Source organism: Marinobacter lutaoensis (assembly GCF_001981305.1).
Lineage (GTDB): Bacteria > Pseudomonadota > Gammaproteobacteria > Pseudomonadales > Oleiphilaceae > Marinobacter > Marinobacter lutaoensis.
The window spans coordinates 1-56,255 of the sequence record NZ_MSCW01000011.1; the positions used below are offsets into that span (position 1 = coordinate 1).

Sequence of the window (56,255 nt, forward strand, 5' to 3'; positions counted from 1 at the left end):
GACGACACGTTCTCGGCAATTTGCTGCCCCCAGCTATTGCTAAAACGCTCATCCGGCCCCAGGACGCCGTCCTTCTTCGAGTGCAGAACGACAATCTGACGGGCCGCTTTATAGGCCGCAGGAAACACCCCGAGTCCCAGGGGGTGAACATCCCGCTCCGGATCGTTGCTCAGGGCGTTGTCGGCCACGGCCGGTTGCCAGAGAAACAGGTGGTCAACCCAGTTGTAGCGGCCGGTGGTGCCGAGAATGTTCAGGGCGGTCAGCGCCACGCGGGCGCCCAGAGAGTGGGTGATCAGGTTGACGGCAACGCCCGCATCCTGCAGCTGTTGCAGCAAGGGCACCAGCCGCCGGCCGGCCGCCATGGCCTTGAGTTCCGCCTGGAGGAAATCCGTGGCACCGGTGTCCCCGGGCCAGGAGACGGTGATGATCCGGCTATAGGGCATCCAGTCGCGGCCATCGAAGCCGGCCGCTTTATTCAGTTGATATTCCATGTGCACCGCCCAGTTATGGGCGCCACTTCCGTTGACGTCGCCATCGTCTAAGGTAAACGGATAACCTTCGGCCAGCGCCTCCGGATCCTGTTTGATCGTGGCCTTGTAGGGATGCCACTTGGGGCCGCGGCTGAATGAGCGGGTATTGCCATGCCACTGCGGGCTGCGACGATCACCGTTCAGGAAACGTCCCCAGTCGCCGTGGGCCACGTTGTAGCCGTGCACAAAAATAAGGGCGTTGTTACCGTTGGCGCGAAAATACGCCAGTTGGTCCGGCGACAGTCTGTCGCCTTGCGGGCTGGCGTCCTCCCTCAGATTAAGGATCACGGGCGGCGGCAGATGAATGGCCGTGGCCTTGCGTTCACCCGGAATGACATCCAGGCGCACGCCCTCCGTCAGTATCTCGCCTGGGACGTAGCGTTGCTTCCGGCTGATCGTGTCAACGCCGATCAGGTGCTCGCCCATGGGGTTCTCCGGCCAGTGCCACCAGACGTGGCCGACCGTGACGTTATCGAAGCGGGCGAGGGCGTCGTCGTGGGCGTGTGGGTCCGGTCGAAGGTGACCGGCGTATGCCTGCCCTAGGACGTTGCGCAGTTTTCCGGGGTCGGTGAAGCGCCGGGGGCGGCCGAGGTTGTCGGTGCGGCGCAGTGACACGCGGGCGGTTTCCTGGCAGCAGGCCGGTGCGCCGTACCGGCCCAGTGGCGTGGTGTTGGGTTCGAAGGGCAGCGGGGTTGAACGGTCCATCAGCGGCCCTCCCGATGTGTCATGTGCGCCAATGTTTCAAGCCGTCCGGACCAAGCTCCAGAACTGTTTCGGACGATGCTTACCTCTTCGTCCGAAAGTAGCCGGCCTCGGCCGGATTGGTTCAGTACCTCCATACCTTCCAGCAGTCCCTGCTCGCTGGGCGCACCGAGTGTTTCCAGTTGCTGGCACCACCGCTGGACCAGGGCTTCCGGCACGCCATGCGTTTCGGCGAACGCGCGAATCAGACGCTCTTTCCGGAAGCGCTCCGTGGCGACGAGATTGTTTTGGGTCAGGGTCAGCGGTTCCGTCTCGACGGGCTGTGGGACATCACCGGCCGGGAGCCGATGTCGAAGCAGCCGGAACGGGTCGCCATAGTGTCCGTCAATGGCCGTCAGTGGCCCCAGTATCCGGTGGCGCTGGAGTGCGGTGAGCGACGGGCCGAGTGTGCCCAGCGAGGCGGGATCGCCATAACGAAACAGGCTGGGACCGAACGGGGTGTTGACCGTGTTCAGGGTAACCCAGTGCTGGCAGAGGGTCTTAAGCGTCAGCTTGTGGCCATACAACGCGAGGGCCTTGCCTGCCCGGTGGCTGGCCCACAGCCACTCCCTGCAGGCTTCCCGCTCCGGCAGAATGAGTACGGGGCCGGCGGAAGCCTCCTCCGGGCTCCGGGTGTACATCCAGGGCATGTCGTAAACCGGGGCCGGGTCGTTGGCAAACAGCAACCGCAGTGCATCCGGGTAGGCTGCGAGGTCGAGCAGGAACCCGCAGGGGGTGTCGGCAGGCCGTTCCGTGGTATAGCGAAATTCCGTCCCTTCCGCGGCAGCGTTGGCGCTGCGCTGGCTGACATCGGTCCTGATGTCCATGATGCGTCCTTACATGGGTCTTGCAGTCGGCACCTATGATAGAAAAGTCCGGCCGGACTGTCACCTGACGATGACCTGTCGGGGAGGGGCGCTCCCCGCGGCGGCCGTTTTCCTGCGAAGGGCAATGAAAAAAGGGGAGCCGACGGGCTCCCCTTTGTTGGTTTGAGTTCGAGGCAGTTTTACTGCTTGCCGCTGACGAACTCCGGATAGGCTTCCATACCGCATTCGGAGAGGTCGACACCTTCGTACTCGTCTTCCTCGGAAACCCGCAGGCCCATCACGACCTTGATGATGCCCCAGACAATCAGGCTGGTGACGAACACCCAGACAAAGATGGTGATGGCACCGATGATCTGGCCGCTGAAGCTGACGTCGCCGTTGGTGACCGGGACCAGCAGCAGGCCGAGCAGGCCGCAGACACCGTGGACGGAGATGGCGCCGACCGGGTCGTCGATGCGCAGCTTGTCCATGGTGACGATGCTCAGGACCACCAGGATACCGCCAAGGGCACCGAAGATGGTGGCGGTCAGGGCGCTGGGCGTGGACGGTTCGGCGGTGATCACCACCAAGCCGGCCAGGGCGCCGTTCAGCAGCATGGTCAGGTCGGCCTTGCCGAACATCAGCCGGGCGGTGATCAGGGCTGCGATTGCGCCGCCAGCGGCAGCGGTGTTGGTGTTCAGGAACACCATGGCCACCGAGTTGGCATTGGCGATGTCGCCCAGTTTCAGCACGGAGCCGCCGTTGAAGCCGAACCAGCCCATCCACAGGATGAAGGTACCCAGGGTGGCCAGCGGCAGGTTGGCGCCCGGGAAGGCCCGGATTTCGCCGTTCGGGCCATACTTGCCTTTACGGGCACCGAGCAGTAGGACACCCGCCAGGGCCGCGGCGGCACCCGCCATATGCACGATACCGGAACCGGCGAAGTCGCTGAAGCCTAGGTCGCCCAGAGTGTACATGCCGAACACGGAGGCCCCGCCCCAGGTCCAGGCGCCTTCCATCGGGTAGATGAAGCCGGTCATGACGACGGCGAACACCAGGAATGCCCAGAGTTTCATACGCTCGGCCACGGCACCGGAAACGATGGACATGGCGGTTGCGACGAAGACGACCTGGAAGAAGAAGTCGGAAGCGCCGGAGTAGATGGAGCCGCCCTCGAAGCCGTCCTCACGGCTGGCGAAGTCGCTCAGCACGCTGGCAACGTCGACGTCACCGATGCCGGCCAGGAAGATATTGCCGCCGTACATGATGGCATAACCGCACACCAGGTACATGATGCAGGCAATGGCGTACAGGGCCACGTTTTTGGTCAGGATTTCAGTGGTGTTCTTGGCGCGCACGAGACCGGATTCGAGCATGGCGAAACCGGCAGCCATCCACATGACTAATGCGCCCATGACAAGGAAATAAAACGTATCTATAGCATACTGCAGGTGAAAGAGATTGCTTTCCATTTGAAGCCCTCCGCACAAGGCTCTTGGTTATAAATTTTTTGCGTTGGCTGATTCGAGGGTCAGGTCGGAATCAGATCGCTTCTTCGCCGGTTTCGCCGGTCCGGATCCGGATTGCCTGCTCCAGCTCGGTCACGAAGATCTTGCCGTCACCGATCTTGCCGGTGTTGGCTGCCTTGGTGATGGCCTCGATGACCTGGTCCAGCAGGCTGTCGCCGATGGCAATCTCAACCTTGACCTTGGGCAGGAAATCCACCACGTACTCAGCGCCGCGGTAGAGCTCGGTGTGTCCCTTTTGCCGACCGAAGCCTTTGACTTCAGTGACGGTTACGCCTTGAACGCCAATCTCGGATAGTGCCTCACGGACATCATCCAATTTGAAAGGCTTGATGATCGCTGTCACAAGTTTCATTGCTTTCTCCTTGGTAAAGCCGCCCCAACAGTGAGGGCCCGTCGGCCAGTTGTTGAGTTCGGGATGCTGCCACCTCGCACCTCAAATGTGCGGATTGCGTACGAGAGCTTTAGCATCGGTTATGCCGACGCAAAAAAAACTTTCTAAAACAAAGTGATAACCTTTAAACGTTCCAGATTGGCGCAAAATGATGCACCACGATGGGGCGAAGAACCCTCCCGTGACCCAATATCGGGCCAGCGATCCGGAACGGCCGGCATTATAGCGCCGTCCTCCCACAGTATGGCAGGGCCGAGTCTGTGATACACTCACGAAACCGCGATTCGTTGGGCGCCGGGCGTTTTGCCGCCATACCCGGGCCCGCAACAGCAACCCCAACCGAAGGCAGACGAGGTACATCGTGAAAGGTCCCCAGGATATCCTTGCCCAGCTCCAGGGCCAGCTTGGCCAGTTCGTTCCCGACATGGCCCGCGCCGCCCGGGAGGATATCGAGACCCAGGCCCGGGCCACGGTCATGGCCATCCTGTCGCGTTTGGAGCTGGTGACCCGTGAAGAGTTTGATGCTCAACAGGCGGTCTTGCTGAAAACCCGCGAGAAAGTGGAGGCTCTGGAGGCGCGGGTAGCGGAACTGGAACGGCGTCTGCTCGACCAATAATGCCCTGAAGGCGGGCAGGAGGCTCGCCTGACAACCACCAAGGAAGGGATCATGCTCGCAATTGTTCACACCCGCGCCAGTCTTGGCGTGTCCGCCCCGGCGGTGACCGTGGAGGTCCACCTGTCCGGGGGGCTGCCCGCCCTGTCGATTGTCGGCCTGCCGGAAACCGGCGTGCGCGAGAGCCGGGAGCGGGTCCGCAGTGCTCTGCTCAATGCCGGTTTCGAGTTTCCTGCCCGGCGCATCACCATCAACTTGGCACCCGCCGACCTGCCCAAGGAGGGCGGGCGTTTCGATTTGCCCATAGCCCTGGGCATCCTGGCCGCGTCGGGCCAGATTCCACCGGACAGTCTGCGTGCCTACGAGTTTGTCGGTGAATTGTCGCTGGACGGTGCGCTGCGCCCTCTCAAAGGGGTTCTGCCGGCGGTACTGGCTGCGCGGGCGGAGGGTCGCGGGCTGCTGGTTCCTCAGGCCAATGCCGAGGAGGCGGCGCTGGCCAGCCGGGGCGATGTGTTGTCGGCGTCGCACCTGCTGGCGGTTACCGAGCACTTGTGTGGCCGGGCCACCCTGGTGCCGGTTGCGGCGGCATCGCCGGAATCGTTTTCCAAGGCCGTCGCGGAATTGCCGGACCTGGCCGACGTCCGGGGGCAGGCGGTTCCCCGGCGGGCGCTGGAGGTGGCCGCCGCCGGAGGCCATAACCTGTTGCTGTTCGGGCCTCCGGGAACCGGTAAGAGCATGTTGGCCAGCCGCCTGCCGGGGATACTGCCGCCTTTGTCGGACGAGGCTGCGCTGGAGGTGGCCAGCATCCACTCGGTGGCCGGACAGCCGGTGCGTGAGGGCCGCTGGCGGGAGCCACCGTTTCGGGCCCCGCACCACACCGCCTCGGCGGTAGCCCTGGTGGGCGGCGGCGGCAGCCCACGGCCTGGGGAAATCTCCCTGGCCCATCGTGGGGTTCTGTTTCTGGACGAGCTGCCGGAATTCGAGCGCCGGGTTCTGGAGGTGCTGCGCGAACCCATGGAATCGGGGGAAATCGTCATCAGCCGGGCCGCCCGGCAGGTCCGCTTTCCTGCCCGGTTCCAGGTAATTGGTGCGATGAACCCCTGCCCGTGCGGCTATCTGGGCCACCCCACCGTGCCATGTCAGTGCACGCCCGCCCAGGTGACCCGGTATCGTGCCAGGATTTCCGGCCCCCTGCTGGACCGTTTCGACCTGCACGTAGAGGTGCCAGTGCAGGCCGGTGATGTGTTGATGCACCCGGGGGCAGGGGACGAATGCAGCGCCGAGGTACGAGGCCGGGTCGAGCGGGCCCGAGCCCGTCAACAGGCTCGGGGCCGGCTCAATGCCGTGCTGTCGGGGCGGGCACTGACACAGGCGTGTGCCCTGGACCGTGCCGGCGAACGCCTGCTGACCGGCGCCATGGAACGTCTGGGGTTATCGGCCCGAGCGTTGCACCGGATCCTGCGGGTGGCCCGGACGCTGGCGGATCTGGAGGGCGCGTCCTCGGTGACCCAGGCGCATTTGGTGGAAGCCTTGGGCTATCGCCAGCTCGACCGGCAGACGGGGGCCGGCGTGCGGGTTTCCTCGTAACCGGGCCGACTCTGGTAAACTGTGCAGCTGTTTGCCCATGAGATCCCAAGCCTGGGAATAGGAAACCCGATGACTGAGCAGAACGAACCGAAACAGAATCCGAGCCAGGCCGGTGAGTCACCGGTGACTACCCGACGCGGTGTCCGCAGCTTCGTGCTACGCCAGGGGCGTATGACCGAGGGCCAGAAGAAAGCGTTTGATCGAGGCTGGGCCAAGTATGGGCTGAGCCGGGAAGACGGCATGATCGACCCGCGCGAGGTCTTTGGCCGGGACGCCATGCTCAACCTGGAGATCGGCTTCGGCATGGGCCAGTCGCTGGCGGAGATGGCCGAGGCGGCCCCGGAGCAGGATTTCATCGGCGTGGAGGTGCACCTGCCAGGCGTCGGTGCCTTGCTCAAAGAAATCGAGCACCGGGGGCTGGAGAATATCCGCATTTACAACATCGATGCCAATGACGTCATCGATCTGTGCCTGCCGGACGCCTGTTTGGACCGGGTGATGGTGTTCTTCCCGGACCCCTGGCCCAAGAAGAAACACCACAAACGCCGTCTGATCCAACCCGGATTCGTGCAACGCCTCCGCCACAAGCTGCGGGTGGGTGGCCTGCTGCACTTGGCCACCGATTGGGAAAACTACGCCGAGCACATGATGGAGGTGATGAGCGAGGCGGAGGGGTTCGCCAATACCCAGGGGCCGGGCCAGTTTTCACCCCGTCCGGAGGATCGTCCGGTCACCAAGTTCGAGCAGCGTGGTGAACGCCTGGGCCACGGGGTGTGGGACCTGCTGTTCCGTCGGACCAACTGATCCTTCGTCTTCAGCCCAAGGGCAGCGGGTGGCGTCGTGCCGCCCGGATCACCACCAGCCCGGCCAAGCCGAGCGTCAGGCCGGTGAACTTGATCAGGGCGCAGACGGTGGCGGCCAGGCTGACCAGATCGGTGGGTGGGTTGAAATTGTTCAGCAGCAGGATGTTCTCCGCCACGTCGCCCAGGCCGGCGGTGATGAACAGGCTGCGCACCCAGCGGGCCACCTTGCGTTCGCGGATGCCGGGTCGGTCACGCATCAGGAAGCGGGTCAGGTGGAGCAGCGCCATCAGGTAGGTGGTGATGAACACGAAGTCCAACCACAGAGAGGTCTGTGCCCACAGGTGCCCGGCGCTGTGCCAGCTGTTGAGAATATCGTGGGCTTGGTCGGCGGTTACCGCCAGCTGGAAACTGACGATGCCCTGGGGCGCCGAATCGGTCTGCAGCGGCAGATTGATCAGCACCAGCGCGGCCAGCATGACCGCCGCCGACAGCAGGCTTGTCTTCAGTGCCTTGGGCAGGCTCGCCCATCCATGTTGTTCCGGCTCCATCACAGAAAACGCTCCAGCAGGCTGTTGAGGTAGCGCTGTCCCAGGTCCGTTGCCTGCAGCCGCCCGTCCACCAGCAGATCTTCATTTCGCAGTTGCTCAAGTTGTACCGCAACTGACGAAAGGGGTAAACCCGTACGCTCCGTGAACAGATCCTCGTCCACCCCGTTTTTCAGCCTCAGCGCGTTCATCATGAACTCCAGGGCCCGCTCTTCCGGCTGGATTGGCTCGGAACCGGCGGTGCGGCTGCCGATCCGTTTCAGGTAGGCCTCGGGCTGACGGGTTTTCCAGTATCTCAGTATGCGCCCGTCCGCCAGACTCACCTTGCCGTGGGCCCCTGCGCCGAGGGCGAGGTAGTCGCCGAAAGTCCAGTAGTTGAGGTTGTGGCGGGAGGCTCGGCCGGGCTGGCTCCAGGCGGAAACCTCATAGTCGGAGAAGCCATGGTCCCGGAGCAGCGCCGAGCCGGCCTGGTAGATCTGCCAGAGCCGATCATCGTCCGGTAACGGCGGGGGGCGGCTGTAGAACTCGGTGTTGGGCTCCAGGGTCAGCTGGTACCAGGACAGGTGGGGTGGCTGGTGGGCCAGGGCTTCGCGGAGGTCGGCCCGTGCCTGATCCGGAGTCTGTTGGGGCAGGCCGTGCATCAGGTCGAGGTTGAAGTTGTCGAAACCGGCCAGGCGGGCGGCCTCGGCGGCCCGGTGAGCGGCGGCGCGGTCGTGGATTCGGCCCAGCACGCGCAGCTGCTCCGGGTCGAAGCTCTGAATGCCGATGGACAGCCGGTTGATGCCCGCCTGTCGGAAGTCGCGGAAGCGTCCCTGGTCGACCGTGCCGGGGTTGGCCTCCAGGGTGATTTCGGCCTCCTCGGCAAAGGTCAGGGTCTGTCGAAGCCGTTCGAACAGCCGGAAGTAGAAGTCGCCGCTCATCAGGGACGGCGTGCCGCCCCCAATGAATACGGTGCGGATCGGGCGGCCGCCAACGAATCCCAGATCCGGCTCCAGGTCTTCCAGCAGCGCTGTCAGGTAGGCCGCTTCCGGGACGCCCGGGTCACGCAGGGCGTGGGAGTTGAAGTCACAGTATGGGCACTTGCGCACGCACCAGGGGATGTGGATGTACAGACTGAGGGGCGGGTGCACCGCCACCGGTGCCGCAGTGGCCATTGGCTCAGAGCTCATCGCCCAGGTGATCGAGCAGTTGTCGCAGGGCGCGGCCCCGGTGACTGATGCGCCCCTTCTGCTCGCGACTGAGTTCGGCGGCACTGCAGCCCTGTTCCGGCACCCAGAACACGGGGTCGTAGCCGAAGCCGCCGTGCCCCCGGGGCTCGGTCAGGATCCGGCCGGGCCAGCGACCGTGACAGATGATGGGGGTCGGGTCGTCGGCATGCCGGAGGTAGACCAGCACACAGTGAAACTGCGCGCTACGCCGGGGTTCCGGCACATCGGCCAGGGCGGTCAGCAGGGCCTGGATGTTGTCGGCGTCGGAGGCACCGTCCCCGGCAAACCGGGCTGAACGCACGCCGGGGCGTCCGTCCAGGGCGTCCACCGCCAAGCCACTGTCGTCCGCCAGGGCGGGCAATCCGGTGGCGCGGGCGGCGTGGCGGGCTTTGATGAGGGCATTCTCCACGAAGGTGATCGCGGGCTCCTCGGCCTCAGTCACGCCCAACTCACCCTGGGCCACGGGGCTCAGCCCCAGGGGGGCGAGCAGGTCGGTCAGTTCGGCGATCTTGCCGCGGTTGTTGCTGGCGATGACGAGCTTGCGGGTCATGGGTTACTCGCTGAACAGTGTATGAGCGAAGCGGATCGGCAGGTCCTGGCCGTGTCCGCTGGGCCGCGAGGTGATGTTGAAGGTCATCAGCTCGCCGGGGCGGTACTGGTATTCGGCGATGAAGTAAACGGCGTCCCCCTCCTGAATGCGACGGAACGCCAGGAAGTTGACCTGCTGGATGTCGTTGGTGACCTTGCCCTCGACCTGGCCGGTGACCGGCTTCAGGGTGCCGTCCGCCTGCTCCCGCATGATCGCGATGTTGATGATACCAATGCCATTGCTGCGCCGGAGACCGTTGGCCTCGGCCACTTCGGGGGCGAGGAAGGTGCTGGGCAGCACACTCCAGTGAACCTGGTAGTCACCGAAGTCCTCGGCCCCGGCGGCGTGGGCGGCCAGGCTGGCCAGTAACAGCAGGGGGGCGGCGAAGGCGGCCACCCGAGGGTAGAGAGATCGGCGGATCATTTCGTGTTCTCCCGAGTGATGCGGTAAATGGCGATTTCGCCCAACAGGTTGGGCCACAGCCGGGCGGTCCAGCGGTTCTGGTGCTGACCGTCCACCACCCGGCGACTCTTGATCCGGATGCCCTTCTGTCGGCACAGGGCCTCGAAGTCCTTGAAGGTGCAGAGGCGGATGTTGGGGGTGTTGTACCACTTGTAGGGCAGGGCCTCGGATTCCGGCATGCGGCCGCTCAGGGCCAGCCCCCAACGCAGTCGCCAGTAGGCGAAGTTGGGGAAGGTGACGATGCCTTCGCGGCCGACCCGGAGCATCTCGTCCAGGACCCGGTCCGGGCGGCGGACCGCCTGCAGGGCCTGGGTCATCAGTACGATGTCGAACATACCGTCGTCGAAGTTGTCCAGCCCCTGGGTGTCGAGGTTCTGTTCGATCACCGCAACCCCCTTGCTCATGCAAGTGGTGATGTGATCGGGGTTGATCTCCAGACCGAAACCGGTGGCCTGGCGCTCCCGTTGCAGGAAGTCGAGCAGGGTGCCGTCGCCGCAGCCCAGGTCGAGAACGTGGTCGCCGGGCTTGACCCACTGCTGGATGATGTCCAAATCGGGTCTCATACGCCCACCTCCCGGGCCACCCGGTCCATGTAGGCCGTGAAAATGTCGGTATATCTGGGCGTGGGGATCAGGAAGGCGTCGTGCCCCCACGGGGCATCAATTTCGGCGTAGCTGACCTTCTTGCGGGCCGAGATCATGGCGTTGACCATCTCCTCCGAACGTTCCGGCGCGAAGCGCCAGTCGGTGCTGAACGACAGTACCAGAAACTCGCACTGGGCCGGTGCCAGCGCTTTGGCCAGATCGCCGCCGTATTCGTAGGCGGGATCGAAATAGTCCAGTGCCCGGGTCATGAGTAGGTAGGTGTTGGCGTCGAAGGACTCGGAGAAGCGTTCGCCCTGGTAGCGCAGGTAGCTTTCCACCTGGAATTCGGCATCGTAGCCGAACTTGTAGGCTTCCTCTCGCAGCTCCCGTCCGAACTTCTCGCCCATGGAGGCATCGGACAGATAGGTGATGTGGCCGACCATTCGCGCCAGCATCAGGCCGCGGCGGGGCAGGGTGCCGTGTTCGTAATAGCGGCCGCCGTGGAATTCACGGTCGGAGGTGATCGCCTGCCGGGCCACTTCGTTGAAGGCGATGTTCTGGGCGGTCAGGCGGGGGGTCGAGGCGATGATCACCGAGTGACGCAGTCGCTCCGGGTAGTCCAGGCTCCACTGCAGAGCCTGCATGCCGCCAAGGGACCCCCCGACCACCGCGGCCCAGCGCTGGATGCCCAGACGGTCGGCCAGCAGGGCCTGGCTTTTGACCCAGTCCCGCACCGTGACCACCGGGAAATCGGGGCCATAGGGTTTGCCGGTGGCGGGGTTGAGACTGTTCGGGCCGGTGCTGCCGTGACAGCCGCCCAGATTGTTCAGGCACACCACGAAAAAACGGTTGGTGTCGATCGGCTTGCCCGGGCCAATGCAACTGTCCCACCAACCGGGCTTGCGGTCGTCCAGGCTGTGGTAACCGGCGGCGTGATGGTGGCCGCTCAGGGCATGACAGATCAGCACGGCGTTGCTGGCATCGGCGTTCAGCTCGCCGTAGGTTTCCACCATCAGGTCGTAGCTGTCGAGGGTCCGGCCGCTGGCCAGCTCGATGGGGGTGTCGAAGTGATAGGTCTGCGGGGAGACTATCCCGACAGAATCCGCGGGAAGGGAATCGGGCATCGGCGCGACAGGTTCCTGTTTCGGTCCGTAACTCAGCTGGGGCTGGGACGACAAAAGCCGTCGCCAGCCCAGCAGTTTAAAGCCGGGCCGGGATGGCTGCAACCGCGGTCAGGGCACGGATGGCAAGGGCTAGACCGCGCCTGAGATGTTGACGACCTTCTGCTGGATCAGAGTGGGCGCGGGTTTGCGGATCTGGCGCTGCATGGCGTCGGCCAGCTCCAGCTGACGCCGCAGGTCGGCGATGGCGTGCTGCAGGCGCTGGCGTTCGGCGCGGCTGTCGCGGTCGTTGCGCACCATGTCCCGGAGGCGGCGGATCTGGTGCTCCAGCAGCTGTTTCTGCTCCATGGAGTACTGCAGGATCGGCAGCAGTGCCTCCTGCGGCCAGCGTTCGACGTCCTTGCGGACACGGTTGTGCAGGGTGCGCGCCTCGCTGACCATGACGTTGAAGAAGCGCCGGACCAGCAGGGACTGCTCCGTTAGCAGGTTTTTCGGGCTGACCCGAAAACGTCTTGCCTTCTTGCGCAGCTCGCGGATGGCGATGACGTGGCGGCCCGCTCGCAGCGGGATGGGCTCGAGGTGGCGGGCGCGGGTGTCCTCGTTGTAACGACGGTAGATTGCGGCCACCATTTTTTCCGCCAGGTGTCCCTCGCTCATCAGGTTGGTCAGGTCGGCTTCCAGTAGCTCGAAGAAGTGGTCCATGGCCCGGTTCATGCCGGCGGTGGTCCAGCTCCGGGACATCAGGGCGCGGACTTTCCCGGCATGGGACTCGAAACGCTGCTCGCTGACCAGGGCCTTGAGCGTTTCCCCCTGGGAATCCATCAGGCGGCGGCTCGAACGCAGGGTGATGAGCTTCTTGTAGTAGAAGTCGTAATCCTTCTGCACCCGTTCTGCCAAGCGTCCGAGTGCTGCCTTGTCGATGGTGGCGCCAGCGCAAGCCTGCAGTTCCTCTTCCAGGGATTCGAGCCGGGACTGCATGGCGGCTTGGCTGTTCTGCAGCATCCCCAGCAGGTCGTTGATCAGGCTCTGGGTGATCAGCTGCTCCTTGTGCATCAGGATACGCCGGATGATCAGCTGCTCCAGCTGGTCAAGGTTGGAACGCTGGAACAGCGCCTCATCCTGGCGTACGCGCGCCAGCAGCCCCTGCTTGGCGGACAGCGGGATGACATCCTGGTGGCGCATGCCCAGATGGTCGGCGGTGTAGTCGCGGACCCGTTCGATGGCTTCCTGAGTGTACTGTTCGCCCTGCAGGTCGTCCCAGAGCACGTCGATCTTGTTCAGCACCGCAAAACGACCGGCACGGTGGTCGGCGTGGGCGGTGTCGATGTGTTCCTTCCAGATGGTCATGTCGCTGGCGGTGACGCCGGTGTCGGCGCTGAGCACGAAAATCACCGCGTGTGCCCTCGGCAGCATGCTGATGGTCAGCTCCGGCTCCGACCCCAGGGCATTCAGGCCCGGCGTGTCGAGGATGCGCAGACCCTGTTCGAACAGCGGATGACGGATGCTGATTTGGGCGTTGCGCCAAGCCGGAATCAGTACGTTGCCGGGGGTGTCACGATCTTGTTCCAGCATGGCCTCGTCGAAGCCGAGTTGCCGCGCCTGCTCCGGCGACACGCTCTTGACCCGGGCCACCTCCGCCAAGACTTGGCGCATCACCTCCGGGTCGCGGGCGTCCAGTTCATGGCGGGTCCAGTGTTCGGGCTGCTTGCGCAGTTGCTGCAGGGAAAGGTCGCCGGTCCGGGTCTCAATCGGCAGCAGCATCAGGTAGTTCTGGTTGGTGCTCCGGTCGAAGAACAGCTCGGTGGGGCACATGGTGGTGCGCCCGGCCTGCGACGGCAGCATGCGCTGGCCGTAGTCGGAGAAGAACAGGGCGTTGATCAGTTCGGTCTTGCCCCGGGAATACTCACCCACGAACGCGATGGTCAGCTCGTCCTCGATCAGCAGTTCCAGGCCATGGCGGATCCGGGTACTGATGTCATCGGAAAACAGGTTGTTGTCCTGGAGCCAGAGGCGATAGCGGCCGATCTGCCGGATCAGCTCCTTTTTCCAGTTATGGTAAGCCTCTACCTGCTGCGACAGGGTTCCCTGTGGGTTCATTGGAATTTCCTTTTGCGCGACGTCCCGGTATGTCTGCACCCATAGCCTGGCGGCCCTGGCAAGCGTGGGCCTGGGTGACGGCCGTTGTTCATGAACTAGCGGTAATCTTATCCCGTCTTTTTCGGGATTGCGTGCCGTCAAGTCACAGTTTGACGGCATGTTTCCGGGGTGGGGATAAAAAAGTCCGTCAGATCAATGGGTTGATCTGACGGACCTGCGATGAGGATTTTGGTGTCGTCGTGTAACGATATGTATTTTTGAGACGCAGGTTACATGCCGAGCCCGATGGCGCCGAGGCCGGCCGCCAGTTTCATGTGGTCGATAACCACGGAAATCACGTTCAGGATCAGGAAAACCACGATCGGAGACAGGTCCAGTCCCCCCATGGCGGGCATGACATTGCGGACCGGGCGCATCACCGGTTCGGTGATCTGGGCCACCAGCTGGATGGCCGGGTGGCCGCTGTGGGGCGCGATCCAGCTGACCACGACCACCGCGATGACCGACCAGAAGTAGATTTTGACGATCAGATCCAGCACGTTGAGAACCGCCCAAACCAGCAGAGTGACCGGATTGAACATCGGTATGCCGCCGTTCAGCAGTACCAGGATGAGGAAGAAGGTGATGGCCTGGATGATGATCGCCAGCACCAGTGAGGCGCCATCGACACCGCCCCAGCCCGGAATGATCCTGCGCAGGGGGCGCAGCAGCGGATTGGTGGCCTTGACCACGAACTGGGATATGGGGTTGTAAAAATCCGCACGGGCCAGCTGCAACAGGAAGCGCAGCAGCACGATGGTCATATAGAACGTCGAGGCGATCAGCAGGATGGTGATCAGGATGTCTGCCAGCATGGCGCGGTCTCTCCGTCTCCGGTTACTGTGGGCTGGCCAGTTCGGTGGCCATCTCTTCCGAGCGCTGGTAGGCCGCGTCGTAGGCTTGCTTGACCAGGTCCCTCAATCCCCCCGTCTCGAAGGCCTGTATGGCTCGCTCGGTGGTGCCTCCGGGAGACATGACGTTGCGCTTGAGCTGCGCCGGGTCGTGTTCGCTGCGAGCTGCCATCTCCGCGGCACCGGCCATGGTCTGGATGGCCAGGGCCCGGGCCGTGGCCGAGTCGATGCCCGCCTCGGTCGCCGCCGCCTCCAGCGCTTCCAGGAACAGGAAGAAGTAGGCCGGGCCGCTGCCGGACAGCGCGGTGACGCCGTGCAGCCGGTGCTCATCCTGCACCCAGAGCGCGGAGCCGATGCTTTCGAACACCGCCTGCACGCTGCGTTTCTGTTCCTCGGTCACCGCGTCATTGGCGTACAGGCCCGCTGCGCCCTTGCCCACCAGGGACGGGGTGTTGGGCATGACCCGCACCAGCGGCAGGCCGCCGCCGAGCCAGGCATCAAGGGTGTCGGCGGTCAGCCCCGCCGCGATGGAAACCACCAGGGGGCGGGTGTTCTGGACCACTGGCGCGATATCCTGGCACACCTGCGCCATGACCTGGGGCTTCACCGCCAGGATCAGCATGTCCGCCTGTTGCGCGCAGTAGCGGTTGTCGGTGGTCACGCTGACGCCAAAGCGCTTGCGGATGGCCTGGAGGTGGCTGTCGTCCGGCGCGCTGACCCAGATGTCACTGGCCTGGTAGCCGTTGTCCAGCATGCCGCCAATGATGGCGCTGGCCATATTGCCGGCTCCGATGAAGGATATGGTCGGTGATGTGCTCAAGGTTCACTCCAGCGTCTGATCGGTTGAACGTGTGCCCCGGATGATAGCAGGAACCTGGGCGTTCGGCTCATGGCGCCTTGGCAGACCGCTCGCCAAACACCGCGGTGCCGACCCGGACCCAGGTGGCACCCTCGGCGATGGCCAGTTCCAGGTCGTCGGACATGCCCATGGACAGGGTATCCAGGGGGGCGCCGCCGGCGAGCTGGAGCCGCAGCTGCTCCAGGGCCTGTGCCAGTTGCCGGAAGCTGGTCCGCCGGCCGGAGTCCGCTTGGTTGGGATCGGGAATGGCCATCAGACCCCGCAGCCGCAGGTTGGGCAGGCGGGCGATGGCGCCGGCCAGTTCCGGCAGCTCCGCGAGTCGACAACCCGACTTGGTGGCTTCGTCGTCGATGTTGACCTGTAGGCAAATGTTCAGTGGCGGCTGAGTGTCGTCACGCTGCTCGCTCAGCCGACGGGCTACCTTGAGCCGATCGACACTGTGCACCCAGTGAAAATGGGCGGCGATCTGCCGGGTCTTGTTCGACTGGATCGGGCCGATGAAGTGCCATTCCAGATCGGGAAGATCGCGCAGGGCCTCGATCTTTTCCAGAGCTTCCTGGAGGTAGTTCTCACCGAACGCCCGCTGGCCCACCGCGTGGGCCTGGCGCAGATCCGCCGGCGGCCGGGTCTTGCTGACGGCCAGCAGCCGCACGCTGCCCGGCGCCCGCCCCGCCGCCAATGTTGCTTTTTGTATGCGTCGGGTTACGCTCCCGAGGTTGTCTGCTATGCTGCTCATAGTGTGAGTTTGCCGCTTCTGGAATAAAAGAAAAAGCCCTCCGAGGAACCTATGGATATTACTGAACTGCTTGCCTTTTCGGCGAAACAGGGTGCCTCCGATTTGCACCTTTCCGCCGGCTTGCCGCCGATGATTCGCGTGGATGGCGATGTGCGCCGGATCAACCTGCCGCCCCTGGAGCACAAGGAGGTCCACGGGCTCATCTACGACATCATGAACGACAAGCAGCGCAAGGATTTCGAAGAGTTCCTGGAAACCGATTTTTCATTCGAAGTGCCCGGTGTGGCCCGGTTCCGGGTCAACGCCTTCAACCAGAACCGTGGCGCCGGTGCGGTGTTCCGGACCACCCCCTCGAAGGTGCTCACCATGGAAGATCTGGGCATGGGCCAGGTTTTCAAGGACATCGCCTCGGTGCCCCGGGGCCTGGTGCTGGTGACCGGGCCGACCGGTTCCGGTAAGTCCACCACCCTGGCGGCGATGATGGACTATATCAACGACACTCGCTATGAGCACATCCTCACCATCGAGGACCCGATCGAATTTGTGCACGAGTCCAAGAAGTGCCTGGTCAACCAGCGGGAAGTGCACCGGGACACCCTCGGCTTCAACGAGGCCCTGCGGTCGGCCTTGCGGGAGGACCCGGATATTATCCTGGTGGGTGAGATGCGGGACCTGGAAACCATCCGCTTGGCCCTGACCGCCGCGGAAACCGGCCACTTGGTGTTCGGCACCCTGCACACCACCTCTGCGGCCAAGACCATCGACCGGGTGGTCGACGTGTTCCCGGCGGAGGAAAAATCCATGGTCCGCTCGATGTTGTCCGAATCGTTGCAGGCCGTTATTTCCCAGACACTGATGAAGAAGGTGGGCGGCGGCCGGATCGCCGCCCATGAGATCATGATCGGCACACCGGCTATCCGTAACCTGATCCGGGAAGACAAGATTGCGCAGATGTACTCGTCCATCCAGACCCGGGGGGCGGTCGGCATGCAGACGCTGGACCAGTGTCTGGAGCGGCTGTTGCAGAAGGGCCTGATCACCCGGGAGGCGGCCCGCGCCAAGGCCAAGATGCCGGACAACTTCTGAGGAAGGTAAACAGTCATGGAATTCGAGAAACTGCTGCGCTTGATGGTGGAAAAGGGCGGCTCGGACTTGTTCATCACCGCCGGGGTTCCCCCCAGCATGAAAATCAACGGCAAGGTGGTGCCGGTTACCAAGAACGCGCTGACGCCCGAGCAGACCCGGGAGCTGGTGTACGGCGCCATGAACGACAAACAGCGGGCGGAGTTCGACGAGACCCACGAATGCAACTTCGCCATCAGTGCCCGGGGCATCGGTCGCTTCCGGGTCAGCGCCTTTTTCCAGCGCAACCTGTGCGGTATGGTCCTGCGGCGGATCGAGGTCAAGATCCCGCAGATCGATGACCTGGGATTGCCGGAGATCGTCAAGGACTTGGCCATGACCAAGCGCGGCCTGATCATTTTCGTGGGCGCCACCGGGACGGGTAAGTCCACGTCGCTGGCGGCCATGCTGGGGTACCGCAACCGCAACAGCCGGGGGCACATCATTTCAATTGAGGACCCGATCGAATTTGTGCACCAGCACCAGGGCTGCATTGTCACCCAGAGGGAGGTGGGAATCGACACCGAGAGTTTCGAGGTGGCCCTGAAAAACACCCTGCGTCAGGCTCCGGACGTGATCCTGATCGGCGAGGTCCGGACCCGTCAGACCATGGAGTACGCGGTCCAGTTCGCCGAAACCGGGCACCTGTGTCTGGCGACCCTGCACGCCAACAACGCCAACCAGGCGCTGGACCGGATCATCCAGTTCTTCCCGCCTGAACAGCACAACCAGATCTGGATGGACCTGTCGCTCAACCTCAAGGCCATCGTCGCCCAGCAGCTGGTGCCCACCCCCGATGGCAAGGGCCGCAAAGCGGTCATCGAGGTTCTGATCAACACCCCGCTGGCGGCGGATATTATCCGCAAGGGTGAGGTGCACAAGCTCAAGGAACTGATGGCCAAGTCGACCGAGGCGGGCATGCAGACCTTCGACCAAGCGCTCTACCGCCTGTATTCCGAGGGGGCAATCACCTATGAGGATGCGCTGGCGCACGCCGACTCGGCCAACGACCTGCGCCTGATGATCAAACTGGGCGCGGATGCCCAGGGCGCGGACAAACTGTCGTCGACGGTGGACAAGCTGTCGATCCAGGACGACTGAGCCCGCGCCGCTGCCGGCATTCGACTAAAGTCGCAAATGATTAGGGCCTCAAACCAGTAGTTTTGGCATTTGAGGCCATTCCCTTGTGCTGCGTATACTCCGCGCGGATTCAAACAAGGAGATACCATGCACAAGAAGATCCCTGCACTTGCAACAGCGGTGCGCGTGGCGACCCTCGCCGCCGTAGCCGCGCCATCGCTGGCCCTGGCGGGCGGCTTTTCCCTGAACGAGCAGTGTGCCTGCGCCATGGGCGTCGCCAATGCCGGCATGGCGGCCAACGCCGAGAACGCCACCACGGTACTGTTCAATCCGGCTGGCATGAGTCAGCTGTCCGGTACCAATGTTTCCTTTGGTGCGGCCTATCTGGATATTGATGCCGAAGCCAAGTCCGGCACCTACTCGGCGACGGATTCCCTGGGGCAGCCATACTATGGCAGTGGCGGCGGTGATATTGCCGACCCGGCCCTGCTGCCCAATATCTACATTACCCACGAAGTCAGCGATTCCATTGATGTGGGCTTCGGCATCCACGCTCCCTACGGTCTGGCTGCGGATTATGACAATGACTTCACCGGCCGCTACTTTGCCGACAAGACCGAGCTGACGGTGATCTCTTTCACCCCGGCGCTGGCGGTAAACAACGGCAAGGGGCTGTCCATGGGCGTGGCCCTGAACATCATGTACGCGGAAGGGCGGCTGTCCCGTTATCAGGATGTGCGGGCTCTGGCCGTCGGTAGAATGGGAGCTGACCCGGCGACAGCGAACTACCTGGCCGATACATACGATACCTATGCGGACGTAGAGGGGGACGATATAGGTGTCACCATGCGGGTAGGCTTTCAGTATGACCTGTCCTCGGCCACCCGTATCGGGCTGACTGCCCAGACCGGAACCGAGCTTGAGCTTGACGGAGATATGGAGCTCAGCCAGCTTCCGGTAGCCACGGGCAACCCGGCGGCACCATTCACAAGCACTACCCTGAAGGAAGACGTGACAGTGCCTCTGGCCATTCCTGAAAGCATTACGGTCGGCATCCGGCATCAGCTGAACGACTCGGTGACCCTGTTGGCCGGTGCCACCTATGCCCTCTGGAGCAATTTCGAGGAACTGGATATTTTCAGCCGCGAGGGAGATTCCGGTGCTATTTCCGCACTCAAGGGGCGCACGGGGGATGAAAACCCCATTACGCACATCACCGAAGAGTGGAAGAACACCTGGCAGTTTAATGTGGGCGCAGTCTGGCAGCTGAATCCGGTCTGGGCCCTGAAAGCCGGCTATGCCTTTGACGAATCACCTGTGGATCAGTATGTCACCGCCCGGATCCCGTCCGAGGACCGGCACTGGCTGACCCTGGGAGCCCAGTGGAAGGATATGGCCAGCGGCTGGACCGTGGATGCCGCCGTAGGTACCCTGATCTTCAATGACGACGCCGAGGTCTATGACCGTGAATATGCGCACACGGATCCGACCGGTGCCCCGGTTTCCCTGTCCAGCTATGAAGGGGAATATGATCTGAGTGCCTGGAGTGCGTCTGTCCAGATCAGCAAGGCTTTCTGATTCCTTTCGGGCCGGGCCGCAGGCTGCGGCTCAGCCCACTTCATGGCCGCGGTAGATCATTTTCTTTTTCCGCCGCGGCGCTTCTTCTTCAGGTCCCGTATCCTTCCTGGCTTCGGCCTCTTCTACTACCTGCCCCCGGTACACGCGCTTGGGAATTTCCGCCTCGTCCGTTTCCACATCCAGTTCCGGAACCCGGCTCTTGAGCGCCTCCCAGGTGCGAAGCAGATGGCTTGACCGGCTCTTGCTGGCATAGTCCGCCAGGCGCTGTTCCAGGTGATCCTCTGTCAGGTGCAGCTTGACGCCGAACTCCGAGTGGATCAGGCGTCGGCACTGGTGCACCAGTTTCAACAGGTCAGGATCCAGGAGCCAGCTTCGTTGGGGTGCCAGGGTGTTCATGGTTACAGCCTCGCATTGGTGTGTCACAACCTGGTGCGCCTTGGCGGTGTTCGGTGAAGGCGCCACCGACCCCATCGGACATGCGAATTTTATGCCGCTTGTCTGGGCAGGCTTTCGGGGGCCGGTTTACGCGCGTTCCGGGGTGACAGTGGCAAGGCCGGGAGTGGGGCCGCGCCCGCAACTGGTGCAGGACGCGGCTTGTTGCACTGTTGTGGGTGTCCGGCGGCGGCCGGAGGGGGGACTGGGGTCAGTGGGCCTGGTCCCAGTTGTCGCCGATACCGGCTTCCACCAGCAGCGGCACGTCCAGGCTGGCGGCTCGGGACATGCGCTTGACCAGCCCTTCGCGGACTTCGTCCGCCACCGTGTCACGTACTTCGATGATCAGCTCATCGTGCACCTGCATGGTCATGCGGGCGTCGTCCGGGTACCGCTCGCGCAGCCACTGGTCCACCTCGATCATCGCCCGTTTGATGATGTCCGCCGCGGTGCCCTGCATCGGCGCATTGATGGCGGTCCGTTCGGCGGCCTGCTGCAACTGTTTGTTGCGGGCGTTGATGTCGGGCAGGTACAGCCGGCGCCCGAACAGGGTTTCCACGAACCCGTCGTCATGCGCTTGGCGGCGGATGTTGTCCATGTAGCTGAGCACCCTGGGGTAGCGCTCGAAGTAGCGGTCAATGTACTGCTGGGCCAGTTTCCGCTCGATGCCCAGCTGGCGCGACAGGCCGAAGGCGGACATGCCGTAGATCAGGCCGAAGTTGATCGCCTTGGCGCTGCGTCGCTGCTCGCCGGTGACTTCGTCCAGGGGAACGCCGAACACCTCGGCGGCGGTGGCCCGGTGGATGTCCTCGCCTCGCTCAAAGGCCTGCAGCAACCCGCGGTCGCCGGACAGGTGGGCCATGATGCGCAGCTCGATCTGGGAGTAGTCGGCAGCCAGCAGTTTGAAGCCCTCGGGGGCGATAAAAGCCTGGCGGATGCGCCGGCCTTCTTCGGTACGGATCGGGATATTCTGCAGGTTCGGGTCCGAGGACGACAGCCGCCCGGTGGCGGTGACGGCCTGGTGGTAAGACGTGTGGACCCGGCCGGTCCGGGGATGGATCAGCTCCGGCAGGGTGTCGGTGTAGGTGGATTTCAGCTTGCTCAGGCTTCGGTGTTCGACAATCAGCCGGGGCAGTTCGTGTTCATGGGCCAGTTCCTGAAGCACGGGTTCGGCGGTGGAGGGGGCCCCTTTGGGGGTCTTCTTGATCACCGGCAGCGCGAACTTGTCATACAGGATGGCCTGCAGCTGTTTGGTGGAGCCCAGATTGAACGTTTCTCCGGCCACCTCGTGGGCCTGTGCCTCCAGCTCGGCCATGCGTTCCGCCAGTTCCTGGCTGTGGCGGCGCAGGGTGCCGGCGCTGATCAACGTGCCCCGCTGCTCCATGCGCGAGAGCACCGGCACCAGGGGCAGATCGATCTCCCGGTAGACCGCATCGAGGCGCCCGGTTTCCTTCAGTCTTGGCCGCAGGGTCTGATGTAGGCGCAGGGTGATGTCGGCATCCTCGGCGGCGTAGGGGCCGGCCTTCTCCAGTTCGATCTGGTTGAAGCTGAGTTGCTTGGCGCCCTTGCCGGCAATGGATTCGTAGGTGATGGTCTGTTCACCCAGGTACTCCCGCGCCAGGCTGTCCATGTCGTGGCGGGTGGCCACGGAGTTGTAGACGTAGGACTCCAGCATGGTGTCTTCGGCGATGCCCCGCAGCTCGATGCCGTGATTCGCCAGGACGTTCATGTCGTACTTGAGGTTCTGGCCCACTTTCTTTTGTTCCGGGTCCTCCAGCAGCGGCTTGAGCTGGGCCAGTACGGCCTCCCGGTCGAGCTGGTCCGGGGCGCCCATGTAGTCGTGGGCGAGGGGAACGTAAGCCGCTTCGCCCGGTTCCACGGCGAAGGAGACGCCAACGATTTCGGCGTCCATGTAGCGCAGGCTGGTGGTTTCGGTATCGAAGGCGAACAGCTCCGCCGCCTGCAGTCGTTCGAGCCAGGCGTCCAGCGCCGGTTGCTCGGTGATCACGCTGTAGCGTTTCTCAGGGGGGGCGGCGGTTTCCCGGTCGCGGGCCTGGGGCGTCGGGTCCTGGCCCTGTTCCAGCTCGTCGATCCAGCTGCGGAATTCGTATTCCCTGAACAGCTCCAGTAACCGGGCGTTGTCCTGCTGGCGCAGCGACAGGTCTTCCAGGCTGAAGGGTAGGTCGACGTCGGTCTTGATCGTGGCCAGTTCCCGGCTCAGGGGCAGGGTCTCGATCGCCTCGCGCAGGTAGTCACCGATTTTGCCCTTGATCTCGTCGGCGTGGGCGATCAGGGTGTCCAGATCGCCATAGGTCTGCAGCCACTTGACGGCGGTCTTGGGACCGCACTTGTGGACGCCGGGAATGTTGTCCACCTTGTCGCCCACCAGGGCGAGGTAGTCGATGATCTGCTCCGGCGTTACGCCGAATTTCTCGATGACGCCCTCCCGGTCCATCCGGGTTTCAGTCATGGTGTTGATCAGGGTGACGTGGTTGCTGACCAGCTGCGCCATGTCCTTGTCGCCAGTGGACACCACGACATCGATGCCTTTGTCGGTGGCTTCCCGGGCCAGCGTGCCGATCACGTCGTCGGCTTCCACCTGGGGCACGATCAACAGTGGCAGCCCCATGGCCCGGATGATGTCGTGGATCGGCTCGATCTGGACCGCCAGGTCCTCCGGCATCGGCGGCCGGGTGGCCTTGTACTCTTCGTACAGCTCGTGCCGGAAGGTCTTGCCCTTGGCGTCGAACACCACCACCATCTTTGAGCCCGGAAAATCCTGTTCCAGGCGTCGGATCATGCTGATCACGCCTTTGATGGCACCGGTGGGGTGGTTTTTGCTGTTGGTCAGGGGGGGCAGCGCATGATAAGCGCGGAACAGGTAAGAGGAACCGTCGACAAGGACAACGGGTGGGATCTTCTGTTCGGTCATAGGGGTACGGATCCGAATTCTGATTGAAGCGCGGGTTGGCTTGTGCAACTCTACAGGGAATTCAATGAACGAAAGGGTATCACGAAAATGAAACGCATCGCTTGTCCGGTTCTGTCACTGGTGCCGGCCGTGGTATTGGCGATGGCGCCGACCTGTCTCCAGGCCCAGGGCAGCGAACATGCCGCGTCGGATCCGGTGCCGGTGGAGACGCCCAGGGAGCCGGTGGTGATCTCGGACTATCAGCCCAGTTCGGACGGGCCACAAATTGTCATTCGCCCCGGTGATCATGAGGTGTTCTACGAATACCGGGTCAATGGCCAGCTGATGGAAATCAAGGTGGTGCCGGAAGTCGGTGTGCCTTACTACCTGGTGCCGGCCGATACCGGCGGCTGGATCCGTGAAACGGAGTCCGACCTGCTGGTGCCCAGTTGGGTGCTGTTCCGGTGGTGAGTTTTAGTATGAACATTCTAATTTTTCTCCGTAACGTGATTCCTGAGCTTTGAGAGCGGCGGGGCCCGCCGGGCTGAAGCCGCGCACGCATTGGGAAACGTCGGAGGATGGATCATGGGTAAACTCAAGACTTATCAGGAACAGCTGCAGGACATCGTCGAAAAAGGCATCAACGCCGCCGAGGAGCAGCAGAAGAAGCTGGCCGCCAAGCCGTTTGAATACGCCGAGAAGCTGGAGTCCGAGGCGCGGGAATACAGCGTCAAGAGCTTGCGCAAGCGTTACGACAGCTACGCCGAAAGCCTGTTTGAGCAACTGCGCAGCCTGAACAGCCGCTTCGGCAACTTCGCGGCCGAGCTGGTGGCCAAGCTGGAGAAGGAAGTGGCGGAAGGCGCGGATGCGGTTTCCGAGGTGGCCGGGGAAGTGGCCGAAGCCGCCGAAGAAGCGAAGAAATCCGTGACCGAGAAGAAGCCGGCCGCCCGCAAGGCACCGGCCCGCAAGCCGGCTGCCACGGCCAAGAAAAGCTCTACGGCCTCGGCCTGATACGGGCTGCAGCACAAAAAGGCGTTGCCGATGGGCAACGCCTTTTTTCATGTGAAATGCGTTGACGGGACAGCGGCGCGGTCATTCGCTTCCGGACAGTTCCAGAGGCAGGGTCCGGGACTCTCCGGTGATCTCCTCCAGACGTTTGATGTCGGCCAGGAAGTCCTGCTTGAGTGCCTCGATTTCCTTTTGCTGGCTGGCGATTTCCCGCTCAATGTCCCGGATCTGTGACTCCAGGCGCTGGATCTTGGTCAGTACCGACTCCGGGATGTCCCGGCCGGCGCGCTCCAGGTCCGCTGCTTTGCTCTGCTCGTTGTCGAGCTGGGCGGAGATCACTGAAATGTTACCCCGCTTGAGTTTGATCAGCCCTTCCAGTTCGCGGATCTTCCGGTGCATGGCTTGAACTGCCTGGTCCGGTGTGGTGAAGCGCTTGAGCAGCAGTTCGTCGGCCTGGCGCTGGCGTTCCGCCTCCCGCTGCCGTTGCTTCTCCGCCTCCCGGGCGGCGATCTCCTCCGGCGTGGGGGCGGGGGGAATGGTCTCGATGACCCGGCCGGAGTTGCTCAGGATGTCGTAGCCCCGCCTGGTGGCTTCCTGAGGGATGGTGTTGCCGATCACGATCTGGCCATGCTCGTCAGTGTATCGGTACATCTGGGCCTGCGCCGGCGACGTCAGCACCAGCGCGGCGAGCAGAAGGCATGCGGAGGCGTAGGGCGACGGGCGTTTGTCCATGTTCAGACTCCGTAACGGTCTCGATACTGGGCAACCGTATCCACGTACGGGGCGAATTCGGGACGGCTTTTCAGGTAGTCGAGGATCTGCTCCAGGCGGATGATGCTGACCACCGGAATCCCGAACTCCTGCTCCACTTCCTGGATTGCGGAACGTTCGCCATTGCCCTTCTCCTGCCGGTCCAGAGCGATCAGGACGCCGGCGGGTTCGGCGCCGGCGCCACGAATAAGGTCGATCGACTCGCGGATGGCGGTACCGGCGGTGATCACGTCGTCCACGATCAGGACTCGGCCCGCGAGGGGCGCGCCCACGATATTGCCCCCCTCGCCGTGGTCCTTCTTCTCTTTGCGGTTGAAGGCAAAAGGTTTGCTGGTCCCCGAGCCGGCCAGCGCCATGGCGGTGACGGTGGCCAACGGAATGCCCTTATAGGCAGGTCCGAAAATGATGTCATAATCCAGCCCGCTGCGCGCGATGGCGGCGGCATAAGCTTTGCTTAACTGCAGCAGGTCGTCCCCGGTGTTGAACAGCCCCGCGTTGAAGAAGTAGGGGCTGGTCCGGCCGGACTTGAGCGTGAACTCTCCGAATCTCAGGACATTCCGTCGGATGGCAAACTCGATGAACGCGTGCTGATAGTCGTGCATGGCAAGGCTTCTGGCGGGTGTGGAACTTTAATTAAGGCGTAAAAACGGTATCATACACACAAACCGAATCAGGGAACACGTATGCGGGTAGTATCAATCAGCGTCAATGGCCTGGAACAGGCTGTTGAAAAGGGTTTCTTTGACTGGCTGGCGAAACAGGATGCTGACGTGGTATGCGTTCAGGATCACCGCATGCGGGCATACGAGGTAGAAGACAAGAACCTGATTCCGGAAGGGTACGAGGCCTACTTCATCGACGGCGAGAAGAACGAGCACGGCGGCGTGGGCATTTACACCCGTCATTTTCCCAAGGCCATCATGTATGGCTTCGCCAACGAGCAGGCCGATCGTGAAGGCCGGTTCCTGCAGGCCGATTTCGATAAGGTTTCTGTGGCCTCCGTGTTGGCTCCCTGCGCCCTGGGCCGGGAAGAGGAGCTCATCGGCGAGGACGACCTGACCGTCCTGGACCACAAGGACGAGTTCATGGAAGCCTTTGGACTGCATATGCAGAAGACCCTGCGCAAGCGGCGTCAGTTTATTTTCTGCGCCAACCTGCAGACCGCTCACCATGTCACCGACGCCAGCCCGCTGTACCACAAGCATGACTTCTCCGGGTTCCTGCCCCACGAGCGGGCATGGCTCGATCGCCTGTTTGATGAAATGGGTTGTGTCGATGCCTTCCGGGAAGTGAACAAGCAGAGCAACCAGTACACCTGGTGGCCGGAGCAGGCCGGGGGCGGCCGCCGCAGCGCGGGCATCCGGGTGGACTATCAGCTGCTGACCCCGGGTATTCGCAAGACCATTCTCGACGGCTGGATCGACGACAGCACCCGGTTTTCCGACCACGCGCCGGTGATTATGGATTACGACATCGACATTGGGTTCTGAGTACCGGAGCCGTCCCGTCGACGCACCCAAACAACCCGCGCCGACGGATAACGCATCAAAACAGGGCGCCCACGGGCGCCCTGTTTGTTAGGGTTCCTCGCCAGAGGGACGGTCAGTCCGCCAGGGCGACCTTCTGGATCTCGAACAGCCGGTCGATGCCCTGCCTGGCCAGCGTCAGCATCCGGTCCAGTTCCGCTTGGTCAAACGGAGCGCCTTCCGCCGTGCCCTGAATTTCGATGAAACCGCCCTGATCGGTCATGATCACGTTCATGTCGGTTTCCGCCTCTGAGTCCTCCGGGTAGTCCAGGTCCACCACCGGCGTGCCCCGATAGATGCCGACGGAAATCGCGGCCACCATTTGCTTCAGGGGCGAGCGGGGCAGGCGCTTCTCCGCCACCAGGAAGTTCAGCGCGTCGACCAGGGCCACGCAGCCGCCGGTGATCGACGCCGTGCGAGTGCCGCCATCGGCCTGGATGACGTCGCAGTCCACGGTGATGGTGTGTTCGCCCAGGGCCTCGAGGTTCACGGCGGCGCGCAGGGAGCGGCCAATCAGACGCTGGATCTCCACCGTACGCCCACCTTGCTTGCCGCGGGCGGCTTCCCGGCCCATGCGGCTGCCGGTCGAGCGGGGCAGCATGCCGTACTCGGCGGTGATCCAGCCCTTGCCCTCGCCGCGCAGAAACGGCGGCACCTTGTTTTCGACGGAGGCCGTGCAGATCACCTTGGTGTCCCCGAACTCCACCAGCACCGAGCCCTCGGCGTGGCGGGTGTAGTGCCGGGTGATACGAATGTCTCTGGGTTGTTCGGGCGCTCTGCCGCTTGGTCGCATAGTGTATCCTTCGTTGCTTGTGAATAACCGGACCGGGTCCGGGGAATCAGGGAAGGGGCGTGAGTATAGCATGGTGCCCCGTGATGACGGGGCCCGCGCCTTGCCCCTTTGGTCGGGGTCACCCCCGCCGGCCCCATCCTGCTAAACTGCTGCCATCAGCCATTCAGGATTGACCCTTGGAGAACCTATGATCCGGAGTATGACCGCCTTTGCCCGACAGGACGCCCGTGGTGAATGGGGTGTCCTGACCTGCGAGATCCGCACCGTGAACCACCGTTACCTGGAGCCCTCGTTCCGGTTGCCGGAAGCGCTTCGGGAACTGGAAAACCGGTTCCGCGAGACGCTGCGTCAACGCCTGCGTCGGGGCAAGGTGGATGTCTCCCTGCGTCTGCAGGGCGCCGAGGAATCGACCCCAGCGTTCGAGATCAACGACGACATCGCCAAGGCGGTGAACCACGCTGCCAATCACATCAATCGCATGCTCGACAACCCGGCCCACATCAGTGCCCTGGATATCCTGCGTTGGCCCGGGGTGCTGTCGGTGCCCGAACAGGATTATACCCCTGCCCGGGAAGCCGCGGTGTCTCTGTTCGACGCCACGGTGACGGAACTGGTGGTGGTCCGGGAGCGGGAAGGAGAGCGGTTGCGGCCGCTGTTCGAAGACCGCTTGGCCACCATGCGCCGTCTGGTAGCCGGTGTCCGCGCCCGCATGCCGGCCCTGCTGGACGCCCAGGAACGGACTCTGAGAGAGCGCTTCGAAAAGGCCAGGGTGGAGCTGGACCCGGAGCGGGTGGCTCAGGAAATGGTGCTCCTCGCCCAGAAAAGTGACGTGGCGGAGGAGCTGGACCGCCTGGATGCCCACATCAGCGAAGTCACCGAGACCCTGCAGCGGGACGAGGCCATCGGCCGGCGTCTGGATTTTCTGATGCAGGAGTTGAACCGCGAGGCCAACACCCTGAGCAGTAAGAGCATCGATGCCGACGTCACCCGCTCGGCGGTTGACCTGAAGGTGCTCATCGAGCAGATGCGCGAGCAGGTGCAGAATGTTGAGTAGCAAGCCACGCAGTGGACGTTTGAATTGGCGCGACCGGCGTCGTTTCGCATAAGATCACGGCCTCACCTCAACCCTACCGCTGACAAGAGGGAACAATATGGACATTACACTGATCGTCACAGGAGTGATCGCGGCTCTGGTTGTCGTCACCATCGCCAAATCCATGCGGATCGTGCCGCATGCGGAGTTGCATGTCATCGAGCGGCTGGGGCGGTTCAACCGGGTGCTCAGCGGTGGGCTCAACTTCATTGTGCCGTTTGTGGACACGGTGCGGGCCAAGTTCACCACCCAGGAGCAGCTGGTCAATCTGAATCCGCAGAGTGTGATCACCAAGGATAACGTGAGCATCACCATCGATGGCCTGGTTTATCTGCGGGTCAATGATGCGATGAAGGCCACCTACGAGATCGATGACCTTCAGACGGCAATCGCGCAGCTGGCGCAGACGACGCTCCGGGCCGAAATCGGCAAGATGGAGCTGGACGAGACGCTGTCCAGCCGGGAAGAAATGAACCAGTCCCTGCAACGGGCGCTGGACGAAGCCTCGGGCGGCTGGGGCGCCAAAGTGACCCGTGTTGAAATCAGCGACATTTCCGTGCCGCAGGACGTTCAGGAAGCCATGGAGCTGCAGCTGCGTGCGGCCCGTGAACGCCGGGCGATCGAGACCAAGGCGGCGGCGGACAAGAACGCCACCATCGCTAAAGCCGAAGGTGACCGCCAGCGGGTGTTTCTGGAGGCTGAAGCCATCGAGCGGATGGCCGAAGCGAAGAAGAAAGAGGAAATTCTCCTGGCCGAAGCGGCCCGCCAGCGGGAAATCCTGAATGCCGAGGGTCAGAAGCAGGCGCTCGAACTCATTGCCCAGGCGCTGCGGGACAATCCTCAGTCCGGTGAGTTTCTGCTTGCCAAGGACCGTATCCAGGCCTGGAACGGCATCGCCGCCTCGGACTCCCGGAACAAGGTGGTGGTGCCCTATGAAGCGGCGGAGTTGCTGGGCAGTCTGTCGCTGCTGAAAAACATGGTTGAGCCGCCCAAGGCACACCGACAAGTGGATTGATGCGATGGCCCGGGCGCTCCCGCCCGAGCCCCGTGTCCGGAGGGACGACAATGACATGGGCGTGGTGGATCTGGATTTCCGCCGGGGTGCTGCTGGTGACGGCCGAAGCGTTCCTCGGTTCCTTCGTGATTCTCTGGTTTGGTTTCGGTGCTGTACTCTCGGGCCTGCTGACGCTGCTGATGCCCGAGCTGCATCTGGGGGTCCAGCTGCTGATTGCGGTTCTCAGCGGGGCGGTATTGATGTTTTTGTTCCGTGATCGCTGGGTGGCCAGGGGCAACGCGGAAACCGATACCCTGTACACTTTCAGTGGCGGGCCGGGCGAGCTGAAAGTCAGTGCTTCGGGCGAAATGCGCGTGTCGGCCCGAGGGACCTACTGGATGATCGCCAACCCGCAGGTACTTCCGGAAGCGCAGCGCAGGGATGGCATGACGGTCGTGATCGAACGGTTTGAAAACAACCGTGCGGTGCTGGCCCCACCGGAGGCGGGGTGATGCCTGAGTGCTCCGGTCTGCCAGGCGCTTGCCTGAAGGTGCCCCCGGGGTGCGGGGGGCGAGCAAAGGCCGTATAATGGCCGGCTTTTCGGGCCGATACCCTTGGCCGCCCAATTCTGTTCGGGAGAGAGTGTGATGCGTCAGGCTGGAGAGCAGGGGACTCTTTTCGTGATTTCCGCGCCTTCGGGGGCTGGCAAGACCAGCCTGGTAAGTGCGCTGCTGGACCGCGACGAGGCGCTCAGTGTGTCGGTTTCCCATACCACCCGGCCGATGCGCGAGGGCGAGCGCGACGGGGTCAACTACCACTTCGTCACCCGAGAGGCATTCGAGGCGATGATCGCCCGGGGCGATTTCCTGGAGCACGCCGAGGTGTTCGGCAATTACTACGGCACGTCCCAGGTGTGGGTGCGCGAGGCGTTGGCCCAGGGCCGGGATGTGATCCTGGAGATCGACTGGCAGGGTGCCGAACAGGTGCGCCGGCTGATGTCCGGATGCGTAAGTATCTTCATTGTGCCGCCGTCCGCGGACGTGTTGCGCAACCGCCTGACCGGGCGGGGTACCGATGCGCCGGAGGTGGTGGAACGCCGGCTTCGGGAGGCCGCGGAGGAATGCCGTCACGCGGTTGAGTTCGATTACCTGGTGGTGAACGACGCGTTCGAGGTGGCGCTTGCCGATCTACAGGCGATTGTCCGCAGCCACCGTCTGCGGATGCCGGTGCAGCAGGTACGGCACCAGGCGTTGCTGGCGGGACTGTGCGAAAGCGCCTGATACGGGGATTTCCTGTATACAAATTGAGCCGCCGGCAGTAAACTGTGCGGCTTGCTGAATCAGTCATTCTATTTGTCGGGGAAGTTATGGCACGAGTTACCGTTGAAGATTGTCTGGAACACGTCGACAACCGTTTCCAGTTGGTGTTGCTGGCGACCAAGCGTGCCCGCCAGATCGCGACCAAGGGCGCGGAGCCGCTGGTCCCGGAAGAGAACGATAAGCCGACAGTGATTGCCCTGCGTGAAATCGCCGAAGGCAAGATCACTCGCGACCTGCTGAACGAAGACGACGACGATTGACGCCTGGCAGCCTTATTGGCTTGTTCGCAAATAAGAAGCATTGAAATCCGCCCCCGCAGTTTTATAGTGTATCTATAGAGTTGCTGGAAGGATCAGGAAGGACCCGGATGCGTGCATTCGGGTTTTTTTGTCCCTGAAATACGGAAACATGTGGAGGCGCGGTGTCGGCAGAGCCTACGGTCGAAGGGCTGGCGAAGGAGCTCAGTACCTACCTGGATACCAATCGCATCAATCAGGTGCGACGGGCCTACTATTACGCCGAACAGGCCCATGAGGGCCAAATGCGCAAGAGCGGCGACCGTTACATCACTCATCCGCTGGCGGTCGCCCGCATCCTCGCCGAGCTGAAACTGGACCATCAGAGCCTGATGGCTGCCATGCTCCACGACGTCATCGAGGATACGGGGATTCCGAAGGACGCCCTGGCCGAGCAGTTCGGGGAGGATGTGGCCGAGCTGGTGGATGGGGTCAGCAAGCTGACCCAGATCGAGTTTCGTTCCCGCGCCGAGGCCCAGGCCGAGAATTTCCAGAAAATGACCCTGGCCATGGCCAAGGACATCCGGGTCATCCTGGTGAAGCTGGCCGACCGCCTGCACAACATGCGCACGCTGGGCCCCATGCCCTACGAAAAGCGCCAGCGCATCGCCACCGAAACCCTCGATATCTACGCCCCCATCGCCAACCGCCTGGGGATGCACTCGATCTGTACCGAGCTGGAGGACCTGGGGTTCGCGGCGCTGTATCCGATGCGCGCGCGCTACATCCGCAAAGCGGTGGAGAAGCTGCGCGGCAGCCACCGGGAAATCATCGAGGAAATCCGGGGCAAGCTGCAGGCCAAGCTGGAGGAGCGTGGCCTGCCCGGGCGCATCCTGGGGCGCGAGAAACACCTGAACAGCATCTACAACAAGATGAAGTTCAAGCACAAGTCGTTCCACGAGATCATGGATGTCTACGCGTTTCGGATCATCACCGACACCGAGGACGACTGTTACCGCATTCTCGGTGCCGTGCACAGCCTTTACAAGCCCCTGCCCGGGCGTTTCAAGGACTATATCGCCATGCCCAAGGCCAACGGCTACCAGTCCCTGCACACTACGCTGTTCGGCATGCACGTGAACATCGAGATCCAGATCCGCACCGAGGAAATGGAACAGATCGCCAACAACGGCATCGCCGCGCACTGGATGTACAAGAACGAAGCGTCCAATGTCACCAGCGTGAACCAGGCCCGGGTGGACCGCTGGCTGAAGGGGCTGATGGAAATGCGGGAACGGGCGGACGATTCCCTGGAGTTCATCGAGCACGTCAAGGTAGACCTGTTCCCGGATGAAGTCTACGTCTTCACGCCCAAGGGCCGGATTCTGGAGTTGCCCAGCGGCGCCACACCGGTGGATTTTGCCTACGCCATCCACACCGACATCGGCAATGCCGCCGTGGCCTGCCGGATCAACCGCAACCTGGCCTCCCTGAGCCAGCCCCTGCAAAGTGGCCAGACCGTCGAAATCATCACCGCTCCCGGCGCCCGGCCGAACCCTGCCTGGCTCAGTTTCGTCGTGACCGGCAAGGCGCGCAGCAGCATCCGGCACGCGCTCAAGACCCAGAAGCGGGCCGAATCTCTGGAGCTGGGCCGCACGCTGCTGAAAAAATCCCTGAAAGGCTTTGGCACCAAGCTGTCGGAGATCAGCGATGCCCAGATCCAGGCTGTGGTCCGGCACAACCAAGTCAGCAGTTTCGATGACTTGGTCAGCGACATCGGGCTGGGCAATCGCATGGCGTATTTGGTGGCCCGGCAGCTGGTGCACGGCGCCGAGGGCTCGGACACCGCGACGGTGGAGGAAGCCCAGCCGGTGGACGGCGGCCCGGTGACCATCCGTGGCACGGAAGGCCTGCTGGTGCGGTTCGCCAGCTGCTGCAAGCCGATCCCCGGCGATCCGGTGGTCGGGGTGATGGACTCCGGCAAGGGCATGGTGATTCATTCCGACACCTGCTCACGGCTGCCGGACGATGACGAAGGCCGCGCCAGTCTGACCCACCTGAAGTGGGCGAAGGACATCACCAACGAGTTCGCGGTGGAGTTGCGGGTCGAGCTTGAACGTCAGCGTGGCATCATCGCCGAGCTGGCCAACGCGGTGGCCAAGGCGGACGGCAACATCGAACGGATCAACGTGGAAGAGCAGAACGCCAAGTTCAGTGTCGTCAGCCTGGTACTGCATGTGAGCGGCCGCAAACACCTGGCCCGGGTGATGCGGCGCATCCGGACCATCCGGGCGGTGACCCATATCAGCCGGGTCCGCCACTGAAGCCCGTTGCAAGACAGTTGACAGCCGCCTCGCGCAGGGGCGAGCATTGGCGTTTTGGACGAGAGGACAAGACAATCATGACCAACAAATCCGTCATCCAGACCGAAAACGCGCCTCAGGCCATCGGCACCTACTCACAGGCGGTCAAGGCCGGTGACACCGTATACCTGTCCGGCCAGATTCCGCTGGATCCCGAAACCATGGACGTGGTGCCGGGGGATTTCGCTGCCAAGACCCGGCAGGTGTTCGAAAACCTCAAGGCCGTGTGCGAAGCGGCCGGCGGTGGTCTGAAGGACATCGTCAAACTCAACATCTACATGACGGACCTGGCCAACTTCGCCACGGTCAACGAGATCATGGCCACCTACTTCCAGGAACCGTACCCGGCCCGGGCCGCCATCGGCGTCGCCGCGCTGCCGAAGGGCGTGCCCATCGAGATGGATGCGGTGATGGTACTCAGCTGATCAGCTGAGGCTGTCGATCACCTGCCGGTACCCCGCCCGATAGTTGGGGTACCGGAACTCGAAGCCGCTTTCCCGCAGGCGTCGGTTATCACAACGCTTGCTGCCCGCCCGCCCACCCTGGCGGGCATCTTCGGCCGGGGGCCGGCAGGGTACCTGCCGGCGCAACCAGGCCACCACCTCATCCAGCCGGGCCGGCTCGCTGTCACTGGCGAGATACACCGGCGCCAGCGCCTGCCCGTTCAGGGCTTGAGCCGTCAGATGGGTAACCACCCGAACCGCGTCTTCCTCGTGGATCCGGTTGCTGAAGGGCGCCGGGCTCACAGGGGCCACCCGCCCTTGCCGCACCTCCTCGAGAAACCGGGTTCGGGTTGGCCCGTAGATGCCACTGAAACGCACCACTGTGGCCGGATGGCCGCTGCCCAGGGCGAGTTGTTCGCCAGCCAGTATCTGCTGGCCGCTGAAGCTGCGGGGCTCGGTGGCGCTGCTCTCGTCCACCCATTCATCGTGATGCTGGGCGTACACGCTGGTGCTGCTGATGAACAGCAGCCGGGTCAGGGGCCGGGACCCCAGCGCGTCGATCAGGTTGCGCAGACCGGTGACGTAGGCGGTCCGGTAACCCGCCTCGTCGTACTGACTTGGCGTCAGGCAGTAGATAACGACGTCCAAGGCGTCCGGCAATGCCGGGCGCAGGCTGCCCGGCCGGCTCAGGTCGGCCGCGATGCCGGTGACCCCGGAAGGAATCCGGCGGATGTCCCGGCGCAGCCCGAACACCTGGGCCCGCCCCACCAGCGCCTGGGCGATCCGCCCCCCCAACTTGCCGCAGCCGGCGACCAGGATTTTTGTCGGGTGGGTGTTTTCAGTGATTGCCATAGGCAATTTCAATCCTTATGCTTTTACTCATAAATTCGCAACTGGTTCCTACCGACAGACCCGACCGGAGCTCGCCATGACTCTCACGGAGTTACGATACGTTGTTACCCTGGCCCGCGAACGGCATTTTGGCCGGGCGGCCGAGCGTTGCCATGTCAGCCAGCCGACCCTCAGCGTCGCCGTGAAGAAGCTCGAGGATGAGCTCGGGGTGCCGCTGTTCGAGCGCAGCAAGAGCAGCATTCGGGTCACCGAGACTGGCCAGCGTATCATAGAGCAGGCCCAGCGGGTGCTGGATCAGGTCAACGTGATCCGTGACATCGCCCAGGACGGTAAGAACCAGTTGAATTCACCGCTGAAGGTCGGGGCAATCTACACCATCGGCCCCTACCTGTTCCCCCATCTGTTACCGGAGTTGCGTCGTGCGGCTCCGGAGATGCCGCTGTTTATCGAGGAAAACTACACCGCCAACCTGCGCCAGAAACTGCGCCAGTCGGAGCTGGACGCGATCATCATCGCGCTGCCGTTCGAGGAACCGGAAGTGGTGACCATGCCCCTGTATGACGAGCCCTTCGTGGTTCTGCTGCCGGGCGGCCACCCGCTGACCCGGGAAACCCAGATCACCGCCGACCAGCTGGCCCGTGAGCAGTTGCTGCTGCTCGGCCCCGGGCACTGTTTCCGGGACCAGGTGCTGGAATCCTGCCCACCGCTGGTGGAGGCCATCACCAAACGGGTGGACCAGGGCTCGCCGTCGCTGGTGACCGAAGGCAGTTCCCTGGAAACCATCCGTCACATGGTGGCCTCGGGATTGGGCGTGACCGTGCTGCCGATGTCCGCAGCGACCGCCATGCAGTATCCGGAAGAAATCCTTGCCGTGCGTCCGTTCGCACCGCCGGTGCCGTTCCGGACGGTGGCGCTGGCCTGGCGGGTGACCTTCCCCCGGCCAAAGGCCATTGATGTACTGTCGCTGGCAGCCAGCCAGTGCCGGGTCATCGAGAAGGCGAAAACGGAAACACCGGCGGTGGCGGCAGCCTCCTGAGGCAACCGATGACCTCACTGGAAGATATTCCGGTCACCCAGTTAAAGGGGGTCGGCGAGGCCCTGGCGGGCAAGCTGGCCAAACTGGGAATTTCGAGTTTACAGGACCTGCTGTTTCACCTGCCGCACCGTTACGAGGACCGGACCCGCGTGATCCCCATGGGGCAGCTGCGGATCGGCGATGTCGCGGTGGTCGAGGGCGAGGTGATGAAAGCGGACCTGGTGATGGGGCGCCGCCGCAGCCTGCAGGTGACCCTCCGGGACGACACGGGCTTTCTGGTGATGCGCTTTTTTCACTTCACCGCGGCGCAAAAGGCTCAGCTGGCCGAGGGCGTCCGGGTTCGCTGTTTTGGCGAGGTGCGCCCGGGGCGCGCGGGCTACGAGTTCTACCATCCCGAATATCAGGTCAACCCGGCGCCGATGCCGCCGCCGGGTCAGGCCACCCTGACTCCGGTTTACCCATTGACCGAGGGCATTCAACAACCCCGCGTGCGCAGCCTGTGCCGACAGGCCCTGACCTATCTTGACCGCTACCCCATCCACGACTGGCTGCCACCGGAATTGCTGGCGGAGTACCAGCTGCCCGGCATTACCGAGGCGGTGCAATTGGTGCATGCCCCGCCGGCCGACGCACCCGTTCATCTGCTGATGGCGGGCCGGCACCCCGCCCAGCAACGGCTGGTGATGGAAGAGCTGCTGGCGCACCAGCTGAGCCTGTTGCAGGTCCGCCAGCAGATCCAGAGGCGCGAAGCCTTGCCGCTGTTGCCGGCCGGTGACCTGGTGGAGCGGTTCCTGGACCACCTGCCGTTCACGCTGACTCGGGCCCAGCGCCAGGTGGTCGCCGAGATCCGCCAGGATCTCAGCCAGCCTGTACCCATGCTGCGCTTGGTTCAGGGGGATGTGGGTTCGGGCAAGACGGTGGTGGCGGCGATGGCCGCGTTGCAGGCCATCGGTGCCGGGGCCCAGGTGGCTCTGATGGCGCCGACGGAAATCCTTGCCGAGCAGCACTACCAGAACTTCCGTGGCTGGTTCTCGCCACTGGGGCTGACCCTGGCCTGGTTGTCCGGAAAGATCAAGGGGCGTGCCCGGCAGCAGGCCCTGGAGGCGGTACGCACGGGGGCGGCCAGCGTGGTAATCGGTACCCATGCGCTGTTTCAGGAGGAAGTCGCCTTCGACCGGCTGGCACTGGTGATCATCGACGAACAGCACCGGTTCGGTGTGCATCAGCGCCTGGCCCTGAGGGAGAAGGGTGTGGGGGGGCGCCTGGCACCGCACCAGCTGATCATGACCGCGACGCCCATACCCAGGACGCTGGCGATGAGTGCCTATGCGGATCTCGACACGTCGGTGATCGATGAGTTGCCGCCGGGGCGCCAGCCGATTGAAACCATCGTCGTGCCCGATACTCGGCGGGACGACGTCATCGAGCGGGTCCGGCGGGCCTGCCGGGAAGGACGCCAGGCCTATTGGGTCTGTACCCTGATTGAGGAGTCCGAGGCGCTGCAGTGCCAGGCTGCCGAGGTGACGGCTGGGGAACTGGCCGAGCGTCTGCCGGAGTTGAAGGTCGGTCTGGTCCATGGTCGGCTCAAGGCTCAGGAGAAGGCCCGGGTGATGGACGAGTTCAAGTCTGGAACGCTGGATTTGCTGGTGGCCACCACCGTCATCGAGGTGGGCGTCGATGTTGCCAATGCCTCCCTGATCATCATTGAGAACCCCGAGCGGCTCGGCTTGGCCCAGTTGCATCAGCTGCGAGGCCGCGTTGGCCGAGGCAGCCAGGCCAGCTATTGTGTACTGCTGTACCACCCCCCCCTGTCGGCCAACGGCCGGGCCCGGTTGCAGGCCCTGCGGGACAGCCAGGACGGTTTCGTCATCGCGGAGAAGGACCTGGAAATCCGCGGGCCCGGTGAGGTGCTCGGTACACGCCAGACCGGCATGATGCAGTTCCGGCTGGCGGACTTCGAGCGGGACAAGGGCTGGATCGAGACGGTCCGGGACATGGCGCCACGGCTGATGGCGGATCACCGGGCCACGGGGGCTCTGATCAGGCGATGGCTGGGTGAAAACATTCGATATGGGGATGTCTGATCAACGTCTGTTGCGCGGCTCGCTGCGTATGTAATTGGGCAAACATGGAGCGGTGTCAAAGCCTGGCCGGATTCCTTACCCTATACTGAACACTGGGATATGAAGAGGGAAAGGGCGCCAGGAGGGTTTACAACAACAGTCGGGAGAAGTTTATGGACTTACCTGTCGCAGTGCAGCAGGCCCTTGGGGAGTCGGCTGCGGGTGTATCACTGCGGGATGCCAGCCAGGCCAATGCGCACCAGCTGTTGCGCATGGTCCTGCTGACCGATGGCCAGGAAAACCTGCAGGTCATCTGTCGTAAGGAGGACCTGATCGACCTGGAGCAACTCAACAAGGAACTCCATCGTGACTACCGGCTGATGAAGAGTCGGGACCAGCTCCGGGTCCGTGAACGAGCCGGCCTGAAGGCATTGCCCGCGCTGCCGTCCCTGACCGGCTGGCCGACGGTGATCGATGACAAGGTCGATCGACTGGAGTCGGTGGCACTGGAGCTGGGTGAGCAGAACCTGGCCATGGTTATGCCGGCGGCGGACTTCCAGTCTCTGACCCACAAGGCGGCGCGGCGCAGTTTCGCGGTGGACGTGTCCTCAATCGCCGTTAACCTCAATGAACCGGGCAAGGACCGGGACCAGCTCCACTCCGCCATAAAGAAGTTCACGGGCCTGCGCATCCAGCAGCGGCTGGATGACACTCTGGAATTGCCACCGCTGCCGGAGACGGCCCAACGCATCATTCATCTGAGAGTCAACCCCAATGCGGTGATGGGGGATCTGGTGGACATCGTTGAAAGTGACCCGAGTCTGGCGGCGCAGGTGGTGAGCTGGGCGTCATCCTCGTTCTATGCCGCGGCGGGCCAGGTTAAATCCGTGCACGACGCCGTGTCCCGGGTGCTGGGGTTCGATCTGGTGATGAACCTGGCCATGGGACTGTCGTTGGGTCGGGCGTTGAAACACCCGAAGGACCACCCGGACGGGTACGTGGATTACTGGCAGCAGGCCATCTGGCAGGCCCAGTCGGCCGGTGTCCTGGCCAGCATGATGCCCCGGGACCGGCGGCCGCTGTTTGGCCTGGCCTACTTGGCCGGGTTGCTGCACAACTTTGGCTATCTGCTGTTGGCCCAGGTATTCCCGCCGCACTTCAAACTGGTGTGCCGTTCTCTGGAAGTCAACCCGGACATCGACTCTTCCGTGACCGAGCACTATCTGCTTGGCATCACCCGTGAGCAGATGGCCGCGCAGCTGATGGAAAACTGGGGCATGCCGGACGAAGTCACGCTGGCGATCCGCTATCAGAAAAACCCTGGCTATGACGGTCCGCACAATGTCTATGCCCGCTTGTTGTGGCTGGGCCGGCAGTTGCTGACGCAGCGGGGCGTGGCCCTGGGCGCGGGCCAGGTGGTCGGCGATGATGTCTACGACGGTCTCGGGCTGGACCGGACACGGGTGGAAGCACAGTTTGACGAGCTGGTCGAAAGCAAGGACAGCATCATGGCCATGGCGGGGATGATGGGGCAATAGAAAAAGGCCGGCTCATGGCCGGCAAGCTCACCCGCTTGTTGCAGAGTCGTCCAAACGTGTCCAGGAGAAACAACGCAGGGTCGGGTTTGAAGGGGCAAACCCGACCCTGTCTTTTAATTTAGACAAGGCCGGGCAAAAGCGCGCCGTGATGGGAGGGCGCCAGGCTTACGGTGTCTCGGCGCTTGCGGGTACATCGGATACGGAACTTGTTGATTTGCTTTGCTAACCTGTGTTTTTGTGACGGACATTCGGTTACAAAAAGTTACAAAAATCATCTCAGCGGTGCCGACTCAGGGAAGGGAAAGTGCCGGATGGCCCGGGCGGCTTCCAGAATGGCCTCGGCGTGGCGGGCTTCCACCGCAAATCGCTCTTCATCCATCGTTGCCAGCAACTCGGGATCGGCCTGCCGGCGGGCCCGGTGGGTGGGCATATGCTTGAGTTTTTCGTGGACCTCCAAAAAGATCTGGAACGGTGCCCGTTCCAGCAGTTCCGGGGCGACATGGTCCAGCAGCCCTTTCAGTCGCAGGCAGGCCTCCGAGGTTTCGATCTGATCCTCTTCCACGGCCAGGGCAATCACCCGGATACTCTCGATCATGTGTTCCCGGCGCTGGCGTTGCAGGGCTTCGGTTTTCTGCCGGCGCCGACGGTCGTCGCCCAGCAGTTTCAGCTGGCGGCGAATAAACGCCAGCAGCAGGCCGATGACGGCCAAGCCGGCGATGATCAGGGTCCATTGCAACCATGGGGGCATGGGGGATTCCTCCGGGTCTGACTAGGCCGGCTGGCGTTGCCGGGCCGGCAGCCAGACTTTGACAGTAACCGGTTGTCCATTCAAGACCGAGGTGCCCGACAGTGGGTCGACGGCCTCGTCGCTGAGCAGGTCGTTGAGGCTGGCACCGGCGTGGGCGGCCGCGACGGTCTGCTCCGTGCCCGGGCGGTTGTGGCCCCAGCCATGGGGGATGGATACCACGCCGGGCATGATATCCCCGGTCACCTCCACCGGCAGCACGATGTGCCGTTCACCGGAACTGACCTGGGCTGGGTCGCCGGTCTGGAGACCGAGCCGGGCGGCGTCCTGGGGATGGATCATCAGGGTGCACCGGTCCTTGCCTTTCACCAGGCGTCGGCTGTTGTGCAGCCAGGAGTTGTTGCTGCGCACGTGGCGGCGGCCGATCACCCGCAGGTCGTCCGTCGGGGGTGTCGCCAGCAGTGAATACAGTCGCTCCACATCCCGGAGGTAACGGCGGGGTGCCAGATGAATGCGGCCGTCCCGGGTGAACAGCCGTTCGGGCAGGGTGGCTTGCAGGCTGCCCAGGTCGACACCGTGGGGGTGGTCGCGCAGTGCAGTGAGCGACAGGCCCTTGGGCAGCGCCTGCCAACGTCGGTTCACCGGGCTGAGCATTGCCAGCCCGTGCAGCGGATGGCGCTCGGGCAAAAGATCCAAGATCAGGTCCACCGCCGGTTGCACCAAGGGCCGCAACCGGCCGGGGGCGGTTCCGTAGGGGCCGGTGCGCAGCAGCAGGTCGAGGAGCGGGTCCGGGCCCAGCCGTTTAAACGCGCGCCAACCCAGTTCCGAGCGCAGCGGCAGGCGACCGCCGGCGCGCCGGGTTTCCAGCCGATGGGCCAGCTCCAGCAGAATCTGCCAGTCGTGGCGCTGATCCGGTGCCGGAGGGAATAGAGGGTCGCTGAACTTTGCCACGTTGCGAATCGCGAACAGGCTGAAAATGAGATCGTAGTGGCTGCGCTCCAACGCCGTCGTCGGTGGCAGGATGAGATCGGCGTGGCGGGAGGTTTCGTTCAGGTAGTAATCCACCGACACCATGAATTCCAGACCCTCCAGGGCCTGCTCCAGCCGTCGGCCGTTGGGACTGGACAGTACCGGGTTGCCGGCCACGGTGACAAACGCGCGGATCTGGCCATCGCCGGGGGTGAGCATTTCATCCGCCATGGTGCTGGCGGGGTATTCGCCGGAAAACTCCGGCAGCCCCCGGACTCGGCTGCGGCGGGTGTCGAAATGGCCGTTCTGGCCGGCCAGAGCGCCCAGCGCCACCAGATCGATGGCGGGCTGGGTGAAGCGAACCCCACCCACGGCGTCAAGCTTGCCGGTCAGAATGTTCAGGCAATACACCAGCCAAGTGGCGAGACCGCCGAAGGCCTGGGTGCTGGTGCCCATGCGGCTGTACAGGGCCGCTTTTCTTGTACCGGCCAACTGGCGAGCCAGACCGCGGATGCTGTCAGCGGCCAGTCCGGTGTGAGCTGCGACGGCCTCCGGTGCGTAGGGCAGGGCCGCCAGACGCAGCAATTCGAGGTCGCGCAACAGGGGTTCCACCGGGCCCGGTTCGACCCGGTTTTCCGCGAACAGGGTGTGAACCATGGCCATCAGCAGCAAAGCATCGGTGCCGGGGCGGATGAAGTGGAATTCATCCGCCCGCTGGCCGGTTTCGGTGCGCCGGGGGTCGATCACCACCAGTTTGCCGCCTCGTTCGCGCAGGGCGTTCAGACGCCGCCGGATGTCCGGAACCGTCATCAGGCTGCCGTTGGAGGCCACCGGGTTGGCGCCGATGCAGATGAGCACGTCGGTGTGGTCGAGGTCCGGTATCGGCAGCAGGATCTGGTGACCGAACATCTCCAGGCTCGCCAGCATGTGTGGCAGCTGGTCGTTGGAGGTGGCGGAGAAGCGGTTCCGGGTTCCGAGGGCCCGCAAAAACGGTGTCATGGCGATCATGGCACCGTGGTTATGGACGTTGGGATTGCCCAGGTAGACCCCCAGGCTGTTGCGGCCGTGTTGGCGGCGGATCGCGTCCAGGCGCTGGGCGGCCAGGTCGAAGGCGTCATCCCAGGTAATTGGCTGCCAGCCCTTGTCGGTCCGGCGGATTGGGGTGCGCAGGCGTTCGGGGTCCTGGTGCAGATCCTGTAGGGCCACGGCCTTGGGGCAGATGTGGCCCCGGCTGAGCGGGTCCTGTTCGTCGCCACGGATGCGGGTGATGCGCCCGTCCCGCACGTCGATGGCCACGCCGCACATGGCCTCGCACAGGTGACAGGTGCGGTAGTGGGTTCCGTTGTTCATGGCCTCTCCCGGGTCTTGTTGTTGTCCGTTTCCAGAGTAGCAGCCTTTGCCGGTCTGCAGCAGTACCGGAACGGGAATGAAAAAGGCCAGCCCGAAGGCTGGCCGTTGTTCCGGGACCGGTTAGGGCTCTGTTGGCAGGTCCTTGACGGGGTTGGAGATGAAGTTGAGGTAGACCCCCTGCTCGGGGATCTGCAGCGGCAGGTTGATGGTTACCAGCTCGCCACCCTCGACACCGAGCGCGCGGGCCTCGACGTTGATGTCCACCAGGTTGGTGTTACGCTGCTCGATCTGCATCCGACCGTCGTCAAAGAAGGTGATATTGCCTTCCAGCTCCAGGGTGAACTCCCGGCCATAGAGATCGTGCCGCCCGCCCAGGGGAATTTCCATGTCCGGGGCATCCAGCATCAGTTCCGCCCGGGTCTTGAACACCGGCTGTCCCTGATCGCCCTGGGTGATGACCCCGGGAATCAGGCCGGAGCGGGCGCAGTCCGGGCCCGTGCAGTTGGGGTCGTCCTTGGTGTAGCGCATGCGCAGGACCTGGGTGTGGGTGATGGACTCTTCCTGCATGGGGATGAAGCCCAGTACCTTCAGCTCGGTGAACACGCTGATGGAGGTGGTGGCCAGCTGGGTCGGGTACAGGTTCACCAGAATGCCCTCGTCGCCGGTGGGCTCGTAGACCCCGGGGCCCAGCACTTCGGTGTTGAGGGCGTAGGTCTGGTAGATGAACTTGTTCTTCGGACAGGTCTCCCCGGTTTCACAGCCCACCCGGGCCGCCGCAGTGCTGGCAACCACGAGGGGCGGGGAAGCCGAGGCCTGGTTGTCCTTCACCCGCAGCTTGGTGGAGTTGGCGGATGGTGCCCAGCCCTCCTCATCGCTGCCCGCATGATCGAACGGTTCCAGGCAGTCCGGATTGTCGTTGTCGTCGCAGTCCACCAGGAAATTGGAGTTGGTGTCCCGGACTGGCAGGTTTCTCAGTGGCGTGAACACCGTGTGCACGGACTCGGTGCCGGTGAAGTAGATCACCAGGTCATCGGGGCCGTTGTTGCCGCCGCCGTCGTCCAGGCCTTCCAGCAGGTCGGTCTTCAAGGCCAGACCGTCGGTGTCGCAGATGGAGGTGTAGGCTCCGGGCGTGCAGGTTCCGCTGTCCTCCGATGACCGCAGGGTATAACGGTAGTGACTGCCCGGTTGCCAGGGCTGGTCCGGGAAGAAGCGCAGTTGCTGGGGCTTCTTCTCCAGCCGGCCGGTCACTTCGTTGCTGACGGACACAGTGCCATCCCCTGCCTGGGTCACGCGCTCGACCACGAAGGTGTCGCCGAGGATGATTGAGTCGAGATCCATGGACTTGGAGAACACCACGGTGATGGGACGGTCCGACGGCAGGGTCGACACCGGCAGTATGTCGTTGACGCCTCCGGCCGAGTAACACTGACCAAGGATGCCGGCGTCCAGATCCAGCAGGGTATGGTCGGTCTCGCAGGGGAAACCAGGGTAGGTGGTCAGGGGCAGCGGCGGGCGTCGGGTGACGGAGGCGTCGCCGATGTCATCGAGATGGAACGTCAGGGGGGGCACCGCGGCAACGTTGCCGGCCAGATCGGTGATCCCATTGACCTGCACCTGGTACTCGACCCCGTGCCTGAGACCGCTTGCCGGGTTGAGCACCACGGCGGTGCCGTCCTGCTTCAGGCGCAGGTCGGTCACCGGGGTACCGTTCTCGGTGAGGGTGATGCCGGCATCGAGGGTCGCCGGGTCCAGCGGCTCGTCAAAGAACAGGATGACCGGGTCGCCCGGGCGCTGCATGGACTGGCGAGTGGCGGGAATGGCGTCGGCTGGCCCGGGCATCCAGCTCACTAGGTGTGGCGGTGTGCTGTCGAGCTCCCGCAGGAACTCGGCATCCAGCGCGGAGTCCACGTCGGTGGCGGCTTCCAGGTGGAAGGCAATGGTGGCATCGGTGTATTCCTGCCCAAGCAGTTCAGGTTCCACCATGCCGATGGCGTCGATGGTCAGGACGCCGTCCTGGACCAGGGCGATGCCCCGCAGTTCCACGCCCATCAGATCCTGCGACAGGGCCGCGTTCGGCTGCGCCTCTTCGGTGTTCATGGATACGTCCATGAACAGGGTCACGTGCCGGGGCGCGTTCCAGTCGTCGGTGTAGGGGTTCGGGCTCATGTAGCCGGAAGCATCGGACAGCATGGTGACCTTGATGTCGCCGGTCACCTGCGGATCGCCCACGGGGTCGCCGGGGCGGGTGGCTTCCAGTACCGGCACCACGCCGCCCACCAGAACGTCCAGACTGGTGCTGTGCAGGACGCTGCCCTTGGGAATCCGCAGGGGTAGGGCTTCATCAGCCTCGAAGGCGGGCGCGTAGGCCAGTTCGGCGAACAGGTCGCCGGTCTGTTGGGACGGCCCGGCCTGCCCCTGCAGCACGGAGTTGAGGGTTACGCCGTTGATGATCTGGCCATTGAGGATTGACCGGATGGCACGGTCGGCGTCGACGCCCGAGGCCAGGCCGGAATCCACGGCGGACTGCTGGAGCACTACGGTGGGGCCGGTGTCCCTGGGCGTGAACTCAAACGTTCCGCTGAAGCGGGGGCCGTCCGGATGAGTCAGGCTGGCCAGGTTGTCCAGGCGCAGGGTGTAGGTTTGGCCGGCGTCCAGAATGTCCTGCTTGCCGCCGCAATCCAGAGGGTCGGGGGTCACACAGGGGTCGACGCTGATCCGGTGTCCCTTGACCAGAACGGTGGCGGACACCGGCTGCCCCGCGTCGTCCAGCAGCGTGATGCTGCCGCCCAGGTCACGCCAGCGCGGGTGCACCGGCTGGGTCATGGCAAGGCGGAAGGTGGAAAAGTTCATGGCCTCGAATTCGGACCCGTTGGCGGGAACCTGCCAGGCGACACCGAACTCGTCGTCGGTATCGGCCAGGCCGGCGATGCCGGACAAGGCCGGGCGGGTCTGGAACTGAATGCCGTCGGGGCCGACGGCATTGGGCGTGCCGATGCTCCGGCCACCCTCGGCCTGGAGCGGGTCATCGAAAGTGACGTCGTATTCGGTGCCGGTGGCCAGCGGGTTCTCCGGGGTCAGTTTGAGACTGCGGCCTCCGTCCACCAGGGTGAGTGTGAATGCGACCTCGGTGCCGTCGGCGCTCCAGTGAATCTTGTCCGCCAGGTCCTGCTCGGTTTCGGTGACCGGGTGGGACAGGCGGATGATCAGGTCGGTTTTCGGGCTGACGTTGACCTGTCCGTCCATCGGATAGGAATAGATGACAGAGCCCGGTGTGGTCTTGGTGTGCAGCGTCTGTTCGTCACCACCGCCGCATGCGGCGAGCAGGACAACCGGCGCCAGCACCAGTGCTTTCGTCGACTTCATGGCGGATTCTCCCCTCAGAACTTCAGCGTGACGGAGCCACTGATGACATGAATGTCGCCGTCTGCTGTGATCGGCGTTTCGTTTCCGTCGTGGTCAACCAGGGTGAAGTCCCGTTCCTGGAGCTGCTGATACTGGTAGCCCAGATCCATGCGCACCGGGTAGGCGAGCCAGCGGGTGCGGTCATAGGTGGCGCTGATGCCGAGCCCGACAACAATCTTGTCGGTGTCCAGGTAGTTGATCTCCGGGTTCCGCGTTGACGAGAGCGGAGACTCCTCGTACGCCACGCCACCCCGCAGGGCGAAGTTCTTGGTGAGCTGGTATTCGGCGCCCAGTCTGGGGATCAGGATGTCGTCGAAGCGGATCCGGCTGTCCGGGGGGACGGAGGCCTGGTCGTTGATGGTGTCGACGGCGAACTCCTCTTCCAGCTCGGACCAGTTTTGCTGCTCCAGGCTGCCGCCGATGCGCCAGCGGTCGCCACGGAACTGGAGTCCGACGCCGAAGGTTTCCGGCTGGAACGAATCGATGGTGGAAACGGCCAGGCTCAGGCCGGGCTCGGGAATGGTCTGGGTCACCACGATGTTGGAGTCGATGGTGGTCGAGGCGGAGGACTTGGTGCGGTACACCAGGGCGGTTTCCCAACCGCTCAGGAAGCAGTCACCGTCCGGACAAAAGGTGTCCCCCAGGTCGATGGTGGTGCCGAGAATGGCCTTGAGGGAGGGTTCGGCGGTCACCGAGAGCTGCTCCCGGCTGGTTTCTCCACCAAGGGTGGAGACGGCTTCCAGATTCGCGGTGGCGTCCAGGGTGATGCGCACCGACGCGCCGGCGGAGATGCCTCGCCACAACGGCGTCGCGGCCCCCATGTTCAGGAACAGGGGTTCTTTACCGTACTGCAGAAACTGCCCGGATTCGGTGGTTTCCGAGGTGAACGCCAGCATTTCCTTGCCGTATTTCTCGACGCCGGCGATGAACCCGAGGTAGATCGGGTGTCCGAACCGGGTCAGGGAACTGAGGTTGGTTTTCATGCCGATCAGCACATGCTGGCTGGGCGAGTTGGAGAGTATGTCGCCGTCGGCGTTCGGGTTGGAGGCGCGCAGCTCCTGTTCCGCGTGCAACAGGCCGGTGGTGAGTTCGCCCCGCTCATCCTTGGTGAGGTAGGCCGGGTTGTAGTAGGTGGCGGACACCTGGTCGTTGAACATCGACAGCGACTGCGCGGTAGCCACGTCCACCGGCATGACGCCGTAAGTGGTGCCGATGTTGCCCATGCTGGCATGGGAAGGGAGCGTGACGCCTGCCGAGAAGGCCGCCACGGCGAGGGACATCGCCCGTACTGAGAACCGGGAGGTTGATTCCATTGCGATACTCCATCATTTCATTGTTTTTATTGCTGCATCCGAACCGTGCATCCGGGCATGGGTTGCAGTGCCATCAGTATGTCAGTGTTCAAGTGTATGAGGCTACAGGGGCCAGAACGTTGGCTTTTTTGACAGAGCCGTGTGTCGACAGGACCACATGGGGCGGCGCGGGAACGAAAAAAGCCGGGGGGGTGACCCCGGCCTGAAGTTGGCGCACTTCCAGAAAAACTCCGACCATCCAGGATGCAGATCGCGCTTTTCCAGACGCTGAGTATGCTCCCGCTGTATGTCAGATATGTGACGGCGGGGAGCGGTCTCAGACGGTGTACGAAGCTATAGAACTGCTTGAAAAATGGTGGGCCCAGCAGGACTCGAACCTGCGACCAAGGGATTATGAGAGCCTTGCAGTAGTATGTACTACCACCACAAAAAAACACTATTTTCGGCAAAACAAAAGCTTAAAAAAACGGCTGGCCACAGTCCGCCACAGAAAAACGCGGTGTCGTTGACACATCGTTGACACCACTCAAAGACGGGGTTTTATGAAGACTCGGGTTTCTTCAACAAGGGGCTGTGGTTGCAGTTCTGTATGCTTCCAGACAGATTCCGAAAAGTGACACGTGTTTTGGTTGCTAAGTACGTGGGAGTTTCGCAGAATTTCTTGAACCTTTTTGGTCATATGGCCTTTCTCGTGGTTCATGAGGAGTGTTTACAGGGAGTAAGCTATGTCGTGGTTTAGAATTTTTTCTGCGGTTCTTGTCGCCAATATCGTTTCATGGGTGATTGTTTCCATTATTGGATGGCTTGTCTTTTTTGTTTTTTTCGATGCGTTAGATGATGAGCTTGCGCGCAGAATGTCCTCAATTCCGGAAATTGAGTTTCCAGAAATCGTGGCGCCGCCACCTCTGTCTCCTCAGGATATCAAAGCTCAAAAAGAGCGAGAGCGGCTGCGGAAGGAACAGTTGGCTCGTGAAGCTCGACAAGCCCAGTTGCGTAGAGAAAATGAGGCTAATGCGAGGCGCATTAATCGTCAGACTTGTGATTTTTGGCGTCAGCAGTATCGTGAAGATCCTAGCAGTCAGAATGAGGCATATATGAACTCTGCCTGTTCGCGTCTTTAGTTGGTATCTACTACAGGTCTTTCCCAACTCAAACCGCCTTTCGAATCACATATAGGTCGCTGGAGTGTCACTGATTTAAGCAAGGTTGCATGTACCTGGCCGGGGTTCCCGGCCATCCTTTTCCGGGTGTGGCGTTATAATTTGTTGTTATTCTGATCCTTTTTTGCTTTTTTGATTTCCTCGATACCATGCCTGGGTGATTCTTGATGCCAGGCAGAACCCTACCCGATTTTCAGGTTGTTTTCTTTGCGTGCTTTTTCCATCTGAGGGCTGATCTGACCAGCTTCCGGAATGGTTTGCCCTGTCATGATCCAATATGAGAACTGAGGGAATGCCTGGTTTAGTGCTTCCAGGTAGTCCTCGTTCACCTTCTGTTTTCTTCCTCTGATGTTTCCCCACTTGTACCGGTCGATCCCGGTCAACTCCTCCATCCGCTTAGAGGTCAGGTCGAGCACATCGAATATTTCTATTATTCGGTCTCTGATCATAGTTAACTTAGAATAGTAAAATATACTCACTCTGCTATAGTAAGTAAAAAGTACTCAGTACTTAGTTTGGGTTACTGAGTGAATATGTGTAAATCAGTGTATCAGAGTGCAGAACAGTGGACGAGCAAAAACACATCATCCTGATGGCGACACCGGTCATGACGCAGGAGCGGTTTGCGCAGTTGACCGGGCTCACGGAAGGGCAGGTAAGGGGAATGATCGATAAGGGGCACCTTCCGTCAATGAAGATTGGCAAGCCTCGGCTGGTGAATGTGGCGGCGTTGTCCCAGGAAGCGTTGAACAAGGAGGACTGGCAATGACCCCGGACATTCGCAACCAGAAGAAAACCAACATGCGCCTGCGTTTCAAGCAAGCCTGCGAAGCCTGGAGTACTGGCGATTACGAACTGGCGGCCTATCGTGTCAGCCAGGTTTCTGACATGGCCGCCTCGTATATGCGCACCGATTCTGATCTTTACTGGTACGGCATCCGTCTTGTCATCTCCTGGGGCGAATTCACTCTTCAGGACGACACCCGTGACTTTGACGCCTGGGCAGTAGGTCAGGCCTGCGCCGCACTGAGGGCCGCCGTATGATCCAGGTAACCTACGGCCAGCCAGGGCAGGGCATGACCCACAAGCCCATTCAGCCCGTCAGCGAGTTCCGGCAAACCAGGCAGGCCATCAACCTGCTGGACTACATCGACCGGTTCATTACCTATTTCGAGCGCGCCGAGGGCCACAAACCCCGTTCGGTACTGCTGCGCCCGGAACAACTCGCTGCCCTGGGCGTGCAACCGGGCACCTGTTACCGGGATGTGCCGCTGAAGGTGATGTCATGAAATGTCATCACTTGGACGCGCGTTTAGATACCAGTTTTGCCTTCCAGGGCCCGCGCCCGTCCTCTGCACTCACCCCAGCCACCCTGGAAGGCCTTTTATCCAACCTCCTGCAGCGGCTGAGCCACCTGCAGGAAGTGCGCACCGACTACCCGTGCGACTACATGGCCCGCTGCAAAGCCGGCTTCACCGATGCCCTGATCCAGGAACTGGAAGCCAGCGGCTATCACAGCCCGGCGTTTGATCGCCTCATTCAACTGAGGGACGCCTGGGACTGCGGCCAACTGGACTTGCCTAATGTTACGGAGACTCAACCATGACTTACATACCTCCCAGAAAAGACCAGGTAGAAGACAAAGAGCGCCGTTTCTATGTGTGCGCTCCGTCCTCCATTTACCTGCAATTGCAGCAGGAAGCTATCCAGCGCGGCACCGACCTTTGGACCCTTGGAGGTTCCGTCCTGCGTGCCTGGCTGGAGGCCGGCTGTCCGACCTTTGGCCATCAGTCCAAACACCCTGAAAAGCCTTCGAGTCCGCCCCCGTCATCGTCACCACTCGCGCACGAGAAGGGGGCCGGACAGTGAGCGCAGCAAGGCTGGCGCGCAGCGCCAGGGCCGTAGGCCCCCTGGCCTTGCGGCGGTCACTGGCTGGGCCACAGTGCGCGAAAGGAGTGGTGAGGATGTCGGGGGCGGACGTCCGCCCTTTGATTCGGAGCCATGAGCAAAGGAAGCAAGCGGAGCGCGCAGGGAACGGAGTGACCGTAGGCGACAGGGACCGTTACCCGTAAGGGCCGCGACCTTAGTCGCGGCTCGCGAAGCGAGTAGGGCCCGGCCCGGAGGGGTCGCACAGTTTCAAAGAAACAGCAACACCAACCAAAACCTAGAGGACAAACATCATGGAAAACTACCTGAACCTGATGATTATTGGTGCCACCCGTTACGACATTGACGGGAACAAAGGGGGCTCATTGTGGGCCTATGCCCCGGCTGAAGCTGATGATGATAACCGCGTGGGTAACGAAGTGATGAAAATTGCCTGTGACTACAAGCACATCGACCAGCTGCGCAACCACGCGGACCGTCTGCCTGCCATGTTCACCGTGAAAGCTCAGATGAAAGCCGGAGCGGGCGGAAAGATCACTTTCAAGGCCCTGGAGCTGAAGCCCCAGGAACCCATTAAGAAATCTGCTTAACGGGAACAGGAGATTGACCCGTGAGCAAAGTAATCCTGTGTGACGGCGACTGGACACTCACAGCCTCTGGCTGGGACTGCACCGGCGCCATCACTCAGGTGGTGTACACGGTACCTGTCGAGTACACCGCGGCGATGATCACGGAGGCCATTTTCCATGGTTTCACTGTGACATTGCCTTTAATGGTGGTCGCATGGGGCGGCCGCCAAATTCTGAAAATGCTGAGGTAATGCCATGAAAAAGCAACTGATTGCGCTTTGTGCGTTTGCGTTCACTGTCGTTTGTGGTCCTGCTGCTGCTGCGGATTGGTCTACTGTTACTGGCGCCCTGGATTTTTCCGGTGAAATTACCGGTGTGATGGCCGTCGTCGGTGTCCTGGCTGGCTTTTATGTTGTTCGGAAAGGCGCTCGGCTTCTGCTGAGTATGATCAAGTAAGGGGGTGGCCGGTGGCAGAGCTCTGGGATTGGACATTCTTCATGATGGGGGTCGCGCTGTGCGTTTACCTTTTCAAAGATGTGGATTCTTAATCCTGGGGCTCTGCCTTTTTGTTTATTCCCTTCCTGCATCGGCGTATTGGACCTATACGCATGTTGGATGTCTTTACGAGCGTTGGGACTGGGAAGGCTGTAAGGCACTTTCTGAGGAGTGGGTTCAGGCTCAGGAAGAGGAGGGTTATGCTGCTTATGCTGTGATGTCGAGGCATTCTTCTGAATGCTCCGCTTATGTGTATTGTGGTCGTTGGAGTGGCTATCGCTGGGATGGGGATGGCGATGCTTTGAAGGATTGTACTTCCGGGTTGATTAGTTGTAATGCCTTGGTTGTCACTCCGTGTAATCCTCCCAAGTTTGTTGATCCCGATACTGGGGAGTGTCGTTCTCCACAAGAGCCGGAAGAATGCTATGAGAACGGCCAGATTTATGATGCGGAATATGGCCGTTGTGTTCTTGATTGTCCAAATGGGCAATTGAATGGAGTTTGCCTTGAGGATATCGGCGACAATGCCGAGGAATGCAATTCGGATTCCGCTGACTATAAAGGTTATATCGGTAATGGCGCAACGAGGTACAACCTTTGTACTTCAAATATGGAATGTGAGGGTGGTTCGTTTGGCTTATTGAACGGTACCCCGGCTTGTATCCCCGATGAATACGGCCCGCCAACGTGTCCCTCTGATGGTGTTGTGGTCATTGATGAATATGGCTTTGTTTGCGAATCCGTCAGTGACGCCCCTGAGGAAACTGAAATCTCGGAAGAACCTAATACCGATACTGACGGTGATGGTGAGCCCGATGAATACCGCCGGGAGAATGACCCAACTAGTGTTGACAAGGGCTTGGATAAAGTTCGTGATGGCATTTCTGACACCAACGATTTGCTCGACGGTTCTAATCAGCGTTTAGATAAGGTTGTTAATGCTCTTGACGCTGTGAATGATAACTTGGCCGACGGGCTGGGTACTGCTAATCAAACTCTCGGCGATATCAATGACAAATTGGATGGTCCGGAGGGTGGCTATAACACCGATGGCTTGGGTAATGCGCCTACTTTCGAGGAAAGCGCTGAACGGTTGAAAACGATTATTTCCACTAATCCTACCATCCAGGCGGTGACCACAATTCCGAGTATCGCCAGTAACAATACGTGTCCGGTTTGGACTATACCGGCCACAGATTATTGGTCTGCGATGACGATGGACAGTCACTGCCAGATACTTAATGACCACCGTGGCTTGCTGTCCAATATATTCACCGCTGTTTGGACCCTGGCTGCCGTCTTTGTCTTTTTGAGGGCTTAACATGATCCAGAAACTGATTGATGCGCTGATTGATATTGTCCTGTGGGTACCTCGCCAGCTCTTTGGCCTTCTTGTCGATGCTGTTGAGCTGATGCTCATTTGGATACCGGAAATTCACATTGTAGATGTCCAAGGCATTTTTAATGGGCTGGGTGGTCAGCTGCTGTATTTTCTCACTGTCATGGAGTTTGATTACGGCATGACGGCTATGATGACCGCCCTGATCGCTCGCTTTATTCTCCGTCGAATTCCGTTTATCGGGTAATTGCGGTGTCCATTGTCGCGTATTCGGGTCTTCCGGGATCAGGAAAAAGCTATGGCGTTGTCGAGAACGTAGTCATTCCCGCCCTGGAAGCCGGCCGGCACATTATCACCAACATTCCCCTGAAGCTTGGACGACTGAGCGACGATTATCCCCAGGGGAAGGTCACGATGTTCGATAACAAAGAGGCTGAAGACGACCCGACATTTTTCGACTTGGAACGCCACCCGGCTGGTGTTATCTGGATCATCGATGAAGCATGGCGTTTCTGGAAAAGCGGCATGAAAGCCGTGAATATCCCTCAGAATCAGAAGGAATTTTTCACCGAACATCGTCATTGTGTCGGTGAGGATGGCCGTACTAATGAGATCGTCCTGGTGACCCAGGACCTGGCTCAGCTCTGCGCCTTCGTCCGGGGCCTGGTAGAAGAAACGTACCGGGCCGTTAAACTCACTGCGATTGGTCAGAAAAACAAATATCGGGTTGATGTCTTCATGGGGGCTGCCACCGGTCAGAAGCCGGGAAAACCGATGCGTCAACTCTACGGCACCTATAAACCTGAGATTTATCAGTATTACAGAAGTCACACCCGCAACCGGACTGACTTTGCTGCCGGGATGGAAGAAAAGGTTGATGATCGAGCCAACGTTCTGAAGCATCCCCTGATCAAGTTCGGTATTCCTGTGTCGATTCTGATCATGGTCGTCGGAGCATGGAGAGTCATCGCTTACTTCAGCCCGGAAGAACACGTTCACGAAACAACGCCAGCCAGCGAACAAACAACATCACGCAACAACCAGCAATTCGTCACCGTGACCCAAAGCGTCGTAACTGCACGAGAAACTCGAGCCGTTAGAGCCACTCTTGAGGGTAGGGCCTCGTATCAGCAGAAGTTTGAGATTGAGCCCGGTTGGCTTCCGCTTTCTGACCGCTGGCGCATTGTCGGTGAAGTTAACGGCGTGTATTGGATTTGGGGTGAAACTGGTACCCGGAAAATTCATTCTCGTAATTGTGCTCGTTTCCTGAAAACGGGAGAACCGTTCTGTGTCATTGAAGGGAAGCTGGTGACTTACTACAGCTTTAGGGAACCGGAGCGCGACGTTGATAGCTCTAGTAGGCGCAGTTATTTGGAATTGGACTCTGACGAAGGCGACGGCGCGTGAATGCGAGCGGAGCGACCATCACGCGCCGTCGCCTTCGTCGGGAGACGTCCCTGTAACACGTCTCATAGAAAACGACGAACGTCGATTTTCCACCACAGACAACCACAGAAGGCCACATATGAAAATCAAAGATTTTGAGCGCATGGACATCCGAACTGGGGAAATTGGGAAAGGGGATCTTTTCATTGGCCCTGACGGTCATCAGGTCAATCTGCAAGGTGTCAATGTGCTCTGGACCGGCGTTGATACCGTGCGCCAGCTCTTTGAGGGTCGGCTGAAACCTCAGCCACTGGCTCAGATTGCTCATGCGTACGAAAGCGGCTACGACGCCAACATCGAAATTCGCGGCATCCTTTTCCGGGTACAGTCCGGACGGCGAGGGGGGTACCGTTACATTCTTCAGAACCGGGAATACGGCCTGACGTTGTTGGTTCAAAGTTTCTACGCCGATGCGGAAACCCAGGGTGCTCATCTGAAAATTGAGACTTCTCCCCGCTGGCTTTATGAGCGTTCCAGTGAGCAGATTCACGATGAATTGGCGGAATGGGGCCTGTACTTCCTTAACGGTTGCAAACCGACCGGCATTGCTTTGCATCTGGCTGTGGACTTTCAGGGGTGGGAGCCGCCTCAGGATTTTGCGCAGCATTTCGTTACGCGGGCCAAAACGGTCACCGTGCACAACGGCTTGTCTGACCTGATCTTTAAGGGCCTGGACGGCGCAACCATCAACGGGCGAGGGGAAACCTACACCTTCGGCAAAGCCAACAGCCTGCAAATCTGCCTGTACGACAAGTCCAAGGAAGTCGACGTTTCCGACAAGCGCGCTTTCATGGAAAGCATCTGGGAATGCGCCAGCAATGAAGATTGCTTCCCTGACACTTGCTACGACCCGGACAAGCCTGTCTGGCGTCTGGAAGTGCGTTTTCATCACCGGATCGTGAATGAAATTTCCCAGGGTACGAAGGGCATGAAACCCATCTACACCTACATGGACGCGGTACCGCATATGACCGGGCTCTGGCGCTACGCCCTCACCGGTAACCGCTACGAGGTCAAGCGTGAATGGGTCCACCCGATTTGGACCAAGTTGCGGGATGACATTGGCTTTGGGTACTCGGCCCCGGATCTGCTTTACAAACGTGCAAAAAAGGAACCTGGTTGTGGCAACGAGAAAAACATTTCTCTCGCCTTTGGCAATCTCTTGTCCATCTATGCACGCAACCGCTTTAACACCCGCCAGGCGTGGGATTGCCTCAAGAAATCCGGCCTATGGGAAGACCTGTGCACCTACTACCGACGCCGGGAAATCTACGAGAACGAGCTTTACAAGATCGTAGAAGACGGGCTGATTAAACGACGACTGTTGACCAAGGTGGCTGCATGATCCGGAAACTACCGTCGGGACGATGGCAGGTAGACATCCAGCCAGGCGGAAGAGGGCAGAAGCGTGTCCGGAAATCCTTTGATTCGAAGCCTGAGGCTCTGAGATATGAACGTTGGGTGCTCAACAAGCATGAGGCCGGCGAAGACTGGAACCCAAAGCATGACAAGCGAACGCTCCAGGATCTGGTAAAGCTTTGGTATGTGCATCACGGCCACGCGCTAAAAGATGGCGAATCCAGAAAGAGGAAACTCAATTCGCTGGTCGAACGGCTTGGCAATCCTAGAGTGTCGCATTTCACCTCGGGAGATTTTGCTGCCTATCGCCTGGCGAGATTGCAAGAAGGGTTATCCGCCAATACCCTCAACCATGAGCAGGCGTATCTCTCAGCGGTATTCAACGAACTCAACCGCCAGGGTCACTGGAAAGGCGAAAACCCATTGAGCAAGCTAAGAAAGCTCAAGACCGATGAGACAGAACTGGCGTTTTTGGACCGGGGACAAATCACCCGGCTTCTGGAAGAATGCAAAGCATCCAGCAATCCGTCCCTGTATCACGTTACCAGGTTGGCCCTTGCGACCGGAGCCAGGTGGTCAGAAGCGGAAAAGGTAAAGCCGGCTGCCTTCACCCCGTACCGTGTAACCTACACGGCTACCAAAAGCGGGAAGAGTCGTTCCGTACCAATGGATAAAAAGCTGTACGAAGAAATCACAGAAAATTTGCCATTTCAATCGTGCTACAGCGCTTTCCGGGAGGCCATCGATAGGGCCGGGATCAAACTGCCGAAAGGGCAGTTAACCCACGTCTGCCGGCACACCTTCGCCAGTCATTTCATCATGAACGGCGGACACATACTGACGCTGCAAAAAGTCCTGGGGCATTCAGACCTGAAACTGACAATGCGCTATGCACACTTGGCGCCCGATTTCCTGAATGAGGTGATTGACAGGGGGCCGTTGACGTTTGGTTGACACTTGCTGTCGATGTCG

Annotated in this window: 58 protein-coding genes; 33 read left to right on the plus strand and 25 right to left on the minus strand. The window is 61.7% G+C overall.

Annotated features, from left to right (window positions below; genetic code table 11):
• The 4 genes from BTO32_RS16010 to glnK all read right to left on the minus strand — a co-directional run.
• Positions 1–1,235, minus strand: a 1,235-nt coding sequence (locus BTO32_RS16010; RefSeq protein WP_139339126.1) for an alpha/beta hydrolase, incomplete at its 3' end; no start/stop codon positions are given.
• Positions 1,235–2,098, minus strand: coding sequence for a DUF4123 domain-containing protein (locus BTO32_RS16015; RefSeq protein ID WP_076725670.1), 864 nt, complete (start codon positions 2,096–2,098; stop codon positions 1,235–1,237). The genes BTO32_RS16010 and BTO32_RS16015, both read right to left, overlap by 1 nt.
• Positions 2,099–2,277: 179 nt before the next feature.
• On the minus strand, positions 2,278–3,549 hold the full coding sequence (locus BTO32_RS16020; RefSeq protein WP_076725671.1) for an ammonium transporter: 1,272 nt from the start codon (positions 3,547–3,549) through the stop codon (positions 2,278–2,280).
• 70 nt (positions 3,550–3,619) lie between these two features.
• The gene (gene glnK, locus BTO32_RS16025) at positions 3,620–3,958 is read right to left on the minus strand and encodes a P-II family nitrogen regulator (protein ID WP_076725672.1); all 339 of its coding nucleotides are present in this window, start codon (positions 3,956–3,958) and stop codon (positions 3,620–3,622) included.
• Positions 3,959–4,358: 400 nt separating this feature from the next.
• Between glnK and BTO32_RS16030 the strand changes: the two genes are divergently transcribed.
• The 3 genes from BTO32_RS16030 to trmB all read left to right on the plus strand — a co-directional run bounded on the left by BTO32_RS16030 (position 4,359) and on the right by trmB (position 7,001).
• Positions 4,359–4,613 (plus strand): accessory factor UbiK family protein, encoded by a 255-nt coding sequence (locus tag BTO32_RS16030; protein WP_076725673.1) that lies wholly within the window; start codon positions 4,359–4,361, stop codon positions 4,611–4,613.
• 51 nt (positions 4,614–4,664) lie between these two features.
• Positions 4,665–6,197 (plus strand): YifB family Mg chelatase-like AAA ATPase, encoded by a 1,533-nt coding sequence (locus BTO32_RS16035; RefSeq protein ID WP_076725674.1) that lies wholly within the window; start codon positions 4,665–4,667, stop codon positions 6,195–6,197.
• Between the two features lie 69 nt (positions 6,198–6,266).
• Entirely contained in the window at positions 6,267–7,001 is a 735-nt protein-coding gene (trmB, locus tag BTO32_RS16040; RefSeq protein WP_076725675.1) for a tRNA (guanosine(46)-N7)-methyltransferase TrmB, read from the plus strand.
• 10 nt (positions 7,002–7,011) lie between these two features.
• Here the strand turns inward: trmB and BTO32_RS16045 are convergent, their stop codons facing one another.
• The 10 genes from BTO32_RS16045 to BTO32_RS16090 form a co-directional block, all read right to left on the minus strand.
• The gene (locus tag BTO32_RS16045; protein ID WP_076725676.1) at positions 7,012–7,548 is read right to left on the minus strand and encodes a hypothetical protein; all 537 of its coding nucleotides are present in this window, start codon (positions 7,546–7,548) and stop codon (positions 7,012–7,014) included.
• Positions 7,548–8,699: a radical SAM family heme chaperone HemW gene (gene hemW, locus BTO32_RS16050; RefSeq protein ID WP_348701571.1), complete on the minus strand. Its 1,152-nt coding sequence runs from the start codon at positions 8,697–8,699 to the stop codon at positions 7,548–7,550. The genes BTO32_RS16045 and hemW overlap by 1 nt, the downstream gene beginning before the upstream one ends.
• Positions 8,700–8,703: 4 nt before the next feature.
• A complete protein-coding gene (rdgB, locus tag BTO32_RS16055; RefSeq protein ID WP_076725678.1) occupies positions 8,704–9,303 on the minus strand; it encodes an RdgB/HAM1 family non-canonical purine NTP pyrophosphatase in 600 nt (199 codons plus the stop codon).
• Between the two features lie 3 nt (positions 9,304–9,306).
• On the minus strand, positions 9,307–9,765 hold the full coding sequence (locus BTO32_RS16060) for a DUF4426 domain-containing protein (RefSeq protein WP_076725679.1): 459 nt from the start codon (positions 9,763–9,765) through the stop codon (positions 9,307–9,309).
• A complete protein-coding gene (gene metW, locus BTO32_RS16065) occupies positions 9,762–10,367 on the minus strand; it encodes a methionine biosynthesis protein MetW (protein WP_076725680.1) in 606 nt (201 codons plus the stop codon). Before metW ends, BTO32_RS16060 begins: the two co-directional genes overlap by 4 nt.
• Complete coding sequence (gene metX / locus BTO32_RS16070) at positions 10,364–11,512, minus strand: homoserine O-succinyltransferase MetX (protein ID WP_076725681.1); 1,149 nt, start codon at positions 11,510–11,512, stop codon at positions 10,364–10,366. The genes metW and metX overlap by 4 nt, the downstream gene beginning before the upstream one ends.
• A gap of 129 nt (positions 11,513–11,641) precedes the next feature.
• A complete protein-coding gene (locus BTO32_RS16075) occupies positions 11,642–13,606 on the minus strand; it encodes a dynamin family protein (RefSeq protein ID WP_076725682.1) in 1,965 nt (654 codons plus the stop codon).
• Positions 13,607–13,875: 269 nt separating this feature from the next.
• Positions 13,876–14,460: a YggT family protein gene (locus BTO32_RS16080; RefSeq protein ID WP_076725683.1), complete on the minus strand. Its 585-nt coding sequence runs from the start codon at positions 14,458–14,460 to the stop codon at positions 13,876–13,878.
• A 22-nt stretch (positions 14,461–14,482) separates the two neighbouring features.
• Positions 14,483–15,316: a pyrroline-5-carboxylate reductase gene (gene proC, locus BTO32_RS16085; protein ID WP_076725684.1), complete on the minus strand. Its 834-nt coding sequence runs from the start codon at positions 15,314–15,316 to the stop codon at positions 14,483–14,485.
• A gap of 67 nt (positions 15,317–15,383) precedes the next feature.
• A complete protein-coding gene (locus BTO32_RS16090; RefSeq protein WP_076725685.1) occupies positions 15,384–16,091 on the minus strand; it encodes a YggS family pyridoxal phosphate-dependent enzyme in 708 nt (235 codons plus the stop codon).
• A 51-nt stretch (positions 16,092–16,142) separates the two neighbouring features.
• Between BTO32_RS16090 and BTO32_RS16095 the strand changes: the two genes are divergently transcribed.
• The 3 genes from BTO32_RS16095 (at position 16,143) to BTO32_RS16105 (ending at position 19,871) form a co-directional block, all read left to right on the plus strand.
• Complete coding sequence (locus BTO32_RS16095; protein WP_076725686.1) at positions 16,143–17,177, plus strand: type IV pilus twitching motility protein PilT; 1,035 nt, start codon at positions 16,143–16,145, stop codon at positions 17,175–17,177.
• 15 nt (positions 17,178–17,192) lie between these two features.
• A complete protein-coding gene (locus BTO32_RS16100) occupies positions 17,193–18,314 on the plus strand; it encodes a PilT/PilU family type 4a pilus ATPase (RefSeq protein ID WP_076725687.1) in 1,122 nt (373 codons plus the stop codon).
• Between the two features lie 126 nt (positions 18,315–18,440).
• Positions 18,441–19,871, plus strand: a complete 1,431-nt coding sequence (locus BTO32_RS16105; protein WP_084206885.1) for an OmpP1/FadL family transporter — start codon at positions 18,441–18,443, stop codon at positions 19,869–19,871.
• Positions 19,872–19,901: 30 nt separating this feature from the next.
• Here BTO32_RS16105 and BTO32_RS16110 read toward each other — a convergent pair whose 3' ends face one another.
• A complete protein-coding gene (locus BTO32_RS16110; RefSeq protein ID WP_076725688.1) occupies positions 19,902–20,267 on the minus strand; it encodes a hypothetical protein in 366 nt (121 codons plus the stop codon).
• 247 nt (positions 20,268–20,514) lie between these two features.
• Positions 20,515–23,235, minus strand: coding sequence for a DNA polymerase I (polA, locus tag BTO32_RS16115; protein ID WP_076725689.1), 2,721 nt, complete (start codon positions 23,233–23,235; stop codon positions 20,515–20,517).
• 87 nt (positions 23,236–23,322) lie between these two features.
• On the opposite strand from polA, the gene BTO32_RS16120 reads away from it, so the two are divergent.
• Together BTO32_RS16120 and BTO32_RS16125 are read left to right on the plus strand one after the other, a co-directional pair.
• Positions 23,323–23,685 (plus strand): DUF2782 domain-containing protein, encoded by a 363-nt coding sequence (locus BTO32_RS16120; protein ID WP_076725690.1) that lies wholly within the window; start codon positions 23,323–23,325, stop codon positions 23,683–23,685.
• 114 nt (positions 23,686–23,799) lie between these two features.
• The gene (locus BTO32_RS16125) at positions 23,800–24,225 is read left to right on the plus strand and encodes a hypothetical protein (RefSeq protein WP_076725691.1); all 426 of its coding nucleotides are present in this window, start codon (positions 23,800–23,802) and stop codon (positions 24,223–24,225) included.
• A gap of 81 nt (positions 24,226–24,306) precedes the next feature.
• Here BTO32_RS16125 and BTO32_RS16130 read toward each other — a convergent pair whose 3' ends face one another.
• Positions 24,307–24,954 carry a DUF4124 domain-containing protein gene (locus BTO32_RS16130; RefSeq protein WP_076725692.1) on the minus strand — a complete coding sequence of 216 codons (648 nt, stop codon included), beginning with the start codon at positions 24,952–24,954 and terminating at the stop codon, positions 24,307–24,309.
• A 2-nt stretch (positions 24,955–24,956) separates the two neighbouring features.
• Positions 24,957–25,595, minus strand: coding sequence for an orotate phosphoribosyltransferase (gene pyrE / locus BTO32_RS16135; protein ID WP_076725693.1), 639 nt, complete (start codon positions 25,593–25,595; stop codon positions 24,957–24,959).
• An 81-nt stretch (positions 25,596–25,676) separates the two neighbouring features.
• Here pyrE and BTO32_RS16140 point away from each other — a divergent pair, with 81 nt between their 5' ends.
• Positions 25,677–26,483 carry an exodeoxyribonuclease III gene (locus tag BTO32_RS16140; protein WP_076725694.1) on the plus strand — a complete coding sequence of 269 codons (807 nt, stop codon included), beginning with the start codon at positions 25,677–25,679 and terminating at the stop codon, positions 26,481–26,483.
• Positions 26,484–26,595: 112 nt separating this feature from the next.
• On the opposite strand, the gene rph is transcribed toward BTO32_RS16140, so the two are convergent.
• Entirely contained in the window at positions 26,596–27,312 is a 717-nt protein-coding gene (gene rph / locus BTO32_RS16145; protein WP_076725695.1) for a ribonuclease PH, read from the minus strand.
• Positions 27,313–27,499: 187 nt separating this feature from the next.
• On the opposite strand from rph, the gene BTO32_RS16150 reads away from it, so the two are divergent.
• The 7 genes from BTO32_RS16150 (at position 27,500) to BTO32_RS16180 (ending at position 33,742) form a co-directional block, all read left to right on the plus strand.
• Entirely contained in the window at positions 27,500–28,366 is an 867-nt protein-coding gene (locus BTO32_RS16150; RefSeq protein ID WP_076725696.1) for a YicC/YloC family endoribonuclease, read from the plus strand.
• Between the two features lie 97 nt (positions 28,367–28,463).
• Positions 28,464–29,420: an SPFH domain-containing protein gene (locus tag BTO32_RS16155; RefSeq protein ID WP_076725697.1), complete on the plus strand. Its 957-nt coding sequence runs from the start codon at positions 28,464–28,466 to the stop codon at positions 29,418–29,420.
• Between the two features lie 50 nt (positions 29,421–29,470).
• Positions 29,471–29,911, plus strand: a complete 441-nt coding sequence (locus BTO32_RS16160; protein WP_076725698.1) for an NfeD family protein — start codon at positions 29,471–29,473, stop codon at positions 29,909–29,911.
• Positions 29,912–30,046: 135 nt separating this feature from the next.
• On the plus strand, positions 30,047–30,679 hold the full coding sequence (gmk, locus tag BTO32_RS16165) for a guanylate kinase (protein WP_076725699.1): 633 nt from the start codon (positions 30,047–30,049) through the stop codon (positions 30,677–30,679).
• Between the two features lie 86 nt (positions 30,680–30,765).
• Entirely contained in the window at positions 30,766–30,978 is a 213-nt protein-coding gene (rpoZ, locus tag BTO32_RS16170; protein ID WP_076725700.1) for a DNA-directed RNA polymerase subunit omega, read from the plus strand.
• Positions 30,979–31,139: 161 nt separating this feature from the next.
• On the plus strand, positions 31,140–33,278 hold the full coding sequence (locus BTO32_RS16175) for a RelA/SpoT family protein (RefSeq protein WP_076725701.1): 2,139 nt from the start codon (positions 31,140–31,142) through the stop codon (positions 33,276–33,278).
• A gap of 77 nt (positions 33,279–33,355) precedes the next feature.
• Positions 33,356–33,742, plus strand: a complete 387-nt coding sequence (locus BTO32_RS16180; protein WP_076725702.1) for a RidA family protein — start codon at positions 33,356–33,358, stop codon at positions 33,740–33,742.
• On the opposite strand, the gene BTO32_RS16185 is transcribed toward BTO32_RS16180, so the two are convergent.
• Entirely contained in the window at positions 33,743–34,612 is an 870-nt protein-coding gene (locus BTO32_RS16185; protein ID WP_076725703.1) for an NAD-dependent epimerase/dehydratase family protein, read from the minus strand. It abuts the gene before it with no gap.
• Between the two features lie 76 nt (positions 34,613–34,688).
• Between BTO32_RS16185 and BTO32_RS16190 the strand changes: the two genes are divergently transcribed.
• The 3 genes from BTO32_RS16190 (at position 34,689) to BTO32_RS16200 (ending at position 39,249) form a co-directional block, all read left to right on the plus strand.
• Complete coding sequence (locus BTO32_RS16190) at positions 34,689–35,648, plus strand: hydrogen peroxide-inducible genes activator (RefSeq protein WP_076725704.1); 960 nt, start codon at positions 34,689–34,691, stop codon at positions 35,646–35,648.
• Between the two features lie 8 nt (positions 35,649–35,656).
• A complete protein-coding gene (recG, locus tag BTO32_RS16195) occupies positions 35,657–37,732 on the plus strand; it encodes an ATP-dependent DNA helicase RecG (RefSeq protein WP_076725705.1) in 2,076 nt (691 codons plus the stop codon).
• A 152-nt stretch (positions 37,733–37,884) separates the two neighbouring features.
• Positions 37,885–39,249 carry an HDOD domain-containing protein gene (locus BTO32_RS16200; RefSeq protein WP_076725706.1) on the plus strand — a complete coding sequence of 455 codons (1,365 nt, stop codon included), beginning with the start codon at positions 37,885–37,887 and terminating at the stop codon, positions 39,247–39,249.
• A gap of 271 nt (positions 39,250–39,520) precedes the next feature.
• Here the strand turns inward: BTO32_RS16200 and BTO32_RS16205 are convergent, their stop codons facing one another.
• The 4 genes from BTO32_RS16205 to aupA form a co-directional block, all read right to left on the minus strand.
• A complete protein-coding gene (locus BTO32_RS16205) occupies positions 39,521–39,997 on the minus strand; it encodes a DUF2489 domain-containing protein (protein ID WP_076725707.1) in 477 nt (158 codons plus the stop codon).
• A 21-nt stretch (positions 39,998–40,018) separates the two neighbouring features.
• Positions 40,019–42,313, minus strand: a complete 2,295-nt coding sequence (locus BTO32_RS16210) for a molybdopterin-dependent oxidoreductase (RefSeq protein WP_076725708.1) — start codon at positions 42,311–42,313, stop codon at positions 40,019–40,021.
• A 120-nt stretch (positions 42,314–42,433) separates the two neighbouring features.
• On the minus strand, positions 42,434–45,676 hold the full coding sequence (locus BTO32_RS16215) for an Ig-like domain-containing domain (protein ID WP_076725709.1): 3,243 nt from the start codon (positions 45,674–45,676) through the stop codon (positions 42,434–42,436).
• 14 nt (positions 45,677–45,690) lie between these two features.
• Entirely contained in the window at positions 45,691–47,028 is a 1,338-nt protein-coding gene (gene aupA / locus BTO32_RS16220; RefSeq protein ID WP_076725710.1) for an alkane uptake protein AupA, read from the minus strand.
• Positions 47,029–47,753: 725 nt separating this feature from the next.
• Between aupA and BTO32_RS16225 the strand changes: the two genes are divergently transcribed.
• Positions 47,754–48,149, plus strand: coding sequence for a hypothetical protein (locus tag BTO32_RS16225; RefSeq protein ID WP_076725711.1), 396 nt, complete (start codon positions 47,754–47,756; stop codon positions 48,147–48,149).
• A gap of 221 nt (positions 48,150–48,370) precedes the next feature.
• On the opposite strand, the gene BTO32_RS16230 is transcribed toward BTO32_RS16225, so the two are convergent.
• Positions 48,371–48,604: a DNA-binding protein gene (locus BTO32_RS16230; protein ID WP_245820370.1), complete on the minus strand. Its 234-nt coding sequence runs from the start codon at positions 48,602–48,604 to the stop codon at positions 48,371–48,373.
• Positions 48,605–48,753: 149 nt separating this feature from the next.
• Here BTO32_RS16230 and BTO32_RS16235 point away from each other — a divergent pair, with 149 nt between their 5' ends.
• The 13 genes from BTO32_RS16235 (at position 48,754) to BTO32_RS16285 (ending at position 56,237) form a co-directional block, all read left to right on the plus strand.
• Entirely contained in the window at positions 48,754–48,957 is a 204-nt protein-coding gene (locus BTO32_RS16235; protein ID WP_076725713.1) for a helix-turn-helix domain-containing protein, read from the plus strand.
• A complete protein-coding gene (locus BTO32_RS16240) occupies positions 48,954–49,232 on the plus strand; it encodes a hypothetical protein (protein WP_076725714.1) in 279 nt (92 codons plus the stop codon). The genes BTO32_RS16235 and BTO32_RS16240 overlap by 4 nt, the downstream gene beginning before the upstream one ends.
• Complete coding sequence (locus tag BTO32_RS16245; RefSeq protein WP_076725715.1) at positions 49,229–49,477, plus strand: hypothetical protein; 249 nt, start codon at positions 49,229–49,231, stop codon at positions 49,475–49,477. Before BTO32_RS16240 ends, BTO32_RS16245 begins: the two co-directional genes overlap by 4 nt.
• Positions 49,474–49,794 carry a hypothetical protein gene (locus tag BTO32_RS16250; protein ID WP_076725716.1) on the plus strand — a complete coding sequence of 107 codons (321 nt, stop codon included), beginning with the start codon at positions 49,474–49,476 and terminating at the stop codon, positions 49,792–49,794. The genes BTO32_RS16245 and BTO32_RS16250 overlap by 4 nt, the downstream gene beginning before the upstream one ends.
• Positions 49,791–50,057 (plus strand): hypothetical protein, encoded by a 267-nt coding sequence (locus BTO32_RS17845; protein WP_139339128.1) that lies wholly within the window; start codon positions 49,791–49,793, stop codon positions 50,055–50,057. The genes BTO32_RS16250 and BTO32_RS17845 overlap by 4 nt, the downstream gene beginning before the upstream one ends.
• Before the next feature lie 311 nt (positions 50,058–50,368).
• Positions 50,369–50,665 (plus strand): hypothetical protein, encoded by a 297-nt coding sequence (locus BTO32_RS16255; protein WP_076725717.1) that lies wholly within the window; start codon positions 50,369–50,371, stop codon positions 50,663–50,665.
• Positions 50,666–50,685: 20 nt separating this feature from the next.
• On the plus strand, positions 50,686–50,895 hold the full coding sequence (locus tag BTO32_RS16260) for a hypothetical protein (RefSeq protein WP_076725718.1): 210 nt from the start codon (positions 50,686–50,688) through the stop codon (positions 50,893–50,895).
• A 4-nt stretch (positions 50,896–50,899) separates the two neighbouring features.
• On the plus strand, positions 50,900–51,100 hold the full coding sequence (locus BTO32_RS17850) for a hypothetical protein (RefSeq protein WP_139339130.1): 201 nt from the start codon (positions 50,900–50,902) through the stop codon (positions 51,098–51,100).
• A 28-nt stretch (positions 51,101–51,128) separates the two neighbouring features.
• A complete protein-coding gene (locus BTO32_RS17855) occupies positions 51,129–52,460 on the plus strand; it encodes a hypothetical protein (protein ID WP_139339132.1) in 1,332 nt (443 codons plus the stop codon).
• A 1-nt stretch (position 52,461) separates the two neighbouring features.
• Entirely contained in the window at positions 52,462–52,725 is a 264-nt protein-coding gene (locus BTO32_RS16270; protein ID WP_076725720.1) for a hypothetical protein, read from the plus strand.
• Positions 52,726–52,730: 5 nt separating this feature from the next.
• Entirely contained in the window at positions 52,731–53,885 is a 1,155-nt protein-coding gene (locus BTO32_RS16275; RefSeq protein WP_076725721.1) for a zonular occludens toxin domain-containing protein, read from the plus strand.
• Positions 53,886–54,003: 118 nt separating this feature from the next.
• Positions 54,004–55,269, plus strand: a complete 1,266-nt coding sequence (locus BTO32_RS16280; RefSeq protein WP_076725722.1) for a hypothetical protein — start codon at positions 54,004–54,006, stop codon at positions 55,267–55,269.
• On the plus strand, positions 55,266–56,237 hold the full coding sequence (locus BTO32_RS16285; RefSeq protein ID WP_076725723.1) for a phage integrase: 972 nt from the start codon (positions 55,266–55,268) through the stop codon (positions 56,235–56,237). The genes BTO32_RS16280 and BTO32_RS16285 overlap by 4 nt, the downstream gene beginning before the upstream one ends.
• Positions 56,238–56,255 lie beyond the last annotated feature (18 nt).

Coding starts and splice junctions, on each gene's coding strand:
- BTO32_RS16015 (WP_076725670.1), bottom strand. CDS start 2,098: ATGGACATCAGGACCGATGTCAGCCAGCGCAGCGCCAACGCTGCCGCG.
- BTO32_RS16020 (WP_076725671.1), bottom strand. CDS start 3,549: ATGGAAAGCAATCTCTTTCACCTGCAGTATGCTATAGATACGTTTTAT.
- glnK (WP_076725672.1), bottom strand. CDS start 3,958: ATGAAACTTGTGACAGCGATCATCAAGCCTTTCAAATTGGATGATGTC.
- BTO32_RS16035 (WP_076725674.1), top strand. CDS start 4,665: ATGCTCGCAATTGTTCACACCCGCGCCAGTCTTGGCGTGTCCGCCCCG.
- trmB (WP_076725675.1), top strand. CDS start 6,267: ATGACTGAGCAGAACGAACCGAAACAGAATCCGAGCCAGGCCGGTGAG.
- BTO32_RS16045 (WP_076725676.1), bottom strand. CDS start 7,548: ATGGAGCCGGAACAACATGGATGGGCGAGCCTGCCCAAGGCACTGAAG.
- hemW (WP_348701571.1), bottom strand. CDS start 8,699: ATGGCCACTGCGGCACCGGTGGCGGTGCACCCGCCCCTCAGTCTGTAC.
- rdgB (WP_076725678.1), bottom strand. CDS start 9,303: ATGACCCGCAAGCTCGTCATCGCCAGCAACAACCGCGGCAAGATCGCC.
- BTO32_RS16060 (WP_076725679.1), bottom strand. CDS start 9,765: ATGATCCGCCGATCTCTCTACCCTCGGGTGGCCGCCTTCGCCGCCCCC.
- metW (WP_076725680.1), bottom strand. CDS start 10,367: ATGAGACCCGATTTGGACATCATCCAGCAGTGGGTCAAGCCCGGCGAC.
- metX (WP_076725681.1), bottom strand. CDS start 11,512: ATGCCCGATTCCCTTCCCGCGGATTCTGTCGGGATAGTCTCCCCGCAG.
- BTO32_RS16075 (WP_076725682.1), bottom strand. CDS start 13,606: ATGAACCCACAGGGAACCCTGTCGCAGCAGGTAGAGGCTTACCATAAC.
- BTO32_RS16080 (WP_076725683.1), bottom strand. CDS start 14,460: ATGCTGGCAGACATCCTGATCACCATCCTGCTGATCGCCTCGACGTTC.
- BTO32_RS16090 (WP_076725685.1), bottom strand. CDS start 16,091: ATGAGCAGCATAGCAGACAACCTCGGGAGCGTAACCCGACGCATACAA.
- BTO32_RS16095 (WP_076725686.1), top strand. CDS start 16,143: ATGGATATTACTGAACTGCTTGCCTTTTCGGCGAAACAGGGTGCCTCC.
- BTO32_RS16100 (WP_076725687.1), top strand. CDS start 17,193: ATGGAATTCGAGAAACTGCTGCGCTTGATGGTGGAAAAGGGCGGCTCG.
- BTO32_RS16105 (WP_084206885.1), top strand. CDS start 18,441: ATGCACAAGAAGATCCCTGCACTTGCAACAGCGGTGCGCGTGGCGACC.
- BTO32_RS16110 (WP_076725688.1), bottom strand. CDS start 20,267: ATGAACACCCTGGCACCCCAACGAAGCTGGCTCCTGGATCCTGACCTG.
- polA (WP_076725689.1), bottom strand. CDS start 23,235: ATGACCGAACAGAAGATCCCACCCGTTGTCCTTGTCGACGGTTCCTCT.
- BTO32_RS16120 (WP_076725690.1), top strand. CDS start 23,323: ATGAAACGCATCGCTTGTCCGGTTCTGTCACTGGTGCCGGCCGTGGTA.
- BTO32_RS16125 (WP_076725691.1), top strand. CDS start 23,800: ATGGGTAAACTCAAGACTTATCAGGAACAGCTGCAGGACATCGTCGAA.
- BTO32_RS16130 (WP_076725692.1), bottom strand. CDS start 24,954: ATGGACAAACGCCCGTCGCCCTACGCCTCCGCATGCCTTCTGCTCGCC.
- pyrE (WP_076725693.1), bottom strand. CDS start 25,595: ATGCACGACTATCAGCACGCGTTCATCGAGTTTGCCATCCGACGGAAT.
- BTO32_RS16140 (WP_076725694.1), top strand. CDS start 25,677: ATGCGGGTAGTATCAATCAGCGTCAATGGCCTGGAACAGGCTGTTGAA.
- rph (WP_076725695.1), bottom strand. CDS start 27,312: ATGCGACCAAGCGGCAGAGCGCCCGAACAACCCAGAGACATTCGTATC.
- BTO32_RS16150 (WP_076725696.1), top strand. CDS start 27,500: ATGATCCGGAGTATGACCGCCTTTGCCCGACAGGACGCCCGTGGTGAA.
- BTO32_RS16155 (WP_076725697.1), top strand. CDS start 28,464: ATGGACATTACACTGATCGTCACAGGAGTGATCGCGGCTCTGGTTGTC.
- BTO32_RS16160 (WP_076725698.1), top strand. CDS start 29,471: ATGACATGGGCGTGGTGGATCTGGATTTCCGCCGGGGTGCTGCTGGTG.
- gmk (WP_076725699.1), top strand. CDS start 30,047: ATGCGTCAGGCTGGAGAGCAGGGGACTCTTTTCGTGATTTCCGCGCCT.
- rpoZ (WP_076725700.1), top strand. CDS start 30,766: ATGGCACGAGTTACCGTTGAAGATTGTCTGGAACACGTCGACAACCGT.
- BTO32_RS16180 (WP_076725702.1), top strand. CDS start 33,356: ATGACCAACAAATCCGTCATCCAGACCGAAAACGCGCCTCAGGCCATC.
- BTO32_RS16185 (WP_076725703.1), bottom strand. CDS start 34,612: ATGGCAATCACTGAAAACACCCACCCGACAAAAATCCTGGTCGCCGGC.
- BTO32_RS16190 (WP_076725704.1), top strand. CDS start 34,689: ATGACTCTCACGGAGTTACGATACGTTGTTACCCTGGCCCGCGAACGG.
- recG (WP_076725705.1), top strand. CDS start 35,657: ATGACCTCACTGGAAGATATTCCGGTCACCCAGTTAAAGGGGGTCGGC.
- BTO32_RS16200 (WP_076725706.1), top strand. CDS start 37,885: ATGGACTTACCTGTCGCAGTGCAGCAGGCCCTTGGGGAGTCGGCTGCG.
- BTO32_RS16205 (WP_076725707.1), bottom strand. CDS start 39,997: ATGCCCCCATGGTTGCAATGGACCCTGATCATCGCCGGCTTGGCCGTC.
- BTO32_RS16210 (WP_076725708.1), bottom strand. CDS start 42,313: ATGAACAACGGAACCCACTACCGCACCTGTCACCTGTGCGAGGCCATG.
- BTO32_RS16215 (WP_076725709.1), bottom strand. CDS start 45,676: ATGAAGTCGACGAAAGCACTGGTGCTGGCGCCGGTTGTCCTGCTCGCC.
- aupA (WP_076725710.1), bottom strand. CDS start 47,028: ATGGAATCAACCTCCCGGTTCTCAGTACGGGCGATGTCCCTCGCCGTG.
- BTO32_RS16225 (WP_076725711.1), top strand. CDS start 47,754: ATGTCGTGGTTTAGAATTTTTTCTGCGGTTCTTGTCGCCAATATCGTT.
- BTO32_RS16240 (WP_076725714.1), top strand. CDS start 48,954: ATGACCCCGGACATTCGCAACCAGAAGAAAACCAACATGCGCCTGCGT.
- BTO32_RS16245 (WP_076725715.1), top strand. CDS start 49,229: ATGATCCAGGTAACCTACGGCCAGCCAGGGCAGGGCATGACCCACAAG.
- BTO32_RS16250 (WP_076725716.1), top strand. CDS start 49,474: ATGAAATGTCATCACTTGGACGCGCGTTTAGATACCAGTTTTGCCTTC.
- BTO32_RS17845 (WP_139339128.1), top strand. CDS start 49,791: ATGACTTACATACCTCCCAGAAAAGACCAGGTAGAAGACAAAGAGCGC.
- BTO32_RS16255 (WP_076725717.1), top strand. CDS start 50,369: ATGGAAAACTACCTGAACCTGATGATTATTGGTGCCACCCGTTACGAC.
- BTO32_RS17850 (WP_139339130.1), top strand. CDS start 50,900: ATGAAAAAGCAACTGATTGCGCTTTGTGCGTTTGCGTTCACTGTCGTT.
- BTO32_RS16270 (WP_076725720.1), top strand. CDS start 52,462: ATGATCCAGAAACTGATTGATGCGCTGATTGATATTGTCCTGTGGGTA.
- BTO32_RS16280 (WP_076725722.1), top strand. CDS start 54,004: ATGAAAATCAAAGATTTTGAGCGCATGGACATCCGAACTGGGGAAATT.
- BTO32_RS16285 (WP_076725723.1), top strand. CDS start 55,266: ATGATCCGGAAACTACCGTCGGGACGATGGCAGGTAGACATCCAGCCA.